Source organism: Streptomyces huiliensis, from assembly GCF_020037025.1.
Lineage (GTDB): Bacteria > Actinomycetota > Actinomycetes > Streptomycetales > Streptomycetaceae > Streptomyces > Streptomyces huiliensis.
This window is the reverse complement of record NZ_JAIQLH010000078.1, coordinates 1-55,631: the sequence shown is the minus strand read 5'-3', so window position 1 is coordinate 55,631 and position 55,631 is coordinate 1. Positions and strand designations below refer to the sequence as shown.

Here is a 55,631-nt window from a genome sequence, read left to right as displayed (position 1 = left end):
CGACGTCTTCGGCATGGCCGTGCTGGCGGAGGTCACGGCACTGGGCGGAGGTCTCTTCCGGGACCTGGTCATCGGTGCCGTGCCGCCCGCCGCCTTCAGCGACCTCGGCTACTTCCTCACCCCGCTGATCGCCACGCTGATCGTCTTCTTCCTGCACCCCGAGGTGGAACGGATCACCAGCGCGGTGAACGTCTTCGACGCCGCCGGCCTCGGCCTCTTCTGCGTCACCGGCACCGTCAAGGCGTACGGGCACGGGCTCGGCCTCACCCAGTCCGCCACCCTCGGCCTCGCCACCGCGGTGGGCGGCGGCGTGCTGCGCGACGTCCTCGCCCACGAGGTCCCGTCGCTGCTCCGCTGGGACCGCGACCTCTACGCCGTCCCCGCCATGGCCGGCGCCACGACGGCCGCGCTGATGCTGAAGTACGGCGTGCTGCACGGGCCCACCAACGCCATCCCGGTGATCGTCGGCTGCGGGCTGCGGCTGCTCTCCATGCGCTTCCACTGGCGGGCCCCGCGCGCCTGGCACCGGCGGAGCGCGGCGGCCGAGGAGCTCCAGCCCGGCGTCGGGCCGCAGATCGCCGGACGAAAGGCTACCCGCCGGTAACCTACCGGAGGTACGGTGCCGCCATGGCACTGGCAAGCATCGGCAACAGCGAGTTCGACCGGGACACCGCGATCGCGTCGCGCGCGCCCGGGGGCCCTGGCGTTCCGGGCGTTCCGGCGGGCGGGACCGCCGAACACGACACCCACATCCACGAGGGCTGGACGCTCTTCGGCGCGGCCAACGGCGGCTACCTCCTCGCCATCACGGCCCGCGCCCTCGCGGACACCCTGCCGCACCCCGACCCGTTCACCCTCACCGCCCACTACCTGAGCGCCACCCGGCCGGGCCCGGCGGTCGTCCGCAGCGGCCTGGCGCACACCCGCCGGTCGCTCTCCACCGGCCAGGCGAGCCTGTTCCAGACGGCCGACGACGGCACCGAGGTCGAGCGGCTGCGGGTGCTCGCCACCTACGGCGACCTGGACGCGCTCTCCGACGACGTGCGCACCACCGCCAAGCCGCCGGCGCTGCCGCCGCGCGAGCACTGCTTCGCCGGCGGCGGCGAGGGCTTCGGCGCCGCCGAGATCGTCGCCCGCCTGGACCTGCGGCTCGACCCCGCCACCGCAGGCTGGGCGACCGGCGGGCCGGCCGGCCGGGGCGAGATGCGCGGCTGGTTCGACTTCGCGGACGGCCGCGACCCGGACCTGTTCTCGCTCCTCCTGGCCGCCGACGCGCTTCCGCCCACCACCTTCGACCTGGGGATCATCGGCTGGGTCCCGACGGTCGAACTCACCGTCCACGTCCGCCGCCGTCCCGCCCCGGGCCCCCTCCGGATCTCGGTCGTCACCCGCAACCTCGCGGGCGGCTTCCTGGAGGAGGACGCGGAGATCTGGGACAGCGCGGACCGGCTGGTGGCGCAGTCGCGCCAGCTGGCGCGACTGCTGGGCTGATGCCGGGCCGAGGCGCGCGGGCCCCCGCCGGATCAGTCCAGCGGCCGGCCGGTGCGGGCCGCCAGCCGGGTGTGGACGTCGGCTCCCTCGGGAGCCGGCCGGGCGGCGCCGAAGGCCCCCTCCTTGCCCTCGGGCGGCAGCGCCTCGGCCCCCTTGAGGGCGAACTCGGACAGCTCCGGGTCGAGGGTGGCGGGCCGGCCGAGCGCCTCGTTGAGGTCCCAGGTGTGGACGACCATCTCCAGCACCAGGAAGCTGACCACGCCGTGGCCGGGCGACTTCCCCCACGGCACGTCGTACATGGAGGTCAGCAGGGACTCGTCGTCCCAGGCGGCGGCGAGCCGGTCGCCCGCCTCCGCGACGGCGGCGGGCCAGCCGTCGTCCGCCACCTGCGGGGTGGGGAGCGGGCCGCTCGGCCGGAACCCGCCGGCGGTGGCGAGGGCCGCCAGCGCGTGGGCGGCGCCGACGACGTGCCCCAGCAGCCCCTTGACGTCGTACTCGGCGCACGGGGTCGGATCGGTCAGCCGTTCCGGCCGCACCTCGGCGGCGACGGCGGCCAGCTGCGCGACGGCCCGGCGCAGGTGCGGGCGAGGGTCGGGAACGTTTTCGGTGTCGGGCACGGGCGGCTCTCCTCGGTGCAGTGCGAGTGGTGGTCCGGGGCGGATACCCCAGGCGAGCCTGCCTCTGAAGGGCGCATCCCGCCGTGTGCTTTTCGGTCAATATGCAAGCTCCGGCGGCCGAATCCAGCCCGTCCGGCGTTTGAGGACAACCGCGCGGAGCGCGGTTTCGGGGTCTGGGGCGGTAGCCCCAGGAAACGGCGAAGGGGCGGGACCGGGGCACACCCCCACCCAACGGGGCCGCACCGCCGGGTACGCCGCACCCCACCGGCTCGTAGAATCGACCCACCATGGCTTACCTCGACCACGCAGCCACCACCCCGATGCTCCCGGAAGCGGCGGCGGCGCTGACCGCCCACCTCGCCACCACCGGAAACGCCTCGTCGCTGCACGCCGCAGGGCGCCGAGCGCGCCGCACCGTCGAGGAGGCCCGCGAGACCCTCGCCGCCGCACTCGGCGCCCGCCCCAGCGAGGTCGTCTTCACGGCGGGCGGCACGGAGGCGGACAACCTCGCCGTGAAGGGCCTGTACTGGTCCCGCCGCGCCGCCGACCCGGCGCGGACCCGCGTCCTCGCCAGCCCGGTGGAGCACCACGCCGTCCTCGACGCCGTCGACTGGCTGGCCGCCCACGAGGGCGCCACCGTCGAGTACCTGCCGGTCGACGCGCACGGCCGGGTGCACCCCGACGCCCTCCGCGAGGCGATAGCCCGCGACCCCGGCGACGTGGCGCTGATCACCGTCATGTGGGCCAACAACGAGATCGGCACGATCCAGCCGGTCGCCGAACTCGCCGCCGTGGCGGCCGAGTTCGGCATCCCGATGCACGCCGACGCCGTCCAGGCGGCAGGCCAGCTGGACGTCGACTTCGCCGCCTCCGGCCTGGCCGCGATGACCGTCAGCGGCCACAAGATCGGCGGCCCGTACGGCATCGGCGCGCTGCTGCTGGGCCGCAGCCACACGCCCGTCCCGCTGCTGCACGGCGGCGGCCAGGAGCGGCACGTGCGCTCCGGCACCCTGGACGTCCCGGCGATCGCCGCGTTCGCGGTCGCGGGCACGCTGGCCGCGGAACGCCGCGAGGGGTTCGCGAGGGAGATCGGCGCCCTGCGCGACCGCCTGGTCGCCGGCGTCCTGGACGCGGTCCCCGACGCGGTCCTCGGCGGCGACCCGGACCCGGCGGGCCGCCTCCCCGCCAACGCCCACTTCTCGTTCCCCGGTTGCGAGGGCGACTCGCTCCTGCTGCTGCTGGACGCCCAGGGCATCGAGTGCTCCACCGGCTCGGCCTGCACCGCCGGCGTCGCCCAGCCCAGCCACGTCGTCCTCGCCACCGGCACGGACCCCGAGCTGGCCCGCGGCACCCTCCGCTTCTCGCTCGGCCACACGTCGACGGAGGCGGACGTCGCGGCGGTCGTGGAGGCGATCGGCCCGGTGGTGAAGCGCGCGAGGAGCGCGGGCCTGAGCTGACGGCCGCCGGAGCCCCCGAGAAACGGGGGAGGGGACGAGATCGCGCCTCCCGTACCCTGGAGAGGCTATGAATGACTTCCCAGGTGCACCCGACCCCCAGGCCCCCCGCAAGGGGCTCCGCGTGCTCGCCGCCATGTCCGGCGGCGTCGACTCCGCCGTCGCGGCGGCCCGCGCCGTCGAAGCGGGCCACGACGTGACCGGCGTGCACCTGGCCCTGTCGGCGAACCCCCAGTCCTTCCGCACCGGCGCCCGTGGCTGCTGCACGATCGAGGACTCCCGGGACGCCCGCCGCGCCGCCGACGTGATCGGCATCCCCTTCTACTGCTGGGACCTGGCCGAGCGCTTCCGCGAGGACGTCGTCGAGGACTTCGTCGCCGAGTACGAGGCCGGCCGCACCCCCAACCCCTGCCTGCGCTGCAACGAGAAGATCAAGTTCGCGGCGCTGCTGGACAAGGCGCTCGCCCTGGGCTTCGACGCGGTCTGCACCGGCCACTACGCGACGGTCGTGCTGAACGAGGACGGCACCCGCGAGCTGCACCGCGCCAGCGACATGGCCAAGGACCAGTCGTACGTCCTCGGCGTCCTGGACGAGCGCCAGCTCGCGCACGCGATGTTCCCCCTGGGCGACACCCTCACGACCAAGGACGAGATCCGCGCCGAGGCCGAGCGCCGCGGCCTGGCCGTCGCCAAGAAGCCGGACAGCCACGACATCTGCTTCATCGCCGACGGCGACACCCGCGGCTTCCTGGCCAAGCGCCTCGGCACCGCCGAGGGCGACATCGTCGACGAGACCGGCGCCAAGGTCGGCACCCACGAGGGCGCCTACGGCTTCACCATCGGCCAGCGCAAGGGCCTCCGCCTCGGCCACCCGGCCCCGGACGGCAAGCCGCGCTACGTCCTCGACATCTCCCCCGTGAACAACACGGTGACGGTCGGCCCCGCCGAGGCCCTGGACGTCACCGCCCTCACGGCCATCCGCCCCCGCTGGTGCGGCACCGCCCCCACGGGCCCCGCCCGCTACACCGCCCAGCTCCGCGCCCACGGCAGCGAGACCCCGGTCACGGCCGAACTCGTGGACGACGCCCTCCACGTCACCTTCACCACCCCCGTCCGAGGCGTCGCCCCCGGCCAGGCGATCGTCCTCTACGACGGCACCCGCGTCGTCGGCTCGGCGACCATCGCCACGACGGAACGCGCCGTCGCGGCCTGACGGAGCTCCCTGATCCAGGGCGCGTGTCCGGCGCCGGCGGCCAAGTCGCCGCCGGCGAACGGTGGTTCACGCGGCCATGCCCAGGGGGCGGGGGAGTGTCACCCGGCGGGATTGTGCCGGCGGGCGCCGAGGATGATGTCGGCCGCCCGGTCGATGACCGCGGCGCGGGTGGTGCCGGGATGGTCCGCGGCGAGGAAGTGGCTGCCGATGGCCGCGCAGAAGGCGAGCAGGGCGCGGGCCTCGACCTCGTCGGGGTCGGTGCAGGAGGCGCCGAGCGCGTCGCGCACCAGTTGGATGCGCTTGTTGTCCACGCGGCGCAGGCGCTCGGCGACGGTGTGGTCGCGGCGGGCCCACTCGCGGATGGCGAGGTCGATGGGGAACAGGCGGTCGCTGGAGAAGGTGAGCTGCCCGGCCAGGCGGACCTGGTCCCGCGCGTCGCCGCCCTCGCGCTCGACCCGGGCGATGACGTCGTCGACGCTCTCGCGCTCCCAGGCGTCGAGCATCGCCGTCAGCAGTGCCTGGCGGTCGGCGAAGTACCCGTAGAAGCCGCCCTTGGTCACTCCTATCGCCTTGGCGAGCGCCTCGACCCGCACGGAGTCCACCCCGCCTGAGGCCAGGGCCTCCAGCCCCGCCTCGACCCACTTCTCCCGCGGTGTGCGCAATGCGCCCATGGGTGGCCACCTCACTCTGTCCGGCTGGTTGTACGGATCCGTATATCGCCCTAGGCTGCCGTTGTACGGCATCGTATAACCAGCGGGAAGGGATACCCCCATGTCCTTCGGTTTCGTCGCCTTCCACTACCCCGCCCCCGAACACGTCGACGAGTTCGTCCGCGAGGCCCACCAGGTCGCCGACGCGGCGCGCCGTCAGCCCGGGTTCCTGTCCGTCGGCGTCTGGGTCACCCCGGACGGCGGCGCCGTCGTCACCACCGGCGCGTACGAGTCCGAGGCGGCCTTCCTGGCGGCGTCCGAAGTCGGCCGCGCGATGGGTGCGACGCCGGACGGCATCAGCGAACTGGAAGTCAGGCCCCGCGAGGTCCACTTCCTCGTCTCACGCTGAGCGCAGTCCTGACCGACGGTTCGATGCCACTCATGAGGAGTGACGATGGTTGACCCCGCTTCCCGTCCGCAGTCTTCCGGCCGAGTGCGCCACGCACCGGTGCCTCCCGCCGCGCACGCGCTCAGCACGTTGCCTCGGATCGACTACGAGAACGCCGTGCTCGCCGATCCCGACCCGGCGCCGGACCGCACCGCGGAGCGATGGGCGCGAGCCGTCCTGGAGGACGCGGACGCCGACACGCGGCAGGCGCTCACCCGGGGATGGACGTCGCTCGGCCTCGCCCTCGCTCCGGCCGGGTCCGACGGATGTCTGCTCGGCTGGCGGGTGTGCCGCAACACCCTGGACACTGTCCTCCTCGCCGCCGACCCCACCCTCGGACTCCGTGCCGAGCTGCTCTTCCGACGCCACGAGCGGACGCTGCTGCTGGCCTGCTTCATCCAACTGGACGACGACGCGGCGCGTGCCCTGTGGGCCCCGGCCGAGAGCCGCCACCCCCAGGTCATGCACCGGCTCCTGGAACAGGCCGTATCCCGGGCGACGTGACCGAGCGGCCCGCGCCGCCTCCGGACGACCCGTCGGACGCTCCTGCCGGAGGGGCGGCTCCTGCGGGTGAGGGGCACCGCCCGGCGGCCCCTCACCCGCGCCGAGCGCGGCGTCAGCGGGAGGTGCGGGAGACGTTGGTCACCGAGCAGCGGAAGGTGCCCGTGGCGCCCGGCTTGGCGACGTAGACCGTGGAGATGTCGGTCATGCGGTTGCTGTTCGGGGCGACGGAATAGATCGAGGTGTAGCGGGTGCGGGTGTCGCCCTCCGGGGTCGTGAACTTCACCGTGAGCGAGTAGTCGTTGGTCTGCGACGAGCTGCTGTTGGTGGCGGAGATGTTGGCGGTGATGCCCCGCGCGCTGCTGTAGGTGCAGCTGTTGATCTTGATGTCGCGCATGGCGTCGTTCGAGCTGCCCCGGCTGCGGCCGGACGAGCCCAGGACCGACGAGCCGCCGCTCGTCGAGTCGCCGGAGGTCGTCGTCCCGCTGGACGTCGAGCCGGTGCTGAACCCGCCCGACGTGGAGTCGGACCCGCTCGACGTGGAGCCGCCGAACGTGCCGCCCGACGACGAGTCGCCGCCCGAGGTGGACGTGCTGCCGCCGCTGGACGAACTGCTGCTGGACGAGCTGCTGCCGTGGCTGGAACCGCCGCCTCCGCAGCTGCCGCCGTGATGGCCCCTGGCACCGGTCAGCGCGACGACGCAGACGCCGAAGATGGCCGCGGCGCGGACATGACGAAACTTCACTGGTTCGGAACTCCCCCGTTGTCAGCCTGCTTTGCCCGTTCTTTTGACGAGCGCACGCCAGACTAACCAGATCTTTACAAGCTCCGAAATCCGCGACCCTTCTGTGACAAGGGTGGGATGAAACCGGTGACGAAACGGAACCGGAGTGGCTGGAAAAGGCCGGTAAACACAGGGATACCGGGCATGTCGGACGTCGGCTCAGTAGGTGTACAGAGCCGAGGTGTCGAGCTCCACGTCGAGAGGGGCACCGATCGGCACCGGGTCGCCGAACTTGCTCTCCACCTTGGCCCGGTACCGCCCGTCGTCGGGCAGCGAGTACAGCAGGCACTCACCGTCGATCGGGTTGACGATGAGGTAGTAGGGGGTCCCCGCCTGGGCGTACTTGGTGTCCTTGCGGCGGGTGTCGTTCTCGGGGTTGGACTCGGAGACGACCTCGCAGGCGAGGAGCAGCTCATCGGCCGGGAACTTCTGCAGGCGTGAGCCCCGGTAGGAAGGGTCGGCGACCGAGAGATCGGGGCGGAGGCAGGTTCTCCCGCGCCATCCGGGATGAACGGTGTCGACCTTCGTCATCGCACACCACTTCGTCGACAACTGGGTCCCCATGAAGATCACCATTTCGCCGTGAGCGCTGGTGGCGACGGTTTCGATGCAGACCTCTCCGTCGATCATCTCGGCATGCACGTCCGGGAACGCCGCGTCGACCGCTTCGAACATCCGCATTTCCTCAGTCGCCGCCAAGCGCTCCGGCCGCGGTGCCATGTCGGGCCCTCTCGTCTGGTTCCGGTCGTCTGCCGGGTTGGCGACGTGGGCACCATCGTCGGCTTGGGCTGCGGCGAGCACGCGGGTTTCGTACGGGCACACCCGAACGTGTGAGGGCGACCGGCCGTCACCTCGTCGCGGGCAGGACCGCCCGTACCCGGAAGCCCCCATCCGTCGGACCCGCCGTGAACTCTCCGCCCAGCTGCTCGGCCCGTTCGCGGAGGCCCGTCAGGCCGTGGCCGCCTGAGGGGAGGGGGGTCGTCTGCGTGCCGGCCGGGGTGGCGGTGTTGGCGATCTCTATGGCGAGGGCGGTCCGGCCGGTGTCGCGGAGGAGGTTCAGGGAGACGGTGACGGATGCGCCCGGGGCGTGTTTGCGGGCGTTGGTGAGGGCCTCCTGGACCGTGCGGTACGCGGTCTCCTCCACCTCCGGCGGCCACTTCAGGGCGTCGAGGGCGGGGAGGTCCGCGTCCAGGCGGGCGTCGAGGCCGCTGCCCGCGACGAGGTCAGGCAGGGCGGTGAGGCGGGGGCGGAGGGCCGTGTCGCCGGGGGTCGAGCGCAGGACGCCGAGGAGGCCGCGGAGTTCGCGGAGGGCGGTGGCGCCCAGGCCGCGGATGACCGAGGCGGTCTCGCGGGCGGCCGGCTCCTCCGCCGTCCGTTCCAGGGCGCCGGCCTGCACGGTCATCAGACTGACCTGGTACGAGACGACGTCGTGCATCTCCCGGGCGAGCCGGGCCCGTTCGGCGACGACCGCGCGTTCGGCGATCAGCTCCGCCTCCCGCCGGTGGGCCCGGGACAACTCCTCGATGTGGTCCGCCAGTTGGCGGCGGGCGCGGCTGAGCTGGCCCATCGCCGTCGGGCCGATCGTCATCAGCGCGGACGACAGGACGCCGAACAGCGCGTCGTTCCGGGTCTGCCAGGTGCCGAGCACCGACGGCCACCAGGGGCCGAGCGCGGCGAGGAAGAACGCCAGGGACCAGCCGTAGACGGCCCACCGCCGCTCCAGGGAGCGCGCGGCCTGGTACATCGCCACCATGGGCGCGATCAGCAGGTGTCCGGCGAAGGTCACCGGGAGGGCCGTCACCAGGACGGGGAGGGGGAAGCGGCGCCGGACGAAGAGGGCGGCCACCGTCACGCCGTAGAGGAAGGTCTCCGTCGGGCCGGTCACGGGGTACATGGCCGCGGTCTCGGCCGCCGCCACCGGGAGTAGGAGCAGGTCCCGGCGGAAGCCCCGCCACGTCTCCGGCCGCCACCGCCGGAGGGGGAGGGTCACGCGGAACCGGCCGGGCCCGGCTCCGCGTCGAGGCGGACCAGCCCGTGGTGGTGGGCGAGCACGGCCGCCTGGACGCGGTTGGCCGCGCCGAGCTTGGCCAGGATCGCGCTGACGTGGTCCTTGGCCGTGGCGGCGCCCATCAGCAGGGCCGCGCCGATCTCGGCGTTGGACTTCCCCCGGGCCAGCAGCGCCAGCACCGCGCGCTCGCGCTCGGTGAGGGAGGCCAGCCGGGCGGGCGGAGCGCCGCCGGCGCGCAGGTAGCCGTCGACGACGCTGTCGGCGACCGCGGGGGACAGGACGGTCCCGCCGGAGGCCAGGATGCGGACCGCGCTGGCCAGTTCGTCGGGGACGGTGTCCTTCACCAGGAACCCGGCCGCACCGGCGCGCAGGGCGGGGGCGATGTGCTCGTTGCCGGAGAACGTGGTGAGCATCGCCACGACGGGCGGCTCCGGCAGCGCCAGCAGCGAGCCGAGGACCGAGATGCCGTCCACCTCCGGCATCCGGATGTCCAGCAGGACGACGTCGGGCCGGTGCGCGGCCGCGAGCTCCACGGCCCGTACGCCCTCGCAGGCGACCGGGACCTCGATGTCCGGTTCCGCCTCCAGGATGCTGCGGATTCCCGCGCGCAGCAGCTTCTCGTCGTCGACCACCATGACGCGGATCACTCTCACCACTCCTGCGCTGGTACCGGTCAGGAAATATAACAACCGCCCGACCGTTCGGGCCCGGTCGCCCCCGCCGACCGGCGGGGACGGAACCGACGGTCGGCGGATACCGGAGGGTGTCCCCGGCTTGCCACTATGAACGCAGGGGGATGCGGTCCGCATCACGCCGGACATTCCGGAGGCGGGCGGGCGGCCGCGCGTTCCACGGGGGAGCGCGGCCGAGGAGACGTACGACCAGGGGGGGCGTACGTCTCCGGGGGGCCGTCCTGACAGTGGACGGCCGCCCGCCTCCGGAACGGGCCCGCCCCGGCCGCGGTGCTTCCCCGCCCCCGATGGGGGTCGCCGCCGCCGGGGCGCTCACCCCGCTCCGCCCGGTTCCCGCCTCGCGGGAGCCCGGCGGGCGGGGGTAGGGCAAGCTGGGGCCATGGCAACACATGTGATCACCGGCGCCGGATCGGGCATCGGAGAGGTACTGGCCGAGCGGCTGCTCGCCCGCGGGGACGAGCTCTACCTGTTCGCGCGCGACGCCGGCCGCGCCAAGGAACTGGCGGCCCGGTTCCCCGGCGCCCGCACGCTCGTCGGCGACCTCTCCAACCCGGACCGGCTCTCCTGGGCCCTCGACCACCAGACGCTCCCCGAGCGCGTCGACTCGCTGCTGCACGTGGCGGGCGTCGTGGACCTCGGCGGCGTCGGCGAGCTGACGACGCGGACGTGGACGAACACGCTCGCGGTCAACCTCGTCGCGCCGGCGGAGCTCACCCGGCTCTTCCTGCCCCAACTGCGCGTCGCCCACGGCCACGTGGTCTTCGTCAACTCGGGCGCCGGGCTCAACGCAGGACCCGACTGGAGCGCCTACGCCGCCAGCAAGCACGGCCTCAAGGCGCTCGCCGATTCCCTGCGCGCCGAGGAGCACGCCAACGGGGTGCGGGTGACCAGCGTCTACCCGGGCCGGACGGCCACCGCCATGCAGGCGAAGGTGCACCAGCAGGAGGGCAAGGAGTACGACGCCGCGCGCTGGATCGAGGCCGGCTCGGTGGCGTCGACGGTGCTCCACGCGATCGACCTGCCCCGCGACGCGGAGATCAACGACATCACGGTCCGGCCGGGGCGCTGAGCCTGTTGGACGGACACCCGGCCGGACGGGCGTGCCCGGACCGGCCGGGTCGGCCGGGCCGGTCCCGTGCCCGTCCCGTCCCGTACCTCTCCGTCTCGTACCCTTCCCGGGTGAGCCAGACGATCGAGACCAGCGAGCCCCGTGAGAACCGCCCCTGGGGGCCCGGCGCCGCGACCGGCGTCGGGTCGATGCCGGGCACGGACGCCCGGGAGGCGGCGAAGACCGTCACCGGGTCCCTGGAGACCCTCCCGTACCTGCCGGAACTCCCGGCGCGCGGGCCCGGCGCGGACATGATCGGCCGGACCGCGGGCCTCCTCGTGGAGGTCTTCGCCCACGTGGAGCCCAGCGGCTGGCGGATCTCCGACCGGCCCGGCCGCGACACCCGCCGCGCCCGCTCCTGGCTGCGCGAAGACCTGGACGCGCTGGAGGAGTTCACCCAGGGGTACGAGGGGGCGCTCAAGGTCTCGGCCGTTGGTCCGTGGACGCTCGCCGCGGCGCTGGAACTGCGCGGCGGCGAGGCCGCGCTGAGCGACCCGGGCGCCTGCCGCGACCTCACCGCCTCGCTCGCCGAGGGGCTGCGCGGCCACCTCGCCGAGGTCCGCCGCCGGGTGCCGGGCGCGACGCCCGTCCTCCAGCTCGACGAACCCTCGCTGACGGCCGTCCTCCGCGGCCAGGTCAGGACGGCCAGCGGCTACCGGACCCACCGCGCCGTCGACCGGGCCGTCGTCGAGGGCGCGCTGCGGGACATCGCCGCCGTCGCGCGGCAGGCCGGCGCACCCCTCGTCGTGCACTCGTGCGCCCCCGGCGTGCCCTTCGCGCTGCTCCGGCGCGCCGGGGCGACCGGGGTCTCGTTCGACTTCTCCCTGCTCACCGAGCGTGAGGACGACGCGCTCGGCGAGGCCGTGGAAGCCGGAACGACGCTCTTCGCCGGCGTCGTGCCCGGCGTGGACGGCCCATTGTCCGACCCTGCCGGTAGCGTCATGGGTGTCAGGACGCTGTGGCGCCGGCTGGGGCTGTCACCTGCGACTCTCGCCGAGTCCGTGGTGGTCGCCCCGGCGTGCGGGATGGCGGGCGCGTCGCCCGCGTACGCCCGCGCGGCCCTCGCCCACTGCGTCCGGGCGGCACGATCACTCGTGGACAACCCTGAGTGACGGCGCCGGAGGGCGCACCAGAGGACAACGGGAGGACGAGACGGTGGCTGTCGAACAGCACGGCGGGCACGGTGGAAGCGGCAACGGCAAGCTGACCTCGGAGGCGGCGACGCCCGCGGCGGCGCGGGAGCGGCACGCCCTGCTCGCCGAGCAGGTCGAGGAGCACCGCTTCCGGTACTACGTGAAGGACGCGCCGGTCGTCAGCGACGCCGAGTTCGACCGGCTGCTGCGCGACCTGGAGGCCCTGGAGGAGGAGCACCCCGAGCTCCGCACCCCCGACTCGCCCACCCAGAAGGTCGCGGGCTCGTACGAGACGGAGTTCACGTCCGTCGAGCACCGCGAGCGCATGCTCTCCCTGGACAACGCCTTCAGCGACGAGGAGCTGGCCGCCTGGGCCGACCGCATCGCCAAGGACATCGGCGAGGGCGCGGACTACCACTTCCTCTGCGAGCTCAAGGTGGACGGCCTCGCCGTCAACCTCACCTACGAGCACGGGCGGCTGACCCGCGCCGCCACCCGCGGTGACGGCCGCACCGGCGAGGACATCACGCCGAACATCCGGACCATCTCCGAGATCCCGCACCGGCTGAAGGGCGACCGCGTCCCGGAGCTGGTCGAGGTGCGCGGCGAGGTCTACTTCCCGATGGAGAAGTTCCAGGAGCTCAACGCGCGCCTGGTGGAGGCCGGCAAGCCGCCGTTCGCCAACCCGCGGAACGCGGCGGCCGGCTCCCTCCGGCAGAAGGACCCGCGGGTCACCGCCACCCGCCCGCTGCACATGGTGGTGCACGGCGTCGGCGCCCGCGAGGGCTTCGCCATCGACTGCCAGTCGCACGCCTACGAGCTGCTGCGCGAGTGGGGCCTGCCCACCGCCGCGCACGCCCGGGTCGTCGACTCGCTGGACGGGGTGCGGAAGTTCATCGCGCACTACGGGCAGCCCAAGGTGCGGCACTCCATGGAGCACGAGATCGACGGCGTCGTCGTCAAGCTCGACGAGGTGCCCCTCCAGGGTCGGCTGGGCTCCACCGCGCGGGCCCCGCGCTGGGCCATCGCCTGGAAGTACCCGCCGGAGGAGGTCAACACCAAACTCCTCGACATCCGCGTCGGCGTCGGCCGCACCGGCCGCGTCACCCCGCAGGCCGTCGTCGAGCCCGTCACCGTCGCCGGCTCCGAGGTCGAGTTCGCCACCCTGCACAACCAGGAGGTCGTCAAGGCCAAGGGCGTCCTCATCGGCGACACGGTCGTCCTCCGCAAGGCCGGCGACGTCATCCCCGAGATCCTCGGGCCCGTCGTCGACCTCCGGAACGGCAGCGAGCGCGAGTTCGTGATGCCGGCCGAGTGCCCCGAGTGCGGGACGCCGCTGCGGCCCATGAAGGAGGCCGACGTCGACCTCCGCTGCCCCAACGCCCGCTCCTGCCCCGGCCAGATCCGCGAGCGCATCTACTACCTCGCGGGCCGCGAGTGCCTGGACATCGAGAACTTCGGCTACGTGGCCGCCTCGGCCCTCACCCAGCCGCTGGAACCGGCCACTCCGCCGCTGCTCAACGAGGGCGACCTCTTCGACCTGACCATCGAGGAGCTGCTGCCCATCAAGTCCTACGTCCGGGACCCGGACACCGGACTGCCCAAGCACGACCCCAAGACCGGCGAGGAGAAGGTCGTCACCTTCTTCGCCAACCAGAAGGGCGAGCCCAAGAAGAACGCCCTGGCCATGCTGGAGAACATCCAGGCGGCCAAGTCGCGGCCGCTCGCCCGGATCGTCAACGGTCTCTCCATCCGGCACGTGGGCCCGGTCGCCGCCGCCGCGCTGGCCCGCGAGTTCGGCTCGATCGACCGGATCGCCGCGGCCACCGAGGAGGAACTGGCCGCCGTCGACGGCGTCTCCGACACCATCGCCGCCGCCGTCCGCGAGTGGTTCGCCGAGGACTGGCACCGCGAGATCATCGAGAAGTGGCGGGCCGCGGGCGTCCGGATGGAGGAGGAGTCCACCGGCGACGAGGGCCCCCGCCCGCTGGCCGGCCTCACCGTCGTCGTCACCGGCACCCTCGCCTCGTACACCCGCGACGCGGCCAAGGAGGCGCTCCAGACCCGCGGCGCCAAGGTGACCGGATCCGTCTCCAAGAAGACCGACTTCGTGGTCGTCGGTGACAACCCCGGTTCCAAGTACGACAAGGCCATGCAGCTGAAGGTCCCGGTGCTGGAGGAGGACGGCTTCGCCGTGCTGCTGGCGGAAGGACCGGAAGCGGCGCGCGCCGCCGCCGTGCCACAGGAGCCCACTCCGGCGGAGTAATGCCCGCAGGGCCAGTGGGCATTACCCCTACAGCGCTTTCCGAACGCCACGCCAGGCCGGATCCTGTTCGGGCAACCGCCGCCGATCGCTGCCCGTCGTAGCCTTCTGCGGCCTACTGTTGAGATGTGCGCCTGCCGTGGCGCGGGCACCGCCGGCTGTGAGAGGGACGGGCATGAAACCCACCGACAGCGCCGAACCGGCATCGCGGCTGCGCAGGGATCCACCACCGGCGCTGCCGGTCGTCTGCGTCCCGCTCGCGCTGCTCGTCCTCGCCCTGGGGATCGAGCGCGCGGCGGCCGCGGGGCACGCGGTGTTCCCCGGGGGGACGGTCGGCTGGTCCCTGGCCACCCTCACGGCCCTGATCGTCGCCCATCTGGTCGCGCTGGGCCGGGACCGGTGGTGGGGGGGCTCCGGCTCCGGCGCCGCCCTGACCCTCGCCGTCCTGCTGCTCCACGGCTGGCTCCCGGCCGCCGTCATCGGCATCGCCGTCGTCACCTTCGTCACCACGGCCCGGCGGCACCGCTGGCGGCAGGCGTTACTCCACTGCGCCGTCGACGTCCTCGGCGTGGCGGCGGGCGGCTCGGCCCTCGGGCTGCTCGGGGTGCACGCCTCCGTCGAGCACCCCTGGCTGCCCAGCGGCTGGCAGCTGGCCGACGTCCCCCGGATCGCCCTGGCCGCCTTCGTCTACCTCACCGTCACCCGGGCCCTGCTCTGGCGTCACCTCGCCCCGCCGCACTCCGGGTTCGCCGGCGGCCCCGCCCGCGCGGCCCTGCTCCGGCAGGCGCTCGTCGGCGGCGCGCTCCTCGGCATAGCCCCGCTGATCACCGTCGTCGCCGAGCACGCGCCGCTGCTGCTGCCGCTGTTCGCGATCCCCCTCATAGCCCTGGACTCCACCCTCTGGATAGCCCACGCCCGGGCCGAGGAGCAGCTCCGCGACCCCCTCACCGGGCTGCCCAACCGGCAGTGGCTCCTCGAACGCACCTGGGCCGCGCTCGACGAGGCCGAACAGGCCGGCGAGCGGACCGCGCTCGTCCTCATCGACCTGGACCGCTTCCGGTCCGTCAACGACACGCTCGGCCACCTGGCCGGGGACCGGCTGCTGCTCCAGATCGCCGCCCGGCTCCGGGACGCCCTCCCGCGCGACGCGGAGGCCGCCCGCCTCGGCGGCGACGAGTTCGCCGTCCTCCTCCCCGCCGTGGACTCCCTCACCAGCGCCCAGCGCGTGGCCCGCGGCCTCGTCGCCGCCCTCGGCTCCCCCCTCGACCTCGACGGCCTCACCCTCGTCCTGGAGGCCAGCGCAGGCGTCGCCGTCCACCCCGACCACGCCCTCGACGCCGAAGGGCTGCTGCGCCGCGCCGACGTGGCGATGTACCAGGCCAAGCGGGACCGCAGCGGCGTCGAGGTCTACGAGGCCCGCCGGGACGGCAACACCCCCGACCGCCTCGGCCTCCTCGGCGACCTGCGCCGCGCCCTCGACGCGGGCGAGGTCGAGCTGCACTACCAGCCCAAGGTGGGCTTCGACGGGCACGTCGAGGGCCTGGAGGCGCTGGTCCGCTGGGTGCATCCCGAGCGCGGCCGGGTCTCCCCGGACGAGTTCATCGCCATCGCCGAGTCCTCCGGGCTGATGCCGCGGCTCACCGAGTACGTGCTGGAGACCGCCCTCGGCCAGGTCGCCCGCTGGCGCGCCATGGGCCTGGAGGTGCCCGTCGCCGTCAACGTCTCCCCCCGCGACGTCCACACCCCCGGCTTCGCCGGCTCCGTCGCCGCCCGGCTCGCCCGGCACGGCGTCCCGCCCGGCGCCCTCCAGCTGGAGATCACCGAGCACGTCCTCCTGGAGGACCCGCAGCGGGCCGCCGACGCGCTCGCCGGGCTCACCGGGCACGGCGTCAAGATGTCCCTCGACGACTTCGGCACCGGGTACTCGTCCCTGGTCCATCTGCGCCGGCTCCCCGTCAGCGAGCTGAAGATCGACCGGTCCTTCGTGGCCAGGCTCGCCATCGACAACGAGGACGCGGAGATCGTGCGCTGCACGCTTGATCTCGCGCACTCGCTTGGGCTGCTCGTGGTCGCCGAGGGCGTTGAGGACGATGAGACGTGGGAGCGGTTGCGGGATCTGGGGTGCGACGCGGTGCAGGGGTGGCTGGTCGCCGCCGCCATGCCTCCTGAGGAGACGACGGCTTGGCTCCGCCTGCGCGAGGCCGGCTGGCGGCGGGAGGGCCCGCCGGCTCCGGCGCCCGCGGTGACGCCCGCGCCGGCGGCGCCCGCTCCCGCTGTCGCGGAGAAGGAGGCGGACCAGCCGGTGACGTAGGGGCTGCGCCCCCGAAGCGCCCTGCGGGCGCTGTCCTCAAACGCCGGACGGGCTGACTTCAGCCCGTCCGGCGTTTGAGGACAAGGGGGTCTGGGGCGCAGCCCCAGGAAACGGTGAAAGGGCGGGTCCGGGGCACCCCCACCGCGCCAGCGGAGAATCCGTTTCGCGGTGGACGCGGCCCGCGCCATAGGATTGGCCGCGAAACCTACACACTCCACCCTGAGGATCGCTGCATGCCTGGCATCACGCGCGAGGAGGTCGCCCACCTCGCCCGGCTGGCGCGCCTGGAGCTGAAGGGCGAAGAGCTCGACCACTTCGCCACTCAGCTCGACGACATCATCGGCGCGGTCGCCCGCGTCTCCGAGGTCGCCGACCAGGACGTCCCGCCGACCTCCCACCCGCTGCCGCTGACCAACGTCATGCGCCCGGACACGGTGCGTCCGTCGCTGACGCCCGAGGCGGCGCTCTCCGGCGCCCCCGCCCAGGAGCAGCAGCGTTTCAAGGTGCCGCAGATCCTGGGTGAGGAGTGACCACGATGACCACCGAACTGATCAAGCTGACCGCCGCGGAGATCGCCGAGAAGATCGCCGCCGGTGAGCTCACGGCCGTCGAGGTCACCGAGGCCCACCTGGCGCGCATCGAGGCCGTCGACGAGAAGGTGCACGCCTTCCTGCACGTCGACCGTGAGGGCGCCCTGAAGCAGGCCCGCGCCGTCGACGAGAAGCGCGCACGCGGCGAGAAGCTCGGCCCACTGGCCGGCGTCCCGCTGGCGCTGAAGGACATCTTCACCACCGAGGGCATCCCGACCACCGTCGGTTCCAAGATCCTCGAAGGCTGGATCCCGCCGTACGACGCGACGCTCACCAAGCGCCTCAAGGACGCCGACGTCGTCATCCTCGGCAAGACCAACATGGACGAGTTCGCGATGGGCTCCTCCACGGAGAACAGCGCGTACGGCCCGACCGGCAACCCCTGGGACCTCACCAAGATCCCCGGCGGCTCCGGCGGCGGCTCCAGCGCGGCCCTCGCCTCGTACGAGGCCCCGCTCGCCATCGGCACGGACACCGGCGGCTCGATCCGCCAGCCCGCCGCCGTCACCGGCACGGTCGGCGTCAAGCCCACCTACGGCGCGGTCTCCCGCTACGGCATGGTCGCCTTCTCGTCCTCCCTCGACCAGGGCGGCCCCTGCGCCCGTACGGTCCTGGACGCGGCGCTGCTGCACGAGGTCATCGCGGGCCACGACCCGCTGGACTCCACGTCCATCGACGCCCCGGTCCCGCCGGTCGTCGAGGCCGCCCGCAACGGCAGCGTCGAGGGCATGCGCGTCGGCGTCGTCAAGCAGTTCCGCGGCGAGGGCTACCAGGCCGGCGTCCTCCAGCGGTTCGACGAGTCCGTCGAGCTGCTGCGCGAGCTCGGCGCCGAGATCGTCGAGGTGGACTGCCCCTCGTTCGACCTCGCCCTGGCCGCGTACTACCTGATCGCGCCGTCCGAGTGCTCCTCGAACCTGGCCCGGTTCGACGGCCTCCGCTACGGCCTGCGCGCCGGCGACGACGGCACCCGCTCCGCCGAGGACGTCACCGCCCTCACCCGCGAGGCCGGCTTTGGCCCCGAGGTGAAGCGCCGCGTGATGCTCGGCACCTACGCGCTGAGCTCCGGCTACTACGACGCGTACTACGGCTCGGCGCAGAAGGTCCGCACCCTCATCACGCGGGACTTCGAGAAGGCGTTCGAGCAGGTGGACGTGATGGTCTCGCCGACCACGCCGACCACCGCCTTCGCGATCGGCGAGCGCGCCGACGACCCGATGGCGATGTACCTGGCGGACCTGTGCACCATCCCGACCAACCTGGCGGGCAACGCGGCCATGTCGCTGCCGTGCGGCCTCGCCCCGGAGGACGGGCTGCCGGTGGGGCTCCAGATCATCGCTCCCGCCATGAAGGACGACCGGCTCTACAAGGTCGGTGCCGCGGTCGAGGCCGCGTTCACCGCCCGCTGGGGCCACCCGCTGCTTGAGGAGGCACCCGCACTGTGAGCACCTCGAACGAGAACAAGAGCAAGGGCAGCGCGCTGAAGAAGGCCAAGGGCTTCAAGAAGTCCAAGGCCGGCACGTACCTGTCCATCGGCACGACCCTGTTCGGCGCGGTCAGCGTCGTCAAGCAGGCGAAGACGGCGCGCGGCGAGCAGGACACGCTCCAGCTGGTCGACGCGGTCGTCTCGGCCGCCGCCATCGTCACCGGCGTCGCTCTGCTCGTCCGCGAGCTGCGCCGAATGAAGAGCGACGACGTCCTCGCGGGCTGAGCCGGGACTGAGAGGTAAGTTTTCCGTGACCGTCACTGAACTGGTGTCGTACGAGGACGCGCTGGCGTCCTACGACCCCGTCATGGGCCTGGAGGTCCATGTCGAGCTCGGCACCAAGACCAAGATGTTCTGCGGGTGCTCCACGGAGCTGGGCGCCGACCCGAACTCGCAGACCTGCCCCACCTGCCTCGGCATGCCCGGCGCGCTCCCGGTCGTCAACGCCGTCGGCGTCGAGTCCGCGATCAAGATCGGTCTCGCGCTGAACTGCGAGATCGCCGAGTGGTGCCGCTTCGCCCGGAAGAACTACTTCTATCCGGACATGCCGAAGAACTTCCAGACCTCCCAGTACGACGAGCCCATCGCCTTCAACGGCTACCTGGACGTCCAGCTGGAGGACGGCGAGGTCTTCCGCGTGGAGATCGAGCGCGCCCACATGGAGGAGGACACCGGCAAGTCCACGCACGTGGGCGGCGCCACCGGCCGTATCCACGGCGCGTCCCACTCCCTGCTGGACTACAACCGCGCCGGCATCCCGCTCATCGAGATCGTCACCAAGCCGATCGAGGGCGCGGGCGAGCGGGCCCCCGAGGTCGCCAAGGCGTACGTCGCCGAGCTGCGCGAGCTCATCAAGGCGCTCGGCGTCTCCGAGGCCCGCATGGAGATGGGCCAGATGCGCTGCGACGTCAACCTGTCGCTGCGCCCGAACGGCACCGAGAAGTTCGGCACCCGCTCGGAGACCAAGAACGTCAACTCGCTCCGCAGCGTCGAGCGGGCCGTCCGGTACGAGGTCATGCGGCACGCCGCCGTGCTGTCCTCGGGCGGCACGATCGTTCAGGAGACGCGCCACTTCCACGAGGAGGACGGCTCCACGACGGCCGGCCGCATCAAGGAAGAGGCCGAGGACTACCGCTACTTCCCCGAGCCGGACCTGGTGCCGGTGGCCCCCTCCCGCGAGTGGGTCGAGGAGCTGCGGGGGACCCTGCCCGAGCTGCCGCGCGTGCGCCGCAACCGCCTCCGCGAGGAGTGGGGGATCAGCGAGCACGACATGCAGTCGATCCTCAACGCCGGTGCGGTCGACCTGATCGTCGCCACCGTCGAGGCCGGCGCCGACTCGGCCGCCGCCCGCAAGTGGTGGATGGGCGAGCTGGCCCGCCGCGCCAACGAGGGCGGCACCGAGCTGGCCGCCATGCCGATCACCCCGGCCCAGGTGGCCCGGGTGGCCGCGCTGGTCGCGGACGGCTCGCTCAACGACAAGCTGGCCCGCCAGGTCATCGAGGGCGTGCTCGCGGGCGAGGGTGACCCGGACGCCGTCGTGGAGAAGCGCGGCCTGAAGGTCGTCTCCGACGAGGGCGCGCTCGGCGCCGCCGTGGACGAGGCCATCGCGGCCAACGCGGCCATCGCGGACAAGATCCGCGGCGGCAAGGTCGCGGCGGCGGGCGCGCTCGTCGGCGCGGTCATGAAGACCACGCGCGGCCAGGCGGACGCGGCGCGGGTGCGTGAGCTGATCTTGCAGAAGCTGGGCGTCGAGGGCTGACGTCCGGATCCTGAAGTCGAGGGCCGCTCCCCGGAAGGGGGCGGCCCTCCTCGCGTCTCTCGGCTCTTATTGGCTGACAAGTCGCATTTGGCCGGATTCGCTCGATCGCCTCCCCGCCCGCCGGAACGGTCCGGCATGATCCGGTGGAACGGGCCGGACCGCGTGCCCGTACTCCATGGCTGGGGGTAGCAATGCGACGGTTGAGCACTGCGCTGGCCGCGCTCCTGCTGGCGGGCGCCGGGCTGGTGACGGCCACGGGGGCGATCGCGTCCGAGCCCGCGGGCGGCGGCACCGGCGGCACCACGGACGCGGCGGACTGCCGGATCGGCTGGGGGAGCCGGCCCAGGGTCCATCCCGACTCCGAGTACCACCCGCTGACCGACATCAGGACCGGCCGTCACCGCTGTTTCGACCGCATGGTCTTCGACGTGCACACCTCGCACGGTCACCCGATCGGGTACCACGTGGGGTACGTCGACAAGCTGTATCAGGACGGTTCCGGGGACGTCGTCACCGTCGGCGGGGGAGCCCTCCTGGAGATCCGGGTGGCCGCGCCGAGCCACGACCCGGAGACCGGCGGCCCGCGCTACCCCGCGCGCGCCGGTCACCCGCTGCCCGGCGTGGACCTCACCGGCTACCGGACGTTCCGCGAGGCCCGCTTCGTGGGCAGCTTCGAGGGGGACACGATGGTGGGGCTGGGGCTGCGGGGGCGCCTGCCGTTCCGGGTCTTCCAGACGGGCAACCACGTGGTCGTGGACGTCGCTCATACGTGGCACACGTTCCGGTAGGGGCCGGCGCGTTATGAGGGCGGGGCCGGGCCCTGTGGTGTGACCCACAAAAGGGACAAACGATCTCCCCGAGGTGTCAGAGTGGTCGGCCGGAGGCCCGCATAATGCGGCCCGTCCCCCTCTCCGTCGAAGCGCTCGGAACCGCGGGTTCCCCCCCGGCGTGCGCGACGCGACACGACCCCCCGGGAAGCAGGGAATGACCGCACTCGCCCGGTGGTGCCTGCGCCGCCGCCTCGCCGTCGTCCTCCTGTGGCTCGTCGCCCTCGCCGGCACGGCCGCCGCGGCCGCGCTGGCCGGCTCGTCCTACTCCGAGGACTACCGGGTGCCCGGCACCGAGTCCGGCCGCGCCACCGCCCTGCTGGAGCGGGACTTCCCGGGCAGCGGCGGCGACGACACGATCGTCTGGCACACCGCGTCCGGCACCGTCCGCTCCGCGGACGTCCGGCAGCGGATGTCCCACACCCTCCGCGAGATCGCGGAGCTGCCCGGCGTCGCCTCGGTCGACGGCCCGTACACCGGCTCCGGCGGCCGGATCAGCCCGGACGGCCGGACCGCCTACGCCGACCTCGCCTTCCGCGGCGCCCACGGCGGCGGCGACCCCGACGCCGGGCAGGTCCGGGCCGTCGTCGACACCGCGCGGGCCGCGGCCGGCGACGATCTGGAGGTGGCCCTCGGCGGCAGCTCCATCGGCCTCACCGAGGGCGCGAACAGCCACCTCAGCGAGCTCGTCGGCATCGTCGTCGCGGCCGTCGTCCTCTTCGTCGTCTTCGGCTCGCTCGCGGCCTGCCTGCTGCCCATCGCCACGGCGCTCGTCGGCGTCGGCACGGCCGCCGCGGGGACCGTCCTGCTCGGGCACGTGATGCCGGTCGCCGGCTTCGCGCCCATGCTGGGCACGCTCATCGGCCTCGGCGTGGGCATCGACTACGCCCTGTTCATCGTCACCCGCCACCGCAAGGGCCTGCGCCAGGGCCTGTCGGTCCAGGAGGCGGCCGAACGCGCGGTGGCGACCACCGGGCGGGCCGTCGTCTTCGCCGGCGGCACCGTCTGCGCGGCGCTGCTCGGGATGCTCGTCCTGCGGCTGGACTTCCTGATCGGCGTCGCCCTCGCCGCGTCCCTCACCGTCCTCCTCACCGTGGCCGCCTCGCTCACCCTGCTGCCGGCGCTCCTGAGCTTCCTGGGCCGGCGGGTGCTGGGGCGCCGCGAGCGCCGGTCGGCCGTGCCCGCGGGTCCCGGCCCCGACGCGCCCACCGGCCTGGCCGCCCGCTGGTCGGCGCTGGTCGAACGGCGCCCGAAGCTGCTCGCCGCCGTCGCCGCCGGCGTGATGCTCGTCCTCGCCCTGCCCGCGTTCGCCCTCCACCTGGGCACCTCCGACCAGGGCAACAACCCGGCCTCGTCCACCACCCGGCAGGCGTACGACCTGCTCGCCGACGGCTTCGGCCCCGGCGTCAACGGGCCCCTGACGCTCGTCGCGGAGCTGGACGGCGCGGGGGAGCGCCTCGCCTTCGACCGGCTGCCCGCGCGGTTGCGCGGCACGCCCGGCATCGCCTCCGTCGGCCCCGCCGAGCACGGCCGCGGCGGCGCGTCCGGCGTCATCGCCGTCGTCCCCGACGGCTCGCCGCAGTCCCGCGCCACCAGCGACCTCGTCCGGCGGCTGCGCGCCGAGACGCTGCCCCGCGCCACCGCCGGGACCGGCCTGGAGGTGCGGGTCGGCGGGCCGACCGCCTCCTACGACGACTTCGCCGCCGTCATCCGCGGCAAACTGCCGCTGTTCGTCGGCACGGTGATCGGCCTGGGCTGCGTCCTGCTGCTCCTCGCCTTCCGCAGCGTCGGCATACCGCTGAAGGCCGCCGCGATGAACATCGCCGCCGTCGCGTCGTCGTTCGGCCTGATCGTCGCGGTCTTCCAGTGGGGCTGGGGCAGCGAGTCCCTCGGCCTCGGCCGGGCCGGGCCCATCGAACCGTTCCTGCCCGTGGTGATGATCGCGGTCCTCTTCGGCCTCTCCATGGACTACCAGGTGTTCCTGGTGAGCCGGATGTACGAGGAGTGGCTGGCCACCCGCGACAACCGCCGGGCGGTCCGGGTCGGGCTGGCCGAGACCAGCCGCGTCATCAACTCGGCCGCGATCATCATGATCTCGGTGTTCCTGGCCTTCGTGCTGAGCGGCGACCGGGTGATCGCGATGTTCGGCATCGGGCTGGCGGCGGCCGTCGCCCTGGACGCGTTCGTGCTCCGCACGCTGCTCGTCCCGGCGCTGATGCACCTGCTCGGCGGCGCCAACTGGTGGCTGCCGCGCTGGCTGGAGCGGCGGCTGCCGCGCATCAGCATCGAACCGCCGGAGCCGCTGCCGACGTGCGTGCTGCCGGTGGCGCGGCCGGAGCTGGAGGACGTACGGCCGGTGGCGTGAGGCGTGCGTCGGCCTTACGCCGGAACCCGGCGCTCCGCCGACCGTTCCGCCGCGTGCCGGACGGCCGCCGCCGCCAGGCCGCGGATCACCGGATGCGCCCGGGTCCCGTCCCCGGCCAACTCCGGCTGGAACAGGGTGCAGAGGAAGAACGGGTGCTCCGGCAGCTCCACGATCCGCGGCCGGCCCTCCTCGTCGGTGCCGCCGAAGCGCAGCCCGTGCGCCCGCAACAGGTCCTCGTACGCCGGGTCGACGGAGTACGAGCAGTGGTAGCGCTCGACCGTGCGGTCCGTGCCGAGCAGCCGCGCGGCGAGCGTGCCGGGCGCGACGGTGACGGGACCTTCGTGGCCGACGAGGGAACAGGCCAGCGGGGCGATCACCGGAGCGGCGGCGTCCGGCGCGTTCTCCGCGTGTACGGCGTCGCGCAGCCCGCACACCGTCCGCGCGTATTCCAGCAGCGCGTGCTGGAAACCGGCGCACGTCCCGAGGAACGGCACTCCGCCCTCCCGCGCGGCCCGCACGGCGGCGACGGCGCCCGTCTCGCTGCGGTACGGACTGCCGGGCACCAGCCAGACGGCGTCGAACCCGTCGAGCGCGCCCGGGAGTTCGGCATCCTCGGTGGGGATCCAGTAGGGGTCCACGGGCAGACCGTCGTGCCGGGCGAGGGAGTCGAGGAGCCCGGGGACGCGGACGTGGGCGCGGACGGCGGACGAACGGTCGCCGACGAGGGCGAGGCGGGCGGTGGGAGCGTGCGCGGAGAGAGCCATACGGGCATCCTGACCCGCGTCCGCACTTCAGCACCAACGATGATCCGTGCACTCCCCATCAGAAATACTGATGCGCATGGACCCGCACCTGCTCCGCACCTTCGTGACCGTCGCCCGCCGCGGTTCCTTCTCGGCGGCGGCCGCCGAACTCGGCTACACGCAGTCCGCGGTCTCGCAGCACATCGCCGCACTGGAGGCCGACCTCTCCGCGGTCCTGCTGCGGCGCCGCCCGGTACTCCCCACGGAGGCGGGCCGGCTGCTCCTCGAGCACGCGGGCCCGCTCCTGCTGCGCCTGGACGCGGCCCGGGCGGACGTCGCCCGGCTCGTCGCGGAACCCACGGGCCGGCTGACGGTGGGGGCCACCCCGCTCGCCCTGACGCCCGAGGTGGCCCACCGCCTCGCCGGGCTGCGCGCCGCGCACCCGCGCTGGGAGGTGACGATCCGGGTCCTGGACCGGGACGCCGTCCCGGCGGCGGTCTCCTCCGGCGCCCTCGACGCGGGCCTGACGGACGGCATGACGGCCCCCAACGACCCGCTGAGCCTCCCCGAGACCGGCCCCCTGGCCGTCACCGCGGTCTCCGAACGCCCCCTCCACGTCACCCTCCCCACCACCCACCCCCTCGCCACCCGCGCCGGCCTCCGCCTCCCCGACCTCGCCGACGCCTACTGGCTCGACGCCCCCGCCACGGCCATCCCCCTCACCCACCTCCGCACAGCCTGCCCCCCGGGCCCCTTCCGCGCCCGCCTCCGCTACGAGGCCACCGACCTCCACGGCCTCGCCCTCCTGATCGCCGCGGGCGAGGGCCTGGCCCTGCTGCCGGCACTGGGCGGCCTGCCCGGAGTGACCCAAGTCCCCTTGCGGGCCCCCCGATCGACCCACCGCGTGGAACTCCTGACCGGCGGCGCCACCCACGGCCCGGCCGCAGCGCTACGGGAGGCGCTGGCGTCCCCGGCCGTCGGCGGAGGCTGAATCAGCCGTCCTCGATGTCCGAGATGAGCTTGGTGCTCAGGTCGCTCTGCACGGCCAGCCGGGTGTGGCCCGCGTCCGGGCCGGTGCCCCAGGTGAGGGTGACCGTGGTGAACAAGTGGCCCGCGCCGGAGTCGTGGTAGCGCACCTCCCAGCGCGTGGGCACGTCCTGCGCGCGCAGCACGCCGTCCGCGTGGTTGGCCTCCTCCCAGGCGGCCAGGCGTTGGCGCAGGTCCTCGGTGAGGTAGTGGGCGCGGAGTTCGGAGCCGAGGTCGTCCGTCCCGTCGTCGACGGCGTCGATGTAGGCGCCGTAGAAGTCGGCCACCCGGTCGACGGCGGAGTCCGGGCTTCCGCTCCGGACCGCGCTCCCCGCCTGCTCATCCCCCATGAAATCCCCTCCCGTGTGCGGCAGTTGCCGTGGCTCCCGACGGCACCTTGCCCTCGCTCGATGCGGAATACACCTTTCAGGTGATATGTCGCCGGAAGCGGCGATCCGGGTAGCGTCGCCGCCACACACTCCGTAACGCGGAAGTCGGGAGCGCGACGTGCGAGAGACCTGGAACACCGTCGAGCGGCTCGTCGAATGGCTCGACGCGGAGAGCACCGTCTCACCGGAGATGGCGCGGCTGCTGCGCGTACTCAAGATCAGCGAGGAGGCCGGGGAAGTCGCCGAGGCGATCCACGGCGTCACGGGCTCCAACCCGCGCAAGGGTGACAGCCACACGTGGGAGGACGTGGAGGCGGAGCTCTGCGACGTGATCCTCACGGGCATGGTCGCCCTCAAGACGATCACACCGAACGCGGCGGAGGCGTTCGAGCGGCGACTCGCCCACGTCGCCGAACGGTCACTCGGCCACCGGCCGCCCGGACGCGGCGGTAAGGAGGCGGGGAGCGCCTAAGGCGGCGGACGTCCGACGTCCGGGAATCTAAGGCATCTACGCGCCCCCGATATGAGGCACTCGCCCGATGCCCCGCCCCCACCTCAGAGACGAAGCTTTCCTCAGGCCGGGAGAACGGCACCGGCCACAAGGACCGGAACGACCTGAGGAGTCACCATGATCGACGTCCTGCTCCACCGCTTCCACCTCGTCGAGTTCGCCCGCGACGCCGCCGACCAGCGCCTGCTGGCCGAGGCCCGGACCGCCGGCCGCTCGGAGGGCGACCGGGAAGCCGGAAGGCAGGTGGGGACGGGCCGGCAGCGGCGCGCGGGCCGGCGGACCGGGCTGTGAGCGCGGGTGGCGTGGATCAGCGCGCCTCGGCCGGCTTGTGCGGAAAGGCGGCCCGATGGGCCACCCACTCCGTGCGGGTGAACGCGGCGCGCGACATCTCCCCCCGCTCCTCGGCGGCCCCGATCCGCCTCGCGAAACCGCGGCAGGTGGGGCATTCGGCGACGGTCGGGTAGAGCGGCGGGCCGCCCGTGTGCTGCAAAGGGACGATCTCCGGCGGTGATGGGGGCAGTGCGGGGAGATCCCACCTGGGCGGAGGGAAGCGGCCGGTGCCGTGCGTCTCGGTCATGACGGCCATGCTCGTCCGCCCGGACGCCACACCGGAGTTGACCGCACTTGACTACAGTGGAGGACCCGCCGGTCAATCCACCGAGGTTCACCATGCGTGACGACACCTTCGCCGACCTCGCCCGGCGCGCGCTCCGGGACGCCGGCTACTCGATGCGGGCCGCCGCGCTCGCGATGAACTACGACCTCGCGTACCTCTCCCGCGTCCTCAACGGCAAACAGCGGCCGTCGTTGAAGTTGGCGCGGTGCCTCGACGGCCTGCTGGGCACGGGCGGTGCCCTGACCCGGATCGTCCTGGACGCCGACGAACGCTCCCGGGTCGCCCGCAGCACCGCCGACCCTTCCCGGCTGGACGGCGGCACCGTGGACGCGCTGGCGGGCGTGCTCGCTGCGTACCGTCGACTGGACGACACCGTCAGGCCCGGGTCGGTGGCTCCGGCCGCCCTGGCGCAGACGGACGAAGTGCTCCGGCTGCTCAAGGCCGCCCGAGGGCCCTACCGGCACCGGCTGACGGAAGTCGCCTCCGAGTACGCGCAGTTCGGCGGCTGGCTGCTCGCCCAGGAGCGGCAGGACGCCCGGGCGGTGCGGCTGCTCGACGAGGCCGTCGAACTGGCGGACGAGGCGGGGAACGGCATGCTGGCCGCCCAGGCGCTCAATTTCCGGGGGTACCTGGCGCGCCGGCAAGGTCGGCCGCAGGGTGTCGCGCGCTGGTTCTCCGCCGCCGCCCGCACCCCCGGCGCCCACCCCGCCCAGCGGCTCGGCGACCTGCTCCAGGCCGCCGCCGGCCTGGCCGAACTGGGCGCCGACGCCGAGGCCCTCCGCCTGGTCGACGAAGCGGAAGGTCTCCTGGACACCGCCGCCGCGCTGCCGCCCCCCGAGACGGCGTACTGGCTGACGCCCGAGTTCAACCGGCTGAACATGGGCCTGGCGAGCCTGGGGCTCGCCCGGTACTCCGACGCCGCCGACCACCTGACGGCCGGCCTCGCGGCTCTCCCCGCCGAACTGCGGGACGCGCCGTGGACGTGGGAGCACCGCGACGCCCTCAAGACGGCGCTCGCGGCACGGTGACCCGTACCGGCCGCCGCATCGGCAAGGAGACCGTCGCCGACCTCCGGCGGCGGGTGCACGCGCTGCGGCTGGCGGACGACGTCGTCGCCGGGGGCGATCTCATGCGGCCGGCGGTACGTGAGCTGCGGGCCGCGGTGCGGATGTGTCGGCTGGTCGTCGCGCTGGCCGACGCCGGTGAACCGGAAGAAGCCGCCGCGACCGCCGACCGTGTCATCGAGCTCTCCCGGGCATCGGCCAGTGAACGCGTCACCCGGCGCGTGGAGGTGATGCGGCGCGCGCTCAGGCGGTAGCCGCACCTTCCTGAGGTCGCCGATGGTGAGTGGCTGAAAATCGCCGGGAATGCAGGAAAGTCGAATTGGGCTCACGGGAAGGCCAGTTCACCTCATCCCGCGGTCGTTCGGCGATTGCACGCATTGGCCGATAGTTATGACCCACAGTCGGGTGGATTGTGAGAATCTTTGCCTGAATCGAAAGCTGACGTATCGTCATGAAAGGCACACGCATGGGCTTCGAAGTGGCAGCAGGGCCGGGTCTCAGCAGACGGCGGATCCTGACCGCCGGAGCGGTGGCCGCCACCGGTATGGCCCTCGCTCTGGAGGGTGGCGGGCGGCAGGCCCGGGCCGCCTCCAAGGCGCCCGCCATCTTCTACTCGCCGCACCAGGACGACGAGGCGATCGGTCTCGCCGGGTCGATCCTGGAGCACAAGGCCGCGGGCCGGCCGGTCTACCTGGTCCTGGTGAGCCGGGGCGAGAACGACAAGCTCGCCGAGATCATGAACATGGGCGACTGCAAGTGGCTGGGCGAGAAGTGCTCGGCGCCGAAGCACTATCACAAGCTCGGCTGGGCGGAGAAGAAGAGCCAGGAGGTGGTGGCCGCGCGCAAGGCCGAGTTCCGTGCCTCCGCCAAGGCCCTGGGCGTCGACAAGGTCATCGACTTCGACCTCCCCGACGACGCGTTCGGCGACTACGACGGTTTCGTCAAGAAGATCGTGAAGAAGGTCCGGGAGCTCGACAAGAAATACCCCGGCGCCTCACACAAGTTCTCCGCGGGATGGCTCGACCTGACCGCCACCCACAAGGCGTGCAGCGACGCCGCGGCCCAGCTGTTCAACGACCGCGAAATCACGGACGTACGCTTCCACCACATCTACGCGTACCAGCAGCGCGCGGAGGCGGACCGGGCGAAGGGCGCTTCCTACGTCCTGAACATTCCGCCGAAGCACATGGAAATCAAGCGCAAGGCCATTCTGGCGTACAACACCTGGGATCCCAGCCGCAATCTGTACAGCCTCGGCTACCACAGCGTCTCGGAATGGCTGGAGAACGCGTACGCCGATCCCCGGGAGTTCGTCTACACCCTGCCGGACGACTACGTGTTCGGGCGGATCCCCGGCCACTGACGGCGCGTGTGCGGCGGCCTCACCCCGGATTGCCAGAGGACTCCCGCCCCGCGGTGCCCCACTCCCACATGCTGCGCACCACCGGCTCCAGTGCCCGGCCCCGCGCCGTGAGGGCGTAGCGGACGCGCGGGGGCCAGCCGGCGGTGCGGTGGCGTTCGAGCACGCCCGCGTCGGTCAACTGGGCCAGCCGGTCGGAGAGGACCTTGTCCGAGAGGGCCGGCAGGGCGGCGGACAGCTCCGAGTACGTGGCCTGGCCCCGGCGGAGGAACTCGCGGAGCACCAGGGGCGTCCACCGGCCGGCCAGCGTGGCGAGGGTGACGTCCACGGGGCAGTGCGGCGGCCGGTCGCCCGACGGGGGAACGAGGTCGTCGTCGGGGCAGTCCGCCAGCGGGCCGCCGGCGTCCGGCCGTACGTGGCCAACCGTTTGGTGAGTCACGACAGCCCTTCCTAACGTCCCGGGGAACAGCCCGTCCGCTTCCCTCGAGGGTCCTCATGCGTATTCATCACCTGAACTGCGGTTCGCTTCGGAAGATACCCCCGCTCGGCGGGGCACACGACACGGGCGTCACGGCCGGCCCCCTGGCCACCGTGTGCCACTGCCTGCTCATCGAGACCGAGTCGGACGGGCTCGTCCTGGTCGACACCGGCCTCGGTACCGCCGACCGGCGCGACCCCGACAAGGCGCTGGGCGCGGACTGGGTGGCCTACGCCCAGCCCGCGCGGGACCCCGAGGAGAGCGCGCTGCGGCAGGTCGTCCGCCTCGGGTACGAGCCGGAGGACGTCCGGCACATCGTGCTCACCCACCTCCACCGCGATCACACCGGAGGGCTGCCGGACTTCCCGCACGCACGGGTGCACATCCACCCCGCCGAGTACCGGGCCGTCACCGACCCCTCGCACCCGCACCACCGGCACAGCCTCGACCGCTTCGTGTCGGCGCACCGGGCGCACGGTCCGCTGCTGACGCCCGCCGTCACGGACGAGGGCGCGCGGTGGTTCGGCTTCCCGGGGGTGGCGCGCCCGCGGGGGCTGAACCGCGAACTGCTGCTGGTGCCGCTGCCGGGTCACTCGGCGGGCCACTCGGGCGTCGCCGTGCGCGACGACGCCGGAAGGTGGCTCCTGCACGCGGGCGACGCCTACATGTACCACGGCGAGATCGAGCACACCCCGCCGCTGTCTCACCCCGCCTTCACCCCGATCCAGCACGGAGCGCAGACCGACGCCGACGCCCGCGCCGCCACCCGCGACCGCCTGCACGCCCTCCGTCGCGACCACGGGGACCAGGTGACCGTCTTCAGCGCGCACGACCCGTGGGAACTCGCCCGTTTCTCCCCGGACCTCGGTGTGTCTAAGGCCCCCGGCATTCGGCGCCCAGGAATCTAAGGCGCCCGCGTGCCCCCGATATGAGGCACTCGCCCGATGTCCCGCCCCCACCACAGAGACGAAGCTTTCCTCAGGCCGGCAGACCGGCAGCCGGAATCATCTGAGGAGTCACCGTGATCGACGTCCTGCTCCACCACTACCGCCTCGTCGAGTTCGCCCGCGACGCCGCCGACCAGCGGCTGCTGACCGAGGCCCGGATCGCCGGGCGGGCGAACGCCGGCCGGGAAGCCCGCCTGGAAGCCCGCCTGGAAGCCGAGAGGCGGGTGAGGACGCAGCCGCTCCTGCCGCTGATCCCGCGGCAGCGCGACGCGGCCGGGCGGGCCGGGCTGTGACCGACCGGACCGTGACCGACCGGACCACGACCGACCGGACCACGACCGACCGGACTGTGATCAATTCGTCGGTCACTCCGTCAGGACCGTTGTCAGTGGGCTGTGCGATCCTCGGCGATGTGCAGAAGACCTCCGTCAGCCCCGTGTTCGTCGGCCGGACCGATGAGCTGGGCGTACTCGCCGACGCGCTCGCCCGCGCCGCCACGGGCGAGCCGCAGTCCGTGCTCGTGGGCGGCGAGGCGGGGGTCGGCAAGACCCGGCTGATCGACGAGTTCCTGGCCGCGGCCGGAGCCGCGGGCGCCGTCACCGCGCTGGGCGGCTGTGTGGAGATCGGCAGCGACGGGCTGCCGTTCGCGCCCGTCTCCACCGCCCTGCGCGGCCTGCACCGGCAGCTCGGTGACGAGCTGGCCCAGGCCGCAGCCGGGCAGGAGGGCGAGCTGGCCCGGCTGCTGCCCGAACTCGGCGAGACCGCGCGGGAGTCGGAGGACGGCCGCGCCCGCCTCTTCGAGCTCACCGCCCGCCTCCTGGAGCGCCTCACCACCGACCGCACCATCGTCCTCGCCATCGAGGACCTCCACTGGGCCGACCGCTCCACCCGCGAACTCCTCTCCTACCTCTTCCGCTCGCTGCACACCGCGCGGCTCGTCATCGTCGCCACCTACCGCTCCGACGACATCCACCGCCGCCACCCCCTGCGCCCCTTCCTCGCCGAGGCGGACCGGATGCGCACGCTCGGCCGCGTCGAGCTGTCCCGCTTCACCCGGGACGAGGTGCACGCCCAGCTCACCGGCATCAGCGGCAGCGCGCCCGACCACACCCTCCTCGACCGGGTCTTCGAACGCTCCGACGGCAACGCCTTCTTCGTCGAGGAGCTGGCCGCGTCCATCGCCGGCGGCTGCCGCTCCGGCCTCAGCGACTCGCTGCGCGAGCTGCTTCTCGTCCGCATCGAGGCGCTCGGCGAGGACGCCCAGCGGGTGGTCCGCGTCGCGGCCGAGGGCGGCTCGACGGTGGAGTACGCGCTGCTGCGCGCGGTCGCCGGGCTCGATGAGGACGCGCTCATCGAGGCGCTGCGGCAGGCCGTCGGCGCCAGCGTCCTCGTCCCCACGTCCGACGGTGACGGCTACCGCTTCCGGCACTCCCTGGCGCGCGAGGCCGTCGCCGACGACCTGCTCCCCGGCGAACGGGCCCGGCTCCACCGGCGGTACGCCGAGGCGCTGGAGGCGCATCCCGGCCTGGTCAGGGCGGACGAGCGCCCAGCCCGGCTGGCCGCCCACTGGTACCACGCGCACGAGCCGGCCAAGGCGCTGCCCGCCGTCCTGGAGGCGTCCGTGCACGCCCGTCGGCGCTACGCGTACGCCGAGAAGCTGCGGCTGCTGGAGCGCGCGCTGGAGCTGTGGGAGGACGTCCCCCAGGAGGTGCGCGCGGTGCAGCGCCCGCTCGACTTCGCGGACGTCTACCCCGCGTGCGGTTGCGACGACGACGCGCTGCACTACATCGACCTGCTGGCCGAGATCGTCGTCGCCGCCAACCTCTCCGGTGACCAGGAACGGGCGCTGGCCATCGCCAAGAAGGCGCTGCGCAAGCTGGAGATGGACCCGCTGCGCGGCGCCTGGTTCTGGTTGCAGCGCTCGAAGCTGATGACCGGGCTCGGGCGGGGCGACGGCCGGTGCGAGCTCGACACCGCGCTCGAGCTCGTCGCGGACCTCCCGCCGTCCGCCGTGCACGCCGAGGTGCTGGCCCAGCTCGCGGGCTGGGGTGCGCTGCACGACCCCGGGCCGGAGATGCGCGACACGGCGGAACGGGCGGTCGCCATGGCCCGGGCCGTCGGGGCGGAGAGCACCGAGCTCAGCGCCCGCCTCACGCTCGCGGGCCACCAGGTGGACACCGGCGCCGACGTCGAGGGCGGCCTCGCGGAGATGGCCGAGGTCTGCGCGCGCGTCGTCGCCGGGGGCGTCGTCGGTGTCGTCGGGCGCAGCCACATCAACCTGGCGTCCGCGCTGCAGGGCGTGGGCCGTTCCGCGCGCGCGGCCGAGGTGGCCCGGGAGGGCATCGCCCTCGCGGACCGCTACTGCCTCGACGACGCCCGGTCCTGGGCGCGCAACAACCTGGCGTCCGCCCTGTTCGTCCTCGGCCACTGGGACGAGGCGGAGAAGGCGGCCCTGGAGGCCCGGCGCGAGGCCCGGGGCGTCAAGCCGACCGGCTTCGCCGACGTCCGGCTCGCCGCCATCGCCCTCTGCCGGGGCGACCTGGAGCGTGCGGAGCACCTGCTCACCACGGGGCGCGAGCGGTTCGGCACCCACGACCCGCAGCCGCAGAGCACCCTGGTCCTCGCGCGGTACGCCATCGAGCTGGCCGCGGCCCGCGGCCGGTACGCCGAGGCGCGGGCCGAGCTGGAGCGGATGCTCGGGGCCGGGCTGCCGCGGGGCGCGCACCGCTACGTCTGGCCGTTCCTCGCCACGGCCGCCGCGGCCGAGGCCGACGCCCGGGAGCTGCCGGAGACGGCCGCCGGCCGGGCCGCGGTCCTGGACGGGCTCCGGGCGGCGGCCGAAGGACGGTCCCGGTCCATACCCCTCCGCCAGGCCTTCGGCCTGCTGTTCGACGCCGAACTCACCCGCGCGGAAGGGCGTTCCGACGCCGGCCGGTGGGAGGCGGCGGCCCGCGCCTTCGAGCCGCTGGACCGGCCCCTGGAGCTCGCCCGCGCCCGCCACCGCTGGGCGGAGGCGCTGCTCACGGAGGGCGGCCCGGACGCCGGACGCGCCGCCGGGCTGCTGGCGCGGGCGCACGCGGAGGCCGTGCGGCTGGGCGCTCGGCCACTGCGCGAGGCGACGGCGTCGCTCGCCCGGCGCGCCCGGCTCTCCCTCGACGGGGAGTCCACGGCGGACGGCGGTGTGCCGGAGACGGCCTCCGGCCCCGACGCGGCGCCCCGGCTCACGCCACGCGAACGCGACGTGCTCCGCCTGGTCACGCTGGGGCGCAGCAACCGCCAGATAGCCGAGGAGCTGTTCATCTCGCCGAAGACGGCCAGCGTGCACGTCTCCAACATCCTGGCGAAGCTGGGTGCCGCGGGGCGCGGCGAGGCGGCGGCGACGGCGCACCGGCTGGGGCTGTTCAGCGCCGCCGCGGCCGGATGACGACGAGCCCGGAGTCGAGGTCGACCGGCCCCCGCCCGGGGTCGGCGTCCCCGACGTCGTCCAGGCACAGCTCGTGCCGGTTCCGCTCCTCCTCGGTGTGCCGGCGGCCCGGGGCGAACAGTTCACTGAGTGCGTCGAACATGACAACTCCCGTCGTCCTGGCGGATTTTCCAGTTTAAGCACACGGTTGTGCGATCCCGGGCCGCGCCTTCGTGCCTTGCCTCTGTACCTACTGGTATGTACAGTCCTGATCATGGACACCTCGGAACGCCTTATCGAGAGCACCCGCGCCCTGCTCTGGGAGCGCGGCTACGTGGGCACCAGCCCCAAGGCCATCCAGCAGCGGGCCGGGGCCGGGCAGGGCAGCATGTACCACCATTTCTCGGGCAAGCCCGACCTCGCCCTCACCGCCATCCGCAGGACGGCCGAGGAGATGCGCGCCAAGGCCGAGGCGCAGTTCTCCGGCCCCGGAACGGTCCTGGAGCGGATCTCCGCGTACCTGCTGCGCGAGCGCGAGGTGCTCAAGGGCTGCCCGGTCGGCCGGCTCACCCAGGACCCGGACGTCGTCGCCGACCCGGAGCTCCGGCGGCCGGTGGACGAGACCCTCGCCTGGCTCCGCGACCGGCTCGCCGGACTCCTCGCGGAGGGACGCGACAGCGGCGAGCTGGACGCGGCCCTCGACCCCGCCGCGACGGCGTCCACGGTCGTCGCCGTGCTCCAGGGCGGCTACGTCCTGGCCCGCGCCGCCGACTCCGACGAACCGTTCCGCCAGGCGGTCCTGGGCGTGCTCGGGCTGCTCCGGGGGTACGCCCGGTGAGCGCGGAGGAACCGGTCCTGCCCCCGCCCGCCGCGAGCGCCCGAGCCGCCGCGCCCTGGGTCACCGGGGACGTGTGGGTGGACGAACTCGCGTCCCCCGCCGCGCCCTCCCGCCTCCGCGTGGACAGCGTCCACTTCGCCCCCGGCGCCCGCACCGCCTGGCACCGCCACCCGCTGGGCCAGCTCCTCCACGTCACCGCCGGCACCGGCCGGGTGCAGTGCGCCGGGGGCCCGGTGCGGACGATCCGCGCCGGCGACACCGTCCGCATCGGCGCCGGCGAATGGCACTGGCACGGCGCGGGACCCGACACCGCCATGACCCACCTCGCCGTCCAGGAAGTGGCCGAGGACGGGACGGCCGCCGAGTTGGGCGAGCCCGTGGACGATGCGACGTATGCGACGTATGCAACGTACGCCATGCATGCGGCGTTCGCGGCGGAACCGTCCTGCCCCTGAACCTCCTTCGAGCAGAAAGAACGAACCCGTGTACGCGATGCAGTACGAGATCACCCTCCCCGCCGACTACGACATGGGGATCATCCGGGACCGTGTGGCCACCCGCGGCCACGCCCTCGACGACCGCGCGGGCCTCGGCCTCAAGGCGTACCTGATCCGCGAACGCGGCCGTGCCGGCTCGCCCGTCAACCAGTACGCGCCCTTCTACCTCTGGCGGGACAACGGCGCGATGGCGCAGTTCCTCGTCGGAGGCGGCGGCTTCCAGGGCATCATCGCCGACTTCGGCCGGCCCGCCGTCCACCACTGGACGGGCGTCGCCTGCCACGCCGGTCCCGCGCGCGGCGCCACGCCCCGCGCCGCGTCCCGTCGCGTCACGCCGCTGCCCGTCGCCGAGGATCCGGGCGCCCTGGCCTCGGTCGTGGCCGAGGAGGCCGACCGGCTCGCCGAGACCGCCGGGCGCGACGGCGTCCACACGGCGGCGCTGGCCGTCGACCCGCGGCACTGGGCGCTGATGCGGTTCGTGCTCTGGGAGCACGAGGTGCCGGAGGGAGACGACGCGACGGAGCGGTACGAGGTGGGGCACCTGTCCGCGCCCCATCTGGACGACGTGTCCGTCGGCCGGCACTGGTGACGTGCGGCGCTCCGACGCTCCGGCGTTCCGGCGCTCCGGCGTTCCGGCGGGAATGCGGGCGCCGGGGCCCGGCGCTGCACCGGTCATGCGCATGGGAGACATGGTGCGCCGCACCGGCGTCAGCGAACGCCTGCTGCGGTACTACGAGGACCAGGGACTGCTGACGCCCGCGCGGCTGCCGAGTGGGTACCGCGTGTACGGCGAGGACGATGTCGTCGTCGTGCGGCGGATTCGCGGGTTGCTCGCGGCCGGGCTTTCCACCGCCGTGATCGCTCGGGTGCTGCCTTGCCTGGAGGGTGACGGGTCTCGGCTGGTGCCCGTCTGCCCGGATCTCGTCGCCGAGTTGCGGGGGGAGCGGTCGCGGATCACGTCCGCCATCGAGGAGCTGGAGGCCGCTCGGGGGGTGCTGGACGCGGTGATCGCGGCTGGGCCGCGGGGGTAGGTGCCCCAGCCCCGCCCCTTCGCCGTTTCCTGGGGGCACGGCCCCCAGACCCCCGAAAGCGGCTTCGCCGCTTGTCCTCAAACGCCGGACGGGCTAATACCACGACCCCAGCGCCCTCGGCAGCTCCCCTATCTCCTGCAAATCCTCCTCCGTCAACCGCAGTTCCGCCGCCCCCGCGTTCTCCACCGCCCACCGCGCCTTCTTCGTCCCCGGCACCGGTATCACGTGCCGCCCCTGCGCCAGCACCCACGCCAGGGCCACCTGTGCCGTCGTCGCGCCGTGGCGGTCGGCGACGCGGCGGAGGCCGGCGACTATGGGCTGGTTGGCGGCCATCATCTCGGCGGTGAAGCGGGGGTGGCGGGCCCGGAGGTCCTCCGGTTCGAAGCCCTGGCCGGGGGTGAGGGTGCCGCTGAGGAAGCCGTTGCCCAGGGGCATGGCGGCGAGGAGGCCCACGCCGCGCGAGGCGCACCACGGGGCGAGGGCGTCGAGGGCCTCGCGGGACCAGACGGAGAGTTCGGCCTGGACGACGCTGACGGGGAAGACCTGCTGGACGCGCTCCAACTGCCGGATCGTTCCGTCGTAGAGGCCGCCGGTGAAACGCCGGCGGGTGCGCGCGCCGATGGCGCACCACCCCAGGGCGCGTACCTTGCCGGCGGCTACGAGGTCCGCCATCGCGCCCCAGGTCTCCTCGACGGGTACCTCGGGGTCGGGGCGGTGCAGCTGGTAGAGGTCTATGACGTCGGTCTGGAGCCGGCGCAGCGAGGCGTCGCAGGCGCGTTTCACGTAGCCGGGGCGGCCGTTGGCGACGATGTGCTGTTCGCCGACGAGGAGTCCGCACTTGGTCGAGACAAACGCCTCGGAGCGTCGCTCGCGCAACACCCGTCCCACGAGTAGCTCGTTGGTGAACGGGCCGTACATGTCGGCCGTGTCGAGCAGGCTGGCACCGGCGTCCAGGGCGGCGTGGACGGTGCGGAGGGCGGTCTCGCCGCTCTGCTGGGAGGCGGTGTAGGCCCAGTGCATGGGCATGCAGCCGAGGCCGATCGCCCCCACTTCGAGCGCCGTCGCACCGATTGTCCTGCGCTCCACCGGCCGTATCCCTCCCGTTCCCTCCTGATCGGCGCGCGTCCAACTTAACCTTTGGCGCCCGTCCGGCCGTCAGCGGGCCGCCGGGCGTCATCACATAACCTCCGGGCATGAGCGCAGATCACAGCGGTGAGCAGGTGCCCGACGCCCGGCCTCTGGCCTGGCTGCCGTTCCGGCCCGAGGAGGTCGAGGGGCTGCCCGACGGGCTGGAGTACGCCTACTGGGACGGCGCCGGCGACTACCCGACCGATCCGGCCCGGGTCGCCTTCTACGGTGTCCCCTACGAGATCGGCGGCGCGCTGGCGCCCGCCGAGGTGTGCCTCCGGCCGCTGCCCCTGATGCGCGGCGTCCGGGTCGTCCAGGCCCTCACGGCCGGTGTCGACCACCTCAAGTCCGCGCTGCCGCTGCTGCCCGCCGGCGCGGTGCTGTGCAACGCGCGCGGGCTGCACGACGCCAGCACCGCCGAACTGGCCCTCACCCTGACGCTGGCCGCGCTCAGGGACGTCCCCGGTTTCGTCCGGGCGCAGGACGCGGGGGAGTGGCGGCAGGGCTTCCGCCCGGCGCTCGCCGACAAGTCCGTCCTCATTGTGGGTTACGGCTCGATCGGACGTGCCATCGAGGACCGGCTTGCCCCGTTCGAGTGTGCCTGGGTCGCACGCGTCGCGCGCTCGCCGCGGCACGCGGAGCGCGGTCCCGTGCACCCGGTCACCGCCCTGCCCGAGCTCCTCCCGGACGCCGACGTGGTGATCGTGGCGACCCCGCTCACCGACGAGACCCGGGGCCTCTTCGACGCCGGCCGGCTGGCCCGGATGAAGGACGGGGCGCTGCTCGTCAACGTGGCGCGGGGGGCCGTCGTGGACACGGAGGCGCTGGTCGCCGAGCTGACGAGCGGGCGGCTGCGCGCCGCGCTGGACGTCACCGACCCCGAGCCGCTGCCCCCGGGGCACCCGCTCTGGAGCGCCCCCAACACGCTGATCACCCCGCACGTGGGCGGCCCCTCGTCGGCCTTCCGGCCCCGCGCCGAGGCGCTGCTCCGCGGCCAACTGGCCGGATTCGTCCTGGACGAGCCTCTGCGAAACGTCGTAGCCACTGCCATCTGACGCCACGTACAGACACCGTCTGGCTGCACTGCGTATCCATAATCCCGTAGCTAGTTACGCTATGTATATGAGCTATGTCCGTGAGTGACCAGTCTGGTGTATCGTCCGGACCGGGGGCTGCGCCGGGCACCGTACGGGCGCAGCGAAGTACCGCACTCAAGGGGGGCGACGGGCGATGCACGGCCAATGGACGATCTACCCGACGCGGCTCACGCACCAGCGGACCAGGCCGTCGGCACGGCCGCGGTCCGCACACCCGAGGGCGGCCGGGCGGCGCCCGGTCCGCCGCGGGACGGCGGAGCGGTGACCGCGCAGGGAGCCGCCCTGCCCCGGCACGCCGCCCCCGCCGGGGGGCCGGGCGGACGGCCGGCCGGGGCCTCGGGCGTGGTGTCGCAGCTGCTGCTCGCCCTCGTCTGCGGCGGGTACGCCACGGGGGCGGCGTTCGGCTGGGGTTCCCCCGATCTCGCCAAGACCATGGGCGACTTCGGGCTCAGCGGGGCGGCGGTCCTGGCCGCCGTCTCCTGCTTCTGGTACGCGCGCACCCGTACCACCCGCCTCCGCCCCGCGTGGCTGCTCTTCGCGGTCTCCTCGGGCATGGCGGGCTTCGGGAACGCGGTCTGGGGCTGGTACGAGGTCGTGCTGGGGGAGCATGTCCCCACCACCTCGCCCGCCGACTTCGCGTTCCTCCTCTTCGCGCCGCCCGCCATCATCGGCCTGCTGGTGCTGGCCCGCCGCCCGGTCACCCGGGCCGGCTGGGTCTGCCTGGCGCTCGACTCCTGGCTGATCGGCGGCTCGCTGCTGACGCTCTCCTGGAGCCTGGCCCTCGCCCACACCGCGCACTTCGCCGACAAGACGGTGGCGCACGCCGCGCTCTCCCTGGCGTACCCGCTGCTGGACATCGTGCTGGTCTCCATGGTGCTGGCGCTGCACTTCCGGCGCTCCTCCGCCAACCGGTCCGCCGTCAACACCGCGATCGCCGCGCTCGCCCTGACGGTGCTGTGCGACGCCCTGTTCACCTCGCCGCTGCTGCGGGAGAACTACCGCTCCGGGCAGATCCTCGACGCCGGCTGGTTCGCGGGCTACATGCTGATGGCGTACGCGCCCTGGGTGACCCGGGAGCACGGCAGGGCGTCCGGCGCGGCGAGCCGCCCGGCCCAGACCCAGCCGTCGTCGGGCCGGCCCATCGCCGGCTCCCTCGCCGCCCTCACGCCGTACCTCGCGGCCGCCGTCTGCACCCTGGGCATCCTCTACAACGTCCTGGACGGCCACCACGTCGACCGCGTCGTGCTCTTCACCGGCTGCACGGTCGTCCTGGCGCTCGTCGTCCGGCAGGGCATCATGCTGCTCGACAACATCTCCCTCACCCAGGAACTGGCGCAGAAGGAGAACCACTTCCGCTCCCTGGTGCAGGGTTCCAGCGACGTCATCATGATCGCCGCGCCGACCGGCATACTGCGCTACGTCAGCCCCGCCGCCGCCGGCGTCTACGGGCGCGAGGCGGAGGACCTGGTCGGTTCCGAGCTCGCCTCCCTCATCCACCCCGAGGACCTCGGCCGGGTCGTCCACGAGGTGCGCCGCTTCCTCGCGGCGCCGCCCGCCGACGAGCCGACCACCCGGATCGAGTGCCGCTTCCGCTCCGGTGACGGCGACTGGCTGAACGTCGAGTCCACCGTCAAGCGCCACCACGGCGGCCTCATCTTCAACAGCCGTGACGTGACGGAACGGGTGCGCCTCCAGGCCCAGTTGCAGCACACCGCCGAGCACGACCCGCTCACCGACCTGCCCAACCGCTCGCTGTTCACCAAGCGCGTCCAGCAGGCCCTGGCCGGCCGCAGAGTGACCGACTCGGGCACGGCCGTGCTCTTCATCGACCTCGACGGCTTCAAGGCCGTCAACGACACCGTCGGCCACCAGGCCGGGGACGAGCTGCTCGTCCAGGCCGCCCGCCGGCTCCAGGAGTCCGTCCGCGCCGGGGACAGCACCGCCCGGTTCGGCGGAGACGAGTTCGCCGCGCTGATCATCGGCGACGGCACCCGCGACCCGGCCGCCCGCGAGTACCGCATCCTCGAGGTCGCCGACCGGCTGCGGCTCACCCTCTCCCAGCCCTACGTGGTGGAGGGCGGCACCGAGGTCCGGGTGGCCGCCAGCATCGGCGTCGCCTTCGCCGAGCCCGGCATCACCCCCGGCACCCTGATGCGCAACGCCGACCTGGCCATGTACCGGGCCAAGCAGGCCGGCAAGGGCCGCGTCGAGCTCTACGCGCCCACCATGCAGGCCGAGGTCGTCCGCCGCGCCGAGCTGGCCACCCGGTGGCGCACCGCCCTGCACGACGGCGAGTTCGCGCTGCTCCATCAGCCCGTGGTGGAGCTGGCCGGCGGGCGGGTCACCGCCGTCGCCGCCCAGGCCCGCTGGCGCTCCCCGCAGGGCATCCTGTTCCCGCCGGAGGAGTTCCTGCGCGGCGCGGGCGCCGGCGCGGACCGCGCGGACGAGAGCGGCCGCAGCGCCGAACTCGGCCGCTGGACCCTGGAGAAGGCCCTCGAACAGGCCGAGCGCCGGCGCGTCGCGGGCCACACCGTGCCGGTCTACGTCCGGCTGTCCGCCGCCCGCCTGGTCGACCGGGCGCTGCCGGCCAAGCACGTCGAGTCCCTGCTCCTCCGGCACGGCATGCCCGCCGGCGGGCTGGTGCTGGAGCTGACGGGCGTCGACTCCCGCGTCCCGCTGGACGAGCTGGAGCGGCGGCTCGCCTCCCTGCGCAGGTTCGGGGTGCGGATCGCCCTCGACGGCTTCGGCAGCGGCCAGGCCGCGATGAGCGCCCTGCGACGGCTGCCCGTCGACGTGCTCCGGCTCGACCGGGAGCTCGTCGACGGCGTGGCCGGATCCGCGCGGCTGCGCAAGATCACGGCAGGGCTGCTGAAGATCGCCGGCGACCTCGGGACGCAGTCCGTGGCCGAGGGCGTGGACGACCCCGAACAGGCCCGCGTCCTGCGCGCCATGGGCTGCACCCACGCCCAGGGCCTGGCGTTCTCCGGGCCGCTCGACGAGCACCGGCTGCGCCAGGCGCTCGGCCGCGGCCGCTACCCGGTCCCCGGCGCGCCGCCGGCCGGCGACGGCGGCCCCGCCCCGGGCGGGCCGGTGCCGTCGCCGGCGAACAGGCTGCCGGGCGGCGGGAAACGGGTGCTCCTCGGCGGGCCCGTGCCCGTCAACGTGGTGTTGCCGTCCGCGTTCCGGGCCGGGGGCGCGGGGGCCCTGGCCCATGCTCCATTGCGCTCAAATAGTGAGACGCCCGTCCCACCCACTTGACACCTCGCCCGTGACAGGGAGAGGGTCGGTCCCATGCGCACCCGAATTCTCGTACTTGGACAGCGCGTCGGCTGAAGCAGGCCGCGGTTCCCCGCCTGCTGACCACACCGACGCGCTCCCCTCGCTTGCCTTACGGCACGAGGGGTTTTTTGTTGCACCGATACCTCCACCGAGACTCCACCGCCCGACGGGACCGCGACGAAGCGGTTCCCCAGCAGCAGCTCGCAGCGGCCCGACCGGGGCCCGCGGCAGCTCCTAGCCGTCCGAAGCAGTCCGAAGCAGCCGAAGCAGTCCGAAGCAGCCGAAGCGTCCGAAGCCGTCGACGCATCCGAAGCAGCCGATGCGATCGCGTCAATCCCTCGAAGCGTCCGTCCCAGCAGTACGAATCTCCGAGAAGAGAAGGTCGATGTCCGAGCAGGCCACCGGAGTCCCCCATCCGCAGCCGCGCACCCGAGGCGGCGCGGCCCAGCAGCAGCCCGCCATCGTCGAGCCCGGCGTCACGGGCGCGCAGTCGCTCATCCGCTCGCTGGAGGAGGTGGGCGCCGACACCGTGTTCGGCATCCCCGGCGGCGCGATCCTCCCGGCCTACGACCCGATGATGGACTCCTCGAAGGTGCGGCACATCCTCGTCCGCCACGAGCAGGGAGCCGGCCACGCCGCCACCGGGTACGCGCAGGCCACCGGCCGGGTGGGCGTCTGCATGGCGACGTCGGGACCGGGCGCCACCAACCTGGTCACCCCCATCGCCGACGCCCACATGGACTCCGTCCCGCTGGTGGCCATCACCGGCCAGGTCTCGTCCAAGTCGATCGGCACGGACGCCTTCCAGGAGGCGGACATCTGCGGCATCACCATGCCGATCACCAAACACAACTGGCTGGTCACCGACCCCGCCGAGATCCCGCGGACCATCGCCGAGGCGTTCCACGTCGCCTCCACCGGCCGCCCCGGCCCGGTCCTGGTCGACATCGCCAAGGACGCCCTCCAGGCGCGCACCACCTTCGTCTGGCCGCCCCACACCGACCTGCCCGGCTACCGGCCCGTCACCAAGCCGCACGCCAAACAGATCCGCGAGGCCGCCAAGCTGATCACCCAGGCCAAGCGGCCGGTGCTCTACGTCGGCGGCGGGGTGCTCAAGGCACGGGCCACCGCCGAGCTCAAGGTCTTCGCCGAGCTCACCGGCGCCCCCGTGACCACCACCCTGATGGCGCTCGGCGCGTTCCCCGACAGCCACCCGCAGCACGTCGGCATGCCCGGCATGCACGGCTCGGTCGCCGCCGTCACCGCCCTGCAGAAGGCCGACCTGATCGTGGCGCTGGGCGCCCGCTTCGACGACCGCGTCACCGGGCGGCTGGATTCCTTCGCCCCGCACGCCAAGATCGTCCACGCGGACATCGACCCCGCCGAGATCGGCAAGAACCGCGCCGCGGACGTCCCCATCGTCGGCGACGCCCGCGAGGTCCTGGCCGACCTGATCGTCGCCGTCCAGGCCGAGCACTCCGCCGGGCACGTCGGCGACCACGCCGCCTGGTGGACGGACATCGACCGGTGGCGCGCCACGTACCCGCTGGGCTACGACCGCCCCGAGGACGGCAGTCTCTCCCCGCAGCAGGTCATCCAGCGCGTCGGACAGCTCGCCCCCGCGGACACCATCTACACCGCGGGTGTCGGCCAGCACCAGATGTGGGCCGCCCACTTCATCACCTACGAGCAGCCCGCCACCTGGCTCAACTCCGGTGGCGCGGGCACCATGGGCTACGCCGTTCCGGCCGCCATGGGCGCCAAGGTCGGCATGCCCGACCGCACGGTGTGGGCGATCGACGGGGACGGCTGCTTCCAGATGACCAATCAGGAACTGGTCACCTGCGCCCTCAACAACGTCCCGATCAAGGTCGCCGTCATCAACAACGGCTCCCTCGGCATGGTCCGCCAGTGGCAGGCCCTGTTCTACAACGAGCGCTACTCCAACACCGTCCTGCACTCCGGCCCCGAGGCCGACGGCAAGCAGCCCTGCTCCGGCACCCGCGTCCCGGACTTCGTCAAGCTCGCCGAGGCCATGGGCTGCGTCGGCCTGCGCTGCGAGGACCCGGCCGACCTGGACGCCGTCATCGAACGGGCCAACGCCATCAACGACCGGCCGGTGGTCGTGGACTTCATCGTCCACCAGGACGCCATGGTCTGGCCGATGGTCGAGGCCGGCACCTCCAACGACCGGATCCTCGCCGCCCGCGGGGTCCGCCCCGACTTCGGCGACGTCGTCGACGACTGACACCAGGAGAGAGAACACCGATCATGACCAAGCACACGCTCTCCGTCCTGGTGGAGAACACCCCCGGCATCCTGGCCCGGATCGCCGCCCTGTTCTCCCGCCGCGGGTTCAACATCGACTCGCTCGCCGTCGGCGTCACCGAGCACCCGGACATCTCCCGCATCACGATCGTCGTCAACGTCGAGTCGCTGCCGCTGGAGCAGGTCACCAAGCAGCTCAACAAGCTCGTCAACGTGCTGAAGATCGTCGAGCTGGAGGACGGCACGGCCGTGCAGCGGCAGCTCGTCCTGGTGAAGGTCCGCGCCGACAACGAGACCCGCTCCCAGATCACCGAGATCGTCCAGCTGTTCCGCGCCAAGACGGTGGACGTCTCCCCGGAGGCCGTCACCGTCGAGGCCACCGGCGGCAGCGACAAGCTCAACGCCATGCTCAAGATGCTGGAACCGTTCGGCGTCAAGGAGCTGGTGCAGTCCGGCACCATCGCCATCGGCCGCGGCGCCCGCTCGATCACCGACCGCAGCCTGCGCGCCCTGGACCGCTCGGCCTGACCCCTCTTGCCGGCGGTCCCGGATACCGGGACCCGGCGACATTCCCCCTTCCCGCCGTCATACGGTGGGACGCAACACCTCGCATTCAAGGAGAAACCACACGTGGCTGCCGAGCTGTTCTACGACAACGACGCCGACCTGTCCATCATCCAGCGCCGCAAGGTCGCGGTCCTCGGCTACGGCAGCCAGGGCCACGCCCACGCGCTGTCGCTGCGTGACTCGGGCGTCGACGTCCGCGTGGGTCTGCACGAGGGCTCCAAGTCCCGGCAGAAGGCCGAGGAGCAGGGCCTCCGCGTGGTCACCCCGGCCGAGGCGGCGGCCGAGGCCGACGTCATCATGATCCTCGTCCCGGACCCGGTCCAGGCCGAGGTCTACGAGGAGTCCGTCAAGGACAACCTCAAGGACGGCGACGCGCTGTTCTTCGGCCACGGCTTCAACATCCGCTTCGGCTTCATCAAGCCCCCGGCCGGCGTCGACGTCTGCATGGTCGCCCCCAAGGGCCCCGGCCACCTGGTGCGCCGTCAGTACGAGGAGGGCCGCGGCGTCCCGTGCATCGCGGCCGTCGAGCAGGACGCCTCCGGCAAGGCCTTCGAGCTCGCCCTCTCCTACGCCAAGGCCATCGGCGGCACCCGCGCCGGCGTCATCAAGACCACCTTCACCGAGGAGACCGAGACCGACCTCTTCGGCGAGCAGGCCGTGCTCTGCGGCGGCGCCTCCGCCCTGGTCAAGGCGGGCTTCGAGACCCTGGTCGAGGCCGGCTACCAGCCGGAGATCGCGTACTTCGAGTGCCTCCACGAGCTGAAGCTGATCGTGGACCTGATGTACGAGGGCGGCCTGGAGAAGATGCGCTGGTCCGTCTCCGAGACGGCCGAGTGGGGCGACTACGTCACCGGCCCGCGCATCGTCACCGACGAGACCCGCGCCGAGATGAAGAAGGTCCTCGGCGAGATCCAGGACGGCACCTTCGCCGAGAACTGGATGAAGGAGTACAAGTCCGGCCTGCCGAAGTACAACGAGTACAAGAAGGCGGACGAGGACCACTTGCTCGCCACCACGGGCCAGAAGCTGCGCAAGCTGATGAGCTGGGTCGACGACGAGGCGTGAGCCCTGAGGGCTCCCTGAGGGATCCCTCAGGGAGCCCCGGTTCCGGTGGGGCCGCCGCCGTGCGGCTCCACCGGACCCTTCCCGGTGATCCTTGCGAATCGGAGCAGAACGCCCGCCCGTCCGCCGATACACTTCACCGCAACAAAGCGCGTCAGGCTCACAGCGTCGTGCGTCTCCAACGCGGCTGCGCCCCTTCACCGCCTGCGGCCGTCGGGACGGCCGTCATTCCCCCGTGCCCCCCACGGCACGGCCCGGGAAACCCATGGACCAGTGAGGACTGAGGACCCCGTGAGCACTGCTTCGACCCGCAAACCCGTCGTACTCATCGCCGAGGAACTCTCGCCCGCCACCGTCGACGCGCTCGGCCCGGATTTCGAGATCCGGCACTGTGACGGCGCCGACCGAGCCGACCTGCTGGCCGCCATCGTGGACGTCGACGCCGTCCTCGTACGCTCCGCCACGAAGATCGACGCCGAGGCCGTGTCCGCCGCCAAGCGGCTGCGGGTCGTCGCCCGCGCCGGCGTCGGCCTGGACAACGTCGACGTCTCCGCCGCCACCAAGGCCGGCGTGATGGTCGTCAACGCCCCCACCTCCAACATCGTCACCGCCGCCGAGCTCGCCTGTGGCCTGCTCATCGCCACCGCCCGCAACATCCCGCAGGCCAACGCGGCCCTGAAGAACGGCGAGTGGAAGCGGTCCAAGTACACCGGCGTCGAGCTGTCCGAGAAGACGCTCGGCGTGGTCGGCCTGGGCCGTATCGGCGTGCTCGTCGCCCAGCGGATGGCCGCCTTCGGCATGAAGGTCACCGCCTACGACCCCTACGTCCAGCCCGCCCGCGCCGCCCAGATGGGCGTCCGCCTCTGCACGCTCGACGAGCTGCTGGAGACGGCCGACTTCATCACCGTCCACCTGCCCAAGACGCCCGAGACGCTCGGCCTGATCGGCGACGAGGCGCTGCGCAAGGTCAAGCCGTCGGTGCGGATCGTCAACGCCGCGCGCGGCGGCATCGTGGACGAGGCCGCGCTCGCCGCGGCCCTGAAGGAGGGCCGGGTCGCCGGCGCGGGACTGGACGTCTACGCGTCCGAGCCGTGCACCGACTCGCCCCTCTTCGAGTTCGACAGCGTCGTGGCCACCCCGCACCTGGGCGCCTCCACCGGCGAGGCGCAGGAGAAGGCGGGCATCTCCGTCGCCAAGTCCGTGCGGCTGGCCCTCGCGGGCGAACTGGTGCCGGACGCGGTCAACGTCCAGGGCGGCGTCATCGCCGAGGACGTCAAGCCCGCGCTGCCGCTGGCCGAGAAGCTGGGCCGCATCTTCACCGCCCTGGCCGGCGAGGTCGCCGTCCGCCTCGACGTCGAGGTCTACGGCGAGCTCACCCAGCACGACGTCAAGGTCCTCGAACTCTCGGCCCTCAAGGGCGTGTTCGAGGACATCGTCGACGAGACCGTCTCCTACGTGAACGCCCCCCTCTTCGCCCAGGAGCGCGGCGTCGAGGTCCGCCTCACGACCGGCTCCGAGTCCCCCGAGCACCGCAACGTCGTCACCGTCCGCGGCACCCTCTCCGGCGGCGACGAGGTCTCCATCTCCGGCACCCTCGCCGGCCCCAAGCACCTCCAGAAGATCGTCGCCGTCGGCGACAAGGACATCGACCTCGCCCTCGCCGACCACATGGCCTTCCTCCGCTACGTCGACCGCCCCGGCGTCGTCGGCACCATCGGCCGCATCCTCGGCGAGGCGGGCATCAACATCGCCGGCATGCAGGTGTCGCGGGCGACGGAGGGCGGCGAGGCGCTGGTCGCCCTGACGGTCGACGAGTCGATCCCGCTGCCGGTGCTCGCCGAGATCGCGGACGAGATCGGCGCGGCGTCGGCGCGGGCGGTGAACCTGGCGGACTGACGTCCGCTGGGGGTGTTGCGCCAGGCTGAGAGTGCCCGCTCAGGCACGATCCAGCCCGTCCGGCGTTTGAGGACGAGCGGCGAAGCCGCGATCAGCGGGGTCTGGGGCGGAGCCCCAGGAAACGGCGAAGGGGCGGGGCTGGGGCATACCCCCGACCCCGCCCCCACCCCGGCTCACCGCCCGACGGCGACCGGCGCCTCCGCCGGTCCCTCGGCCGGAGCGGCCGGCGCCGGCCGCCCTCGCAGGAGGCGGACCGAGACCGCCGCTCCGACGAGGAGCACCACAGCCGCCCCCGCCGCGGCCACGTGCATCCCGTGCACGAACCCCTCCCGGGCAACCGAGAGCACAGCCTCCCCGGCCCGCCCGGGCAGCCGCCCGGCGACCGCCGCCGCACCGGTCAGCGTCTCGCGGACGGTGGCGAGTTCGCTCTGCGGCAGGGTGAGGCCGTCGGCCACGTCCCGCCGGTAGACGGCCATCCCGATGCTGCCGAACACCGCCATACCCAGCGCCCCGCCGAACTCCTGCCCCGTCTCCAGCAGAGCGGCGGCCGAGCCCGCCTTCTCGGGCGGCGTCGCACCGAGAGCCAGGTCCGAGACGAGCGCCGCGACGATGACGATGCCGCAGGCGATGACCGCGCAGGAGATCAGGGTGAGGACCAGGGAGGAGGTGCCGGTGCCGAGGAGGAGGGCGAAGCCGGCCGCGGCGATGACGAAACCGGTGGCGATCACGTAGGCCCGGTCCACGCGCTGGGCCGCGACGGTGGCCAGCGGTGCGGCCGCGCCGACGGCGACGGACGGGAGGGTGCCCCAGAGCGCCGCCTCCAGGGGGCCCTTGCCCAGGACCGACTGGAGGTACTGGGTGGTGAAGTACGAGGAGCCCATCATGGCGAACATCGCGAGGGAGTTGAGGCCGATGCCCGCCCCGAAGGCGCGGTCGCGGAACAGCTCACGGCTGATCATCGCGGCCCCGCCGCGCTGCCGCCGGACGAACGCCACGCCGAGCAGCAGGCCGGCGAGCACGCAGAGCAGCCGGGTGACGTCGAAGCCGTCGGCCGCCATCTCCTTGACGCCGTAGATCGTGGGCAGCACGGCGCCCATCGACAGCACCACGCTCGGCAGGTCGAAGCGGCCGGGCCGCGGGTCCTTGAACTCCGGGACCAGGAACGGCGCGCAGATCAGCAGCAGCACCATCGCGGGCACGTTCAGCAGGAAGACCGAGCCCCACCAGAAGTGCTTGAGCATCACCCCGCCGAGCACCGAGCCCAGCGCGATGCCGCCCGCCATGGCCGCCGACCAGATGCCGACCGCCTTGGCCCGCTGCGCGTCGTCGCGGAACATGTTGCGCACCAGCCCCATCGTGCTCGGCATCAGCGTCGCACCGCCGATGCCCAGGACGAACCGCGCCGCGATCAGCATCTCGGCGCTCTGCGCGTACGCCGCGGCCACCGATGCCGTGCCGAAGGCGGCGGCGCCCAGCAGCAGGAGCTTGCGGCGGCCGATCCGGTCGCCCAGCGAACCCATCGTCATCAGCAGCCCGGCCAGGGCGAACGCGTAGCTGTCGAAGATCCAGAGCTGCTGGGTGCTGCTCGCGCCCAGGTCCCGGGTGATGGCCGGGACGGCGAAGAAGAGGACGGAGGTGTCCATCGAGACCAGGAGGAGGGGCAGCAGGAGGACGGTGAACGCCGTCCACTCCCTGCGCCCGGCGCGGGTGCTGGGGTTCGTCATGAGCAGGACTATACGCACGTCTTAAACGCCTGTCTATGACGGCCGTTTAATACGTGCGTATCAAACGTCCGTATGAGACGGGCGTCCATGACGTGCGTATGGACGGCGGTTAGGCTTCCGGCATGGGACATCGCGAAGACCTCCTGGACGGCGCCAAGCGCTGCCTGCTCGACAAGGGCTGGGCGCGCACGACCGCGCGTGACATCGTGGCCGCCTCCGGCGCCAACCTGGCCTCGATCGGCTACCACTACGGCTCGAAGGACGCGCTGATGATGGCCGCGTTCATCCAGCTGACGGAGGAGTGGGGGGAGCGGGCGGGCCGCGCGCTGGCCGCCGGCGCGACTCCCGACGCCTCGCACGACGAACGGATGGCGGCCTGCTGGGACTCGCTGCTGGAGGGCTTCTCGGCGGACCAGGCGTTCTGGGCCGCCCAGTTCGAGATGATCGGCCAGCTGCCGAAGCGTCCCGAGCTGCGTGAGCAGTTCGCCGCCGTGCTGCCGAGCGGCCGCGAGGGCATCGTGGCGATCCTCGAGGGCGTCGACGACGACCAGGTGCCCGCCGTCGCGTCCCGAACCGTGGGATCGGTCGTCCACGCCCTGTTCATCGGGCTCTGGGTGCAGTGGCTCATCGACCCGGCGGCCGCGCCGCGCGGCAAGGACATCGTCGAAGGCGTGCGGCGCATCGCCGAGGGGCGGGTGCTCGACCCGGGGGAGGCGTAGCCGTACGCGGCGTGCGGCCGTACGCGAGGTGTGGCCGTACGCGGGGGAGGCGACCGGATAGCGGTCCCGTGTGGCCGGATTCCGGTCACGCCCCATGGACGGGTACGGAACCCTCCGGTCTAATGGTTGCCCAAGGATACCAGTCTGCTCGCCGGAGGTCACCGATGACCGAAATCGCGCAACCCCCGCTGTCCGCCACCCCCTTCGCCCCGGCCACCCCAGCCGCCCCGTTAACGCCGCCGGAAACCGCCGCCCAACCCTGGCCGCAGGACCGGGTCTGCCCGTACCATCCGCCCGCCGGCCACCCCTCGGCCCCCGAAGACCGGCCGCTCACCCGCGTCACCCTCTTCGACGGCCGGGAGGTCTGGTTCGTCACCGGCCACGCCGAGGTCCGCGCCCTGCTCGGCGACCGCCGCCTCTCCGCCGACCGGCAGCATCCGGACTTCCCGGTCACCATGCCGCGCCTCGCCGAACAGGCCATCCGGCCCATCCCCCTCCTCGGCACCGACGACCCCCTGCACAACCGCCAGCGCCGGACGCTCATCCCGGGCTTCGGCCTCCAGCGGATCAACGCCCTGCGCCCCGCGATCCAGCAGGTCGTGGACGAGCTCCTCGACCGCATGCTGGCGGCCGGCCCGGAGGCCGACCTCGTCACCGCGTACGCGCTCCCCGTCCCGTCGACGGTGATCTGCTCCCTGCTCGACGTCCCCTACGCCGACCACGAGTTCTTCGAGAGCCGCTCCCGGCGGCTGCTGGTGGCGGAGACCGCGGCGGAGGCCCGCGAGGCCCGCGAGGAGCTGCGGGCGTACTTCCGGCGGCTGCTCGACCGCAAACGCGAGACACCGGGCGACGGCCTGCTCGACACCCTCCTCGCGGACCCCGCCGGCACCATGGACCGCGAGGAACTCGTCTCCATGGCGCTGCTGCTGCTCATCGCGGGCCACGAGACCACGTCCAACATGATCTCCCTCGGCACCTACACCCTGCTCCGCCACCCGGAGCAACTGGCCGCCCTGCGCGCCGATCCCGCGCTGATGCGCGGCGCGGTCGAGGAGCTGCTGCGCTACCTCTCGATCGCCGACTCGCTGGTCCGGGTCGCCGTGGCGGACGTCGAGGTGGCGGGCGAGACGATCCGGACGGGCGAGGGCGTCCTGCTCGCCACTCCCGAGGCCAACCGGGACCCGGCCTCCTACGCCGACCCCGACACCCTCGACGTCCACCGCTCCGCGCGCCATCATGTGGCGTTCGGGTACGGGATCCACCAGTGCCTGGGGCAGAACCTGGCCCGCGCGGAGCTCGAAATCGCCTTCTCGTCCCTGTTCGCCCGTATCCCCACGCTGCGGCTGGCCGTTGCCCCCGATGAGGTGTCCGTCAAACCCGGCGGCACCGTGCAAGGACTGTTCGCCCTCCCGGTCACCTGGTGACCGCAGAACGGAGTACCCCATGCGCGTCAGCATCGATTCGGACCTGTGCATCGGCTCGGGTCAGTGCGCCCTCACCGCCCCCGGTGTCTTCGACACGGACGACGACGGCTTCGGCGCCGTCCGGCCGGGAAGCGAGGGCGGCGCGGACCCGATGGTGAAGGAGGCGGTGCGGGCCTGTCCGGTCCAGGCGATCACCCTCGACGAGGGCTGAGGGCCCTGTTCCGCCTCCCTGAGGGACCGGGGTCCGGGCGGGTGCCCGGACCCCGGCCGGGGCTCACACGCCCGGCGGCACGACCTCCTGCGGACGGGCCGGCGGGACGAAGAGCGCGCTCTTCTTCGCGGACGGGTTGAGGTCCTTGTGGACGACCCGCGCGACCGCCTCGATCGCCTTGGCGCCGCTCGCGTCGCTGTACGTGCCGTAGGTCAGCACCGACATGGTGTAGGTGCGGCCGCCGCCGTCGAAGGCGCCGATGCTGTGCACGTACCAGCGGTTGTCGTTGGTGCGGTGCATCCAGCCGTTCTTGACGTGGATCTTCGTGCCCTTGGGGGCGCCGGCCGGGGTGCCCCAGCGCTGACCGGAGACGACCTTGTTCATCAGGTCGAGGGCGTAGGAGCGGTCCTTGTCGCGGATCAGCTTGTTCCGCTGGGTGAACAGGGCGAGCATCTTCTGCTCGTCGTTGGCGGTGATCTGGCTGATGCCCCAGGCGTGGCCGGTCTCCGGGACGGTCCGCTTCATGCCCGCGGCCTTGACGAACGCCTTGACCTTGGAGCTGCCGAGCCGCTCCCACAAGCGAGTGGTGGAGGGGTTGTCGGAGATGGTGATCATCCCCTTGGCCTGTTGCTTCTCCCACGCGGTCAACTGCCGCCCGTGGGTGTTCGCGTCCCACAGCAGCGTCCCGAGGATCGTCGCCTTGATGACGCTGGCCGAGTCGAAACGGGCGTCCCCGTTGTACGAGCAGGTGGTCTTGGTCGCCGGGTCCTGCAGGGCGACGGCGGACCGGCTGGGCATCTTCTTCAGGGCCGCGGTGATGTCCTTGGTGAGCTTGGCCGCGAGCCCGGCCTTGCCCGAGGTGCAGACGACCTTGGGCCCCGCCGCGGCGGCGGGGCCCGCGGTGGCGAGCGGCGCGGCGGCGGCGAGCGCCGCCACGGCGACCGACGCGGCGAGCGCGCGTCGGGGTATGCGGTGCTGAGTCATGGGATTCCCCCCCTGTGCTGGGTGGTGACATGGCGAGGCGTCACCACCGTGAACTCATGTCCCATGACTCACTACAGAATCGAACGGTTGCGCGGTTTTCTGTGGGGAGTGCCACCCTGAATCCGTCATCTCCCCCCGCCCGGCTCAGGACCGCGGCGGCATGACCTCCTGCGGGTGCGCCGGCGGAGCGATGAGCTGGGCGTTCTTCACGGCCGGGTTGACGTCGCGGTGGACGGCGCGGGCGACGGCCTGGATGGCGTCGATGCCGCCCTGCCAGGTGCGGTTGCCGTGGGTCAGCACGGAGAGGGTGTACGTCCGGCCGCCGCCGGTGAAGGCGCCGATGCTGTGGACGCGCCAGAGGCCGTCCCGGTCGCGCTGCAGCCAGCCGTTCTTGACGTGCACCTTGGTGCCCTTGGGGGCGCCGGCCGGGGTGCCCCAGCGCTGCGAGGGGATCACCTTGTTCATCAGGTCGAGGGCGTAGGCCCGGGACTTGTCGGTGATCAGCTTGTTGCGCGTGGTGAGGAGGGAGAGGAGGCGCTGCTCGTCCCGCGCGGTGATCTGGGTGGTGCCCCAGGTCTGGTTGGGGAGCGTGCGCTTCATGCCGGCGGCCTTGACGAACGCCGTGATCTTCGCCGTGGTGAGCCGGTTCCGGAGCTCCGTCGTGGAGTCGTTGTCCGACTCGGTGATCATCTTGTGGGCGAGCGCCTTCTCCTTCGACGTCAGCGAGCGCTTCGCCTTGTCCGCGTCCCACAGCAGGGTGCCGAGGACGATCGGCTTGAAGATGCTCGCCGAGTCGAACTGCCGGTCCGCGTCGTAGGTGCAGCTCGTCTTCGTCGCCGGGTCGTCGAAGGCGATGCCGGTGTGGCCGGCCCGCCCGCGCAGGGCCGCGGTGATGTCCTTGGTGAGCTTGGCGGCGAGGCCGGCCTTGGCCGAGGTGCAGACGACCTTCGGGCCCGCCGCGGCGGCCGGCTCAGCCACGACGAGTGGTGCGGCGACGGCCGCGGCGGCGACGGCGGCGGTGAGCGTGGTGCGCGAGAGGCGACGGGCTCTCGTGGGGCCTGAGGCGTCGGCTATCGGGTGTGCGGTCATGGCAGGTTCCCCCCTGGGGCGGGCCGCGGCGGGCCGCGCGCGGTGGCGGCGCACCCCCGGACCCGCCATCGAATCGAATGGCCGGACGATTCTCGCTCATGCTTCCCCCTGCTTGGACGGGTGGTCTGCCGTCCAAGTCGCCCAGCCGCCCGGAACGTTTCCCTCCGGGCCTCCGCGAGGAGGAGTCACGCCTCCCGCGCGAAGCGCGCCTGATCGGCGAGGAACCCGCCCGCGTACAGCCGGCGCGGCGCGAACAGCGCGGTCAGGGTCAGCCGGGCCGCCGACCTTTCGACGGCGTGCGGGACGAGGGAGTGGGTCGCGTCCGGGTAGCGGGCGACGCTCAGGGCGCCCGGCGGGAGGAGCCGGCGGTACGCGGCCTCCGTCTCGCCGCCGTGGCCCGCGCCTGCCGCGCCGAACTCGACGCGGACCCCCGGCCGTCGGACACCGCGCGGCTCACCCTGGCCGTCGAACTGGCGGCCGAGTTCTCCCAGGCCATGCCCCCCCCGATCCGCTGCTGCCGCCCGAACTCCTGCCCCACCCCCTGGCCGGGCGCCGAGGCCCGCCGCCTGACGGCCGCCTGCTGGGACCGGCTCCGCACCACCTCACCGCTCCGCCTCTTCCGGCTGTACGGGGAGGTGTTCGCGGAAGGCGCCCGGGACGGCTGAGGGAGCCGGACCCCCACTACAGTCCCCGCATGACCGCCACCCCGCAGGACGAACTCCTCGTCGACCTCATCAACCGCACCGAGATGGAAGGCGCCGGCCCGCGCATCACGGTCGTCGCCGGCGGCGTGGTGCTCGCGGGCCGCCTCGCGGCCCACCGGCACTGGGCCGCCCACATCGCCGGCCGGCTGAACGACGCGGGCCTGCCCGAGGAGCGCTTCGCCGAGGACTTCGCCCGGGAGGCGGCCGAACCCCCGGGCTACCCGCCGGAGTTCGTCCACCTCCACGGCTGCCACCTGATCGCCGGCTCCAGCAGCCTGCCCGCCCGGCTGGGCGAGTTCTTCCGCATACCGCTGACCGCGGTGAGCGCGTGGAGCGTCTGCTGAACCGGGGGTCACCGCGGCCCCGCAGGAACCCTGAAGGGGGGTGCTCCCTCTGGGGGAGGGCAAGCCCTCTGGGAAAGGGCAAGTGCGCCCCCAAGACCTCCAAGACCTCCACCCCTCACCCCAGCCGCGCCGCCTTCAGTGTCATGTGCAGCAGCAGCCGGTCCTCGCCGTTGTCCAGGTCCAGGCCGGTGAGCTGTTCCACCCGGGACAGGCGGTAGTAGAGCGTCTGCCGGTGGATGCCGAGGGCCGCGGCCGCGCGGCCGGCTTGGCCGGCGCAGTCGAGGTAGACCTCCGTCGTGCGGGCCAGCTCGGCGTGGGAGTGGGCCAGGAGCGGGCGGACGGCGTGGTCCGGCTCCCGGTCGGCGGGGAGGCCGGTCAGGACGCGGTACGGGCCGATGGCCGCCCACTCGGCGAGCGGGCCGAGCCGCCGTTCGGCCGCCGCCGCGCGGGCGGCGGCGAGGGCCTCCGCCCAGGCGTCGGTCAGCTCCGTGAGGCCCTTGCGCGGTGTGCCCAGCCCGGCCGCGGCCAGGCCGGG

57 protein-coding genes (1 of these 57 running past the window's edge) are annotated in these 55,631 nt (G+C 73.1%); 41 read left to right on the top strand and 16 right to left on the bottom strand.

Annotated features, from left to right (window positions below; translation table 11 throughout):
• Both JNW98_RS15790 and JNW98_RS15785 read left to right on the top strand, forming a co-directional pair.
• Positions 1-604: the 3' portion of a trimeric intracellular cation channel family protein gene (locus JNW98_RS15790; protein ID WP_223768854.1), read on the top strand. Its footprint begins 104 nt before the window's first position; 604 of the gene's 708 nt are visible here — the last part of the coding sequence; the start codon falls outside the window, past its left edge; the stop codon is at positions 602-604.
• 23 nt (positions 605-627) lie between these two features.
• Positions 628-1,491: a thioesterase family protein gene (locus tag JNW98_RS15785; RefSeq protein WP_223768853.1), complete on the top strand. Its 864-nt coding sequence runs from the start codon at positions 628-630 to the stop codon at positions 1,489-1,491.
• Positions 1,492-1,523: 32 nt separating this feature from the next.
• Here JNW98_RS15785 and JNW98_RS15780 read toward each other — a convergent pair whose 3' ends face one another.
• Positions 1,524-2,108, bottom strand: coding sequence for a TIGR03086 family metal-binding protein (locus JNW98_RS15780; protein WP_223768852.1), 585 nt, complete (start codon positions 2,106-2,108; stop codon positions 1,524-1,526).
• Positions 2,109-2,395: 287 nt separating this feature from the next.
• On the opposite strand from JNW98_RS15780, the gene JNW98_RS15775 reads away from it, so the two are divergent.
• Together JNW98_RS15775 and mnmA are read left to right on the top strand one after the other, a co-directional pair.
• Positions 2,396-3,565 carry a cysteine desulfurase family protein gene (locus JNW98_RS15775; RefSeq protein WP_223768851.1) on the top strand — a complete coding sequence of 390 codons (1,170 nt, stop codon included), beginning with the start codon at positions 2,396-2,398 and terminating at the stop codon, positions 3,563-3,565.
• A gap of 67 nt (positions 3,566-3,632) precedes the next feature.
• Positions 3,633-4,775 carry a tRNA 2-thiouridine(34) synthase MnmA gene (gene mnmA, locus JNW98_RS15770; RefSeq protein ID WP_223768850.1) on the top strand — a complete coding sequence of 381 codons (1,143 nt, stop codon included), beginning with the start codon at positions 3,633-3,635 and terminating at the stop codon, positions 4,773-4,775.
• A 98-nt stretch (positions 4,776-4,873) separates the two neighbouring features.
• On the opposite strand, the gene JNW98_RS15765 is transcribed toward mnmA, so the two are convergent.
• The gene (locus JNW98_RS15765; RefSeq protein WP_223768849.1) at positions 4,874-5,446 is read right to left on the bottom strand and encodes a TetR/AcrR family transcriptional regulator; all 573 of its coding nucleotides are present in this window, start codon (positions 5,444-5,446) and stop codon (positions 4,874-4,876) included.
• Positions 5,447-5,546: 100 nt separating this feature from the next.
• Here JNW98_RS15765 and JNW98_RS15760 point away from each other — a divergent pair, with 100 nt between their 5' ends.
• Complete coding sequence (locus tag JNW98_RS15760; protein WP_223768848.1) at positions 5,547-5,834, top strand: putative quinol monooxygenase; 288 nt, start codon at positions 5,547-5,549, stop codon at positions 5,832-5,834.
• 129 nt (positions 5,835-5,963) lie between these two features.
• Positions 5,964-6,377 carry a hypothetical protein gene (locus JNW98_RS15755; RefSeq protein WP_223768847.1) on the top strand — a complete coding sequence of 138 codons (414 nt, stop codon included), beginning with the start codon at positions 5,964-5,966 and terminating at the stop codon, positions 6,375-6,377.
• Between the two features lie 112 nt (positions 6,378-6,489).
• Here the strand turns inward: JNW98_RS15755 and JNW98_RS15750 are convergent, their stop codons facing one another.
• Entirely contained in the window at positions 6,490-6,771 is a 282-nt protein-coding gene (locus tag JNW98_RS15750) for a hypothetical protein (RefSeq protein ID WP_223768846.1), read from the bottom strand.
• Between JNW98_RS15750 and JNW98_RS15745 the strand changes: the two genes are divergently transcribed.
• Entirely contained in the window at positions 6,770-7,045 is a 276-nt protein-coding gene (locus tag JNW98_RS15745; protein ID WP_223768845.1) for a hypothetical protein, read from the top strand. The two genes, JNW98_RS15750 and JNW98_RS15745, sit on opposite strands and share 2 nt — an antisense overlap.
• Before the next feature lie 272 nt (positions 7,046-7,317).
• Here the strand turns inward: JNW98_RS15745 and JNW98_RS15740 are convergent, their stop codons facing one another.
• From JNW98_RS15740 to JNW98_RS15730, 3 genes are all read right to left on the bottom strand, one after another.
• Entirely contained in the window at positions 7,318-7,833 is a 516-nt protein-coding gene (locus tag JNW98_RS15740) for a Uma2 family endonuclease (protein WP_223768844.1), read from the bottom strand.
• A 172-nt stretch (positions 7,834-8,005) separates the two neighbouring features.
• Complete coding sequence (locus JNW98_RS36610) at positions 8,006-9,148, bottom strand: sensor histidine kinase (RefSeq protein WP_223768843.1); 1,143 nt, start codon at positions 9,146-9,148, stop codon at positions 8,006-8,008.
• Positions 9,145-9,813 carry a response regulator gene (locus JNW98_RS15730; RefSeq protein WP_223768842.1) on the bottom strand — a complete coding sequence of 223 codons (669 nt, stop codon included), beginning with the start codon at positions 9,811-9,813 and terminating at the stop codon, positions 9,145-9,147. Before JNW98_RS15730 ends, JNW98_RS36610 begins: the two co-directional genes overlap by 4 nt.
• A 424-nt stretch (positions 9,814-10,237) precedes the next feature.
• Between JNW98_RS15730 and JNW98_RS15725 the strand changes: the two genes are divergently transcribed.
• From JNW98_RS15725 to JNW98_RS15680, 10 genes are all read left to right on the top strand, one after another.
• Positions 10,238-10,927, top strand: a complete 690-nt coding sequence (locus JNW98_RS15725) for an SDR family oxidoreductase (protein ID WP_223768841.1) — start codon at positions 10,238-10,240, stop codon at positions 10,925-10,927.
• A 188-nt stretch (positions 10,928-11,115) separates the two neighbouring features.
• Positions 11,116-12,078, top strand: a complete 963-nt coding sequence (locus JNW98_RS15720) for a methionine synthase (RefSeq protein ID WP_372459255.1) — start codon at positions 11,116-11,118, stop codon at positions 12,076-12,078.
• A 91-nt stretch (positions 12,079-12,169) separates the two neighbouring features.
• Positions 12,170-14,365, top strand: a complete 2,196-nt coding sequence (gene ligA, locus JNW98_RS15715; protein WP_223768865.1) for an NAD-dependent DNA ligase LigA — start codon at positions 12,170-12,172, stop codon at positions 14,363-14,365.
• 172 nt (positions 14,366-14,537) lie between these two features.
• Complete coding sequence (locus tag JNW98_RS15710; RefSeq protein ID WP_223768839.1) at positions 14,538-16,673, top strand: putative bifunctional diguanylate cyclase/phosphodiesterase; 2,136 nt, start codon at positions 14,538-14,540, stop codon at positions 16,671-16,673.
• A 233-nt stretch (positions 16,674-16,906) separates the two neighbouring features.
• Positions 16,907-17,203 (top strand): Asp-tRNA(Asn)/Glu-tRNA(Gln) amidotransferase subunit GatC, encoded by a 297-nt coding sequence (gene gatC / locus JNW98_RS15705; protein WP_223768838.1) that lies wholly within the window; start codon positions 16,907-16,909, stop codon positions 17,201-17,203.
• 5 nt (positions 17,204-17,208) lie between these two features.
• Positions 17,209-18,705, top strand: a complete 1,497-nt coding sequence (gene gatA, locus JNW98_RS15700) for an Asp-tRNA(Asn)/Glu-tRNA(Gln) amidotransferase subunit GatA (RefSeq protein ID WP_223768837.1) — start codon at positions 17,209-17,211, stop codon at positions 18,703-18,705.
• The gene (locus JNW98_RS15695) at positions 18,702-18,971 is read left to right on the top strand and encodes a hypothetical protein (protein WP_223768836.1); all 270 of its coding nucleotides are present in this window, start codon (positions 18,702-18,704) and stop codon (positions 18,969-18,971) included. Before gatA ends, JNW98_RS15695 begins: the two co-directional genes overlap by 4 nt.
• 25 nt (positions 18,972-18,996) lie before the next feature.
• On the top strand, positions 18,997-20,505 hold the full coding sequence (gene gatB / locus JNW98_RS15690; RefSeq protein ID WP_223768835.1) for an Asp-tRNA(Asn)/Glu-tRNA(Gln) amidotransferase subunit GatB: 1,509 nt from the start codon (positions 18,997-18,999) through the stop codon (positions 20,503-20,505).
• 191 nt (positions 20,506-20,696) lie between these two features.
• Positions 20,697-21,293, top strand: coding sequence for an AMIN-like domain-containing (lipo)protein (locus JNW98_RS15685; RefSeq protein ID WP_223768834.1), 597 nt, complete (start codon positions 20,697-20,699; stop codon positions 21,291-21,293).
• Between the two features lie 196 nt (positions 21,294-21,489).
• Positions 21,490-23,697 carry an MMPL family transporter gene (locus JNW98_RS15680; protein ID WP_223768833.1) on the top strand — a complete coding sequence of 736 codons (2,208 nt, stop codon included), beginning with the start codon at positions 21,490-21,492 and terminating at the stop codon, positions 23,695-23,697.
• A 14-nt stretch (positions 23,698-23,711) separates the two neighbouring features.
• Here JNW98_RS15680 and JNW98_RS15675 read toward each other — a convergent pair whose 3' ends face one another.
• Positions 23,712-24,461: a CTP synthase C-terminal region-related (seleno)protein gene (locus JNW98_RS15675; RefSeq protein ID WP_223768832.1), complete on the bottom strand. Its 750-nt coding sequence runs from the start codon at positions 24,459-24,461 to the stop codon at positions 23,712-23,714.
• A 76-nt stretch (positions 24,462-24,537) separates the two neighbouring features.
• On the opposite strand from JNW98_RS15675, the gene JNW98_RS15670 reads away from it, so the two are divergent.
• The gene (locus tag JNW98_RS15670; protein WP_223768831.1) at positions 24,538-25,431 is read left to right on the top strand and encodes a LysR family transcriptional regulator; all 894 of its coding nucleotides are present in this window, start codon (positions 24,538-24,540) and stop codon (positions 25,429-25,431) included.
• 1 nt (position 25,432) lies between these two features.
• Here the strand turns inward: JNW98_RS15670 and JNW98_RS15665 are convergent, their stop codons facing one another.
• Positions 25,433-25,816: a hypothetical protein gene (locus tag JNW98_RS15665; protein WP_223768830.1), complete on the bottom strand. Its 384-nt coding sequence runs from the start codon at positions 25,814-25,816 to the stop codon at positions 25,433-25,435.
• Positions 25,817-25,973: 157 nt separating this feature from the next.
• Here JNW98_RS15665 and JNW98_RS15660 point away from each other — a divergent pair, with 157 nt between their 5' ends.
• On the top strand, positions 25,974-26,327 hold the full coding sequence (locus JNW98_RS15660; protein WP_223768829.1) for a MazG-like family protein: 354 nt from the start codon (positions 25,974-25,976) through the stop codon (positions 26,325-26,327).
• A 156-nt stretch (positions 26,328-26,483) separates the two neighbouring features.
• The gene (locus JNW98_RS15655) at positions 26,484-26,657 is read left to right on the top strand and encodes a hypothetical protein (protein ID WP_223768828.1); all 174 of its coding nucleotides are present in this window, start codon (positions 26,484-26,486) and stop codon (positions 26,655-26,657) included.
• A 16-nt stretch (positions 26,658-26,673) separates the two neighbouring features.
• Here JNW98_RS15655 and JNW98_RS15650 read toward each other — a convergent pair whose 3' ends face one another.
• On the bottom strand, positions 26,674-26,943 hold the full coding sequence (locus tag JNW98_RS15650; RefSeq protein ID WP_223768827.1) for a hypothetical protein: 270 nt from the start codon (positions 26,941-26,943) through the stop codon (positions 26,674-26,676).
• A gap of 92 nt (positions 26,944-27,035) precedes the next feature.
• Between JNW98_RS15650 and JNW98_RS15645 the strand changes: the two genes are divergently transcribed.
• From JNW98_RS15645 to JNW98_RS15635, 3 genes are all read left to right on the top strand, one after another.
• The gene (locus JNW98_RS15645; protein ID WP_223768826.1) at positions 27,036-28,010 is read left to right on the top strand and encodes a helix-turn-helix domain-containing protein; all 975 of its coding nucleotides are present in this window, start codon (positions 27,036-27,038) and stop codon (positions 28,008-28,010) included.
• Complete coding sequence (locus JNW98_RS15640; protein WP_223768825.1) at positions 28,007-28,300, top strand: hypothetical protein; 294 nt, start codon at positions 28,007-28,009, stop codon at positions 28,298-28,300. The genes JNW98_RS15645 and JNW98_RS15640 overlap by 4 nt, the downstream gene beginning before the upstream one ends.
• 197 nt (positions 28,301-28,497) lie before the next feature.
• Positions 28,498-29,409, top strand: coding sequence for a PIG-L deacetylase family protein (locus JNW98_RS15635; protein WP_223768824.1), 912 nt, complete (start codon positions 28,498-28,500; stop codon positions 29,407-29,409).
• A 19-nt stretch (positions 29,410-29,428) separates the two neighbouring features.
• On the opposite strand, the gene JNW98_RS15630 is transcribed toward JNW98_RS15635, so the two are convergent.
• A complete protein-coding gene (locus JNW98_RS15630; RefSeq protein WP_223768823.1) occupies positions 29,429-29,845 on the bottom strand; it encodes a winged helix-turn-helix transcriptional regulator in 417 nt (138 codons plus the stop codon).
• Between the two features lie 56 nt (positions 29,846-29,901).
• Between JNW98_RS15630 and JNW98_RS15625 the strand changes: the two genes are divergently transcribed.
• The 3 genes from JNW98_RS15625 to JNW98_RS15615 all read left to right on the top strand — a co-directional run bounded on the left by JNW98_RS15625 (position 29,902) and on the right by JNW98_RS15615 (position 34,255).
• The gene (locus JNW98_RS15625; protein ID WP_223768822.1) at positions 29,902-30,792 is read left to right on the top strand and encodes an MBL fold metallo-hydrolase; all 891 of its coding nucleotides are present in this window, start codon (positions 29,902-29,904) and stop codon (positions 30,790-30,792) included.
• A gap of 113 nt (positions 30,793-30,905) precedes the next feature.
• A complete protein-coding gene (locus JNW98_RS15620) occupies positions 30,906-31,124 on the top strand; it encodes a hypothetical protein (protein WP_223768821.1) in 219 nt (72 codons plus the stop codon).
• A 107-nt stretch (positions 31,125-31,231) separates the two neighbouring features.
• Positions 31,232-34,255: a helix-turn-helix transcriptional regulator gene (locus JNW98_RS15615; RefSeq protein ID WP_223768864.1), complete on the top strand. Its 3,024-nt coding sequence runs from the start codon at positions 31,232-31,234 to the stop codon at positions 34,253-34,255.
• Here the strand turns inward: JNW98_RS15615 and JNW98_RS15610 are convergent.
• Positions 34,233-34,397: a DUF6191 domain-containing protein gene (locus tag JNW98_RS15610; protein ID WP_223768820.1), complete on the bottom strand. Its 165-nt coding sequence runs from the start codon at positions 34,395-34,397 to the stop codon at positions 34,233-34,235. The genes JNW98_RS15615 and JNW98_RS15610 overlap by 23 nt on opposite strands.
• A gap of 111 nt (positions 34,398-34,508) precedes the next feature.
• On the opposite strand from JNW98_RS15610, the gene JNW98_RS15605 reads away from it, so the two are divergent.
• The 4 genes from JNW98_RS15605 to JNW98_RS15590 all read left to right on the top strand — a co-directional run bounded on the left by JNW98_RS15605 (position 34,509) and on the right by JNW98_RS15590 (position 36,600).
• A complete protein-coding gene (locus JNW98_RS15605) occupies positions 34,509-35,072 on the top strand; it encodes a TetR/AcrR family transcriptional regulator (RefSeq protein ID WP_223768819.1) in 564 nt (187 codons plus the stop codon).
• Positions 35,073-35,089: 17 nt separating this feature from the next.
• Positions 35,090-35,527 (top strand): (R)-mandelonitrile lyase, encoded by a 438-nt coding sequence (locus JNW98_RS15600; RefSeq protein ID WP_223768863.1) that lies wholly within the window; start codon positions 35,090-35,092, stop codon positions 35,525-35,527.
• A gap of 28 nt (positions 35,528-35,555) precedes the next feature.
• Entirely contained in the window at positions 35,556-36,158 is a 603-nt protein-coding gene (locus JNW98_RS15595; protein ID WP_223768818.1) for a DUF4865 family protein, read from the top strand.
• An 85-nt stretch (positions 36,159-36,243) separates the two neighbouring features.
• Positions 36,244-36,600: a MerR family transcriptional regulator gene (locus JNW98_RS15590; protein ID WP_223768817.1), complete on the top strand. Its 357-nt coding sequence runs from the start codon at positions 36,244-36,246 to the stop codon at positions 36,598-36,600.
• A 93-nt stretch (positions 36,601-36,693) separates the two neighbouring features.
• Here JNW98_RS15590 and JNW98_RS15585 read toward each other — a convergent pair whose 3' ends face one another.
• Positions 36,694-37,686, bottom strand: coding sequence for an aldo/keto reductase (locus JNW98_RS15585; protein WP_223768816.1), 993 nt, complete (start codon positions 37,684-37,686; stop codon positions 36,694-36,696).
• A 107-nt stretch (positions 37,687-37,793) separates the two neighbouring features.
• Between JNW98_RS15585 and JNW98_RS15580 the strand changes: the two genes are divergently transcribed.
• From JNW98_RS15580 to serA, 6 genes are all read left to right on the top strand, one after another.
• Entirely contained in the window at positions 37,794-38,783 is a 990-nt protein-coding gene (locus JNW98_RS15580) for a 2-hydroxyacid dehydrogenase (RefSeq protein WP_223768815.1), read from the top strand.
• Positions 38,784-39,086: 303 nt separating this feature from the next.
• A complete protein-coding gene (locus JNW98_RS15575; protein WP_223768862.1) occupies positions 39,087-42,083 on the top strand; it encodes a putative bifunctional diguanylate cyclase/phosphodiesterase in 2,997 nt (998 codons plus the stop codon).
• A gap of 406 nt (positions 42,084-42,489) precedes the next feature.
• Positions 42,490-44,352, top strand: a complete 1,863-nt coding sequence (locus tag JNW98_RS15570; protein WP_223768814.1) for an acetolactate synthase large subunit — start codon at positions 42,490-42,492, stop codon at positions 44,350-44,352.
• 23 nt (positions 44,353-44,375) lie between these two features.
• Entirely contained in the window at positions 44,376-44,900 is a 525-nt protein-coding gene (gene ilvN / locus JNW98_RS15565; RefSeq protein ID WP_223768813.1) for an acetolactate synthase small subunit, read from the top strand.
• A gap of 102 nt (positions 44,901-45,002) precedes the next feature.
• A complete protein-coding gene (ilvC, locus tag JNW98_RS15560; RefSeq protein WP_223768812.1) occupies positions 45,003-46,004 on the top strand; it encodes a ketol-acid reductoisomerase in 1,002 nt (333 codons plus the stop codon).
• Positions 46,005-46,292: 288 nt separating this feature from the next.
• Entirely contained in the window at positions 46,293-47,897 is a 1,605-nt protein-coding gene (gene serA, locus JNW98_RS15555) for a phosphoglycerate dehydrogenase (RefSeq protein ID WP_223768811.1), read from the top strand.
• 173 nt (positions 47,898-48,070) lie between these two features.
• Here the strand turns inward: serA and JNW98_RS15550 are convergent, their stop codons facing one another.
• Positions 48,071-49,621: an MFS transporter gene (locus tag JNW98_RS15550; RefSeq protein WP_223768810.1), complete on the bottom strand. Its 1,551-nt coding sequence runs from the start codon at positions 49,619-49,621 to the stop codon at positions 48,071-48,073.
• A 122-nt stretch (positions 49,622-49,743) separates the two neighbouring features.
• Between JNW98_RS15550 and JNW98_RS15545 the strand changes: the two genes are divergently transcribed.
• The 3 genes from JNW98_RS15545 (at position 49,744) to JNW98_RS15535 (ending at position 51,975) form a co-directional block, all read left to right on the top strand.
• Complete coding sequence (locus tag JNW98_RS15545) at positions 49,744-50,340, top strand: TetR/AcrR family transcriptional regulator (protein ID WP_223768809.1); 597 nt, start codon at positions 49,744-49,746, stop codon at positions 50,338-50,340.
• A 164-nt stretch (positions 50,341-50,504) separates the two neighbouring features.
• Positions 50,505-51,764, top strand: coding sequence for a cytochrome P450 (locus JNW98_RS15540; protein WP_223768808.1), 1,260 nt, complete (start codon positions 50,505-50,507; stop codon positions 51,762-51,764).
• Positions 51,765-51,783: 19 nt separating this feature from the next.
• Entirely contained in the window at positions 51,784-51,975 is a 192-nt protein-coding gene (locus JNW98_RS15535; RefSeq protein ID WP_223768807.1) for a ferredoxin, read from the top strand.
• Between the two features lie 63 nt (positions 51,976-52,038).
• Here JNW98_RS15535 and JNW98_RS15530 read toward each other — a convergent pair whose 3' ends face one another.
• Both JNW98_RS15530 and JNW98_RS15525 read right to left on the bottom strand, forming a co-directional pair.
• Complete coding sequence (locus tag JNW98_RS15530) at positions 52,039-52,959, bottom strand: serine hydrolase (protein WP_223768806.1); 921 nt, start codon at positions 52,957-52,959, stop codon at positions 52,039-52,041.
• Between the two features lie 144 nt (positions 52,960-53,103).
• Positions 53,104-54,048, bottom strand: a complete 945-nt coding sequence (locus JNW98_RS15525) for a serine hydrolase (RefSeq protein WP_223768805.1) — start codon at positions 54,046-54,048, stop codon at positions 53,104-53,106.
• Positions 54,049-54,146: 98 nt separating this feature from the next.
• Between JNW98_RS15525 and JNW98_RS15520 the strand changes: the two genes are divergently transcribed.
• Entirely contained in the window at positions 54,147-54,713 is a 567-nt protein-coding gene (locus JNW98_RS15520; protein WP_223768804.1) for a hypothetical protein, read from the top strand.
• A 29-nt stretch (positions 54,714-54,742) separates the two neighbouring features.
• Positions 54,743-55,096 (top strand): GvpU-like protein, encoded by a 354-nt coding sequence (locus tag JNW98_RS15515; protein WP_223768803.1) that lies wholly within the window; start codon positions 54,743-54,745, stop codon positions 55,094-55,096.
• Between the two features lie 115 nt (positions 55,097-55,211).
• Here JNW98_RS15515 and JNW98_RS15510 read toward each other — a convergent pair.
• On the bottom strand, positions 55,212-55,631 hold a 420-nt coding region (locus tag JNW98_RS15510), incomplete at its 5' end, for a helix-turn-helix domain-containing protein (protein ID WP_223768802.1).

Coding starts and splice junctions, on each gene's coding strand:
- JNW98_RS15785 (WP_223768853.1), top strand. CDS start 628: ATGGCACTGGCAAGCATCGGCAACAGCGAGTTCGACCGGGACACCGCG.
- JNW98_RS15775 (WP_223768851.1), top strand. CDS start 2,396: ATGGCTTACCTCGACCACGCAGCCACCACCCCGATGCTCCCGGAAGCG.
- mnmA (WP_223768850.1), top strand. CDS start 3,633: ATGAATGACTTCCCAGGTGCACCCGACCCCCAGGCCCCCCGCAAGGGG.
- JNW98_RS15765 (WP_223768849.1), bottom strand. CDS start 5,446: ATGGGCGCATTGCGCACACCGCGGGAGAAGTGGGTCGAGGCGGGGCTG.
- JNW98_RS15760 (WP_223768848.1), top strand. CDS start 5,547: ATGTCCTTCGGTTTCGTCGCCTTCCACTACCCCGCCCCCGAACACGTC.
- JNW98_RS15745 (WP_223768845.1), top strand. CDS start 6,770: ATGGCGTCGTTCGAGCTGCCCCGGCTGCGGCCGGACGAGCCCAGGACC.
- JNW98_RS15750 (WP_223768846.1), bottom strand. CDS start 6,771: ATGCGCGACATCAAGATCAACAGCTGCACCTACAGCAGCGCGCGGGGC.
- JNW98_RS15740 (WP_223768844.1), bottom strand. CDS start 7,833: ATGTTCGAAGCGGTCGACGCGGCGTTCCCGGACGTGCATGCCGAGATG.
- JNW98_RS15725 (WP_223768841.1), top strand. CDS start 10,238: ATGGCAACACATGTGATCACCGGCGCCGGATCGGGCATCGGAGAGGTA.
- JNW98_RS15720 (WP_372459255.1), top strand. CDS start 11,116: ATGCCGGGCACGGACGCCCGGGAGGCGGCGAAGACCGTCACCGGGTCC.
- JNW98_RS15710 (WP_223768839.1), top strand. CDS start 14,538: ATGAAACCCACCGACAGCGCCGAACCGGCATCGCGGCTGCGCAGGGAT.
- gatC (WP_223768838.1), top strand. CDS start 16,907: ATGCCTGGCATCACGCGCGAGGAGGTCGCCCACCTCGCCCGGCTGGCG.
- gatA (WP_223768837.1), top strand. CDS start 17,209: ATGACCACCGAACTGATCAAGCTGACCGCCGCGGAGATCGCCGAGAAG.
- JNW98_RS15685 (WP_223768834.1), top strand. CDS start 20,697: ATGCGACGGTTGAGCACTGCGCTGGCCGCGCTCCTGCTGGCGGGCGCC.
- JNW98_RS15680 (WP_223768833.1), top strand. CDS start 21,490: ATGACCGCACTCGCCCGGTGGTGCCTGCGCCGCCGCCTCGCCGTCGTC.
- JNW98_RS15675 (WP_223768832.1), bottom strand. CDS start 24,461: ATGGCTCTCTCCGCGCACGCTCCCACCGCCCGCCTCGCCCTCGTCGGC.
- JNW98_RS15670 (WP_223768831.1), top strand. CDS start 24,538: ATGGACCCGCACCTGCTCCGCACCTTCGTGACCGTCGCCCGCCGCGGT.
- JNW98_RS15665 (WP_223768830.1), bottom strand. CDS start 25,816: ATGGGGGATGAGCAGGCGGGGAGCGCGGTCCGGAGCGGAAGCCCGGAC.
- JNW98_RS15655 (WP_223768828.1), top strand. CDS start 26,484: ATGATCGACGTCCTGCTCCACCGCTTCCACCTCGTCGAGTTCGCCCGC.
- JNW98_RS15650 (WP_223768827.1), bottom strand. CDS start 26,943: ATGACCGAGACGCACGGCACCGGCCGCTTCCCTCCGCCCAGGTGGGAT.
- JNW98_RS15645 (WP_223768826.1), top strand. CDS start 27,036: ATGCGTGACGACACCTTCGCCGACCTCGCCCGGCGCGCGCTCCGGGAC.
- JNW98_RS15635 (WP_223768824.1), top strand. CDS start 28,498: ATGAAAGGCACACGCATGGGCTTCGAAGTGGCAGCAGGGCCGGGTCTC.
- JNW98_RS15625 (WP_223768822.1), top strand. CDS start 29,902: ATGCGTATTCATCACCTGAACTGCGGTTCGCTTCGGAAGATACCCCCG.
- JNW98_RS15610 (WP_223768820.1), bottom strand. CDS start 34,397: ATGTTCGACGCACTCAGTGAACTGTTCGCCCCGGGCCGCCGGCACACC.
- JNW98_RS15605 (WP_223768819.1), top strand. CDS start 34,509: ATGGACACCTCGGAACGCCTTATCGAGAGCACCCGCGCCCTGCTCTGG.
- JNW98_RS15590 (WP_223768817.1), top strand. CDS start 36,244: ATGCGCATGGGAGACATGGTGCGCCGCACCGGCGTCAGCGAACGCCTG.
- JNW98_RS15580 (WP_223768815.1), top strand. CDS start 37,794: ATGAGCGCAGATCACAGCGGTGAGCAGGTGCCCGACGCCCGGCCTCTG.
- JNW98_RS15570 (WP_223768814.1), top strand. CDS start 42,490: ATGTCCGAGCAGGCCACCGGAGTCCCCCATCCGCAGCCGCGCACCCGA.
- ilvN (WP_223768813.1), top strand. CDS start 44,376: ATGACCAAGCACACGCTCTCCGTCCTGGTGGAGAACACCCCCGGCATC.
- JNW98_RS15550 (WP_223768810.1), bottom strand. CDS start 49,621: ATGACGAACCCCAGCACCCGCGCCGGGCGCAGGGAGTGGACGGCGTTC.
- JNW98_RS15545 (WP_223768809.1), top strand. CDS start 49,744: ATGGGACATCGCGAAGACCTCCTGGACGGCGCCAAGCGCTGCCTGCTC.
- JNW98_RS15540 (WP_223768808.1), top strand. CDS start 50,505: ATGACCGAAATCGCGCAACCCCCGCTGTCCGCCACCCCCTTCGCCCCG.
- JNW98_RS15535 (WP_223768807.1), top strand. CDS start 51,784: ATGCGCGTCAGCATCGATTCGGACCTGTGCATCGGCTCGGGTCAGTGC.
- JNW98_RS15530 (WP_223768806.1), bottom strand. CDS start 52,959: ATGACTCAGCACCGCATACCCCGACGCGCGCTCGCCGCGTCGGTCGCC.
- JNW98_RS15525 (WP_223768805.1), bottom strand. CDS start 54,048: ATGACCGCACACCCGATAGCCGACGCCTCAGGCCCCACGAGAGCCCGT.
- JNW98_RS15520 (WP_223768804.1), top strand. CDS start 54,147: ATGCTTCCCCCTGCTTGGACGGGTGGTCTGCCGTCCAAGTCGCCCAGC.
- JNW98_RS15515 (WP_223768803.1), top strand. CDS start 54,743: ATGACCGCCACCCCGCAGGACGAACTCCTCGTCGACCTCATCAACCGC.